The sequence below is a fragment of the Pseudomonas rhodesiae genome (assembly GCF_013285305.1).
GTDB classification, from domain to species: domain Bacteria; phylum Pseudomonadota; class Gammaproteobacteria; order Pseudomonadales; family Pseudomonadaceae; genus Aquipseudomonas; species Aquipseudomonas rhodesiae.
The window spans coordinates 4,643,220-4,697,929 of sequence record NZ_CP054205.1; the positions used below are offsets into that span (position 1 = coordinate 4,643,220).

The following is a 54,710-nucleotide window of genomic DNA, read 5'->3' on the forward strand; positions in this document are numbered from 1 at the left end:
TTCGTTTTCGCCCAGGTGAAAAAGGCGAACAGATTGATTCAGCCACGGCCTTGCAAGCGTTGCAGCAACCGGCCGATCCGGATGAGTTCCTATGGCTGCACCTGAACCTGGCGCACGCCGCCTGCGAGCGCTGGATGAAAGCGCATCTGCAATTGCCCGAGGAGTTTTTTGAGGCGCTGCACGAAGGCTCCCGTTCCACACGGATCGAACATGTCGACTCGGCGTTGCTGGCCGTGGTCAACGACGTGGTGTTCAACTTCAGCAGCATGGTGTCGTCGGATATTTCCACGCTGTGGGTATGTGCGCGCAGCCGCCTGTTGATCAGTGCGCGCCTGCAACCGCTGCACTCGGTGGACAAGTTGCGTTCGTCGGTCAAAGGCGGCGAGCGCTTTCGTTCGCCCCTGGAATTGCTGGTGCATCTGCTGCGCGATCAAGGCGAGGTGCTGACGCAGATCGTGCGCAAAACCAGCATCAGCGTCGACCATATCGAAGACCAGTTGCTCTCCTCGCGTCTGTCTACCAACCGCGCCGAACTGGGCGCCATGCGTCGGGTACTGGTGCGCCTGCAACGCCTGCTGGCGCTGGAGCCGGGCTCGCTGCTGCGCTTGCTTAATCGCCCGCCGCAGTGGTTGCAGAAGGAAGACGTGAAAGAGCTGCGTAAATCCACCGAGGAGTTCGCGCTGATCATCAACGACCTGACGGCCCTGGGTGAGCGCATCAAGTTGCTACAGGAAGAAATTGCCGCCAACCTCAACGAGCAGAGCAACCGCACGTTGTTCACCCTCACCGTGGTGACGGTGCTGGCGCTGCCGATCAATATCATCGCCGGCTTCTTCGGCATGAACGTGGGCGGCGTGCCGCTTTCCCAAGACCCGCAGGGCTTCTGGATCCTGGTGGCGCTGGTAGCGACGTTCACTCTGATTGCCGGGCGCTGGGCATTCCGCAAGCGTAAAGACTACTGAGACGAGTAATCCCGCCGTAGGAACAGACCGACGGTGGCCTCAATTGCTTAAACCATGACTTGACGCAGCATCTCTGTAACATTCTGCAATGATCATGGGCGACATCCTCCTTAATCTGGATGCTCCGGCATGGCCACCCCTTCCCTGACTGCCTCGCTGTCCACCGCAACGGCAGACCCCAAACCTCGGCTGGACAAGAAACCCAGCCTGTTGACAGTGATCATCTTTTTCGCCGTGCTCGCCATGGGCTTGCTGTTCACCGCCTATAGCCTGATGCACGACATGCATGAAATGGGCGCACAGCTCACCACCTGGACGCCTTTCCTCCTGTTGGGCGTGGCACTGCTGATTGCCCTGGGTTTCGAATTCGTCAACGGTTTCCACGACACCGCCAACGCCGTGGCCACGGTGATCTACACCAATTCGCTGCCGCCGCATTTCGCGGTGGTGTGGTCAGGCTTTTTCAACTTTCTCGGCGTGTTGCTTTCCAGCGGCGCGGTGGCGTTCGGCATCATCGCCCTGCTGCCGGTGGAGCTGATCCTGCAGGTGGGCTCCAAGGCCGGTTTCGCCATGATCTTCGCCCTGCTGATCGCGGCGATCCTGTGGAACCTGGGCACCTGGTGGCTGGGTTTACCGGCGTCGTCGTCCCATACCCTGATCGGTTCGATCATCGGCGTGGGCGTGGCAAACGCCTTGATGCACGGGCGTGACGGCACCAGCGGGGTGGACTGGAGCCAGGCGATCAAGATCGGTTACGCCTTGCTGCTCTCGCCGCTGATCGGCTTTGTGTTTGCCGCGTTGCTATTGCTGGCCCTGCGCGCCTTCGTGAAGAACCGCGCGCTGTACAAGGCGCCCAAAGGCGACACTCCGCCGCCGTGGTGGATCCGCGGCATGCTGATCGCCACCTGCACCGGGGTGTCGTTCGCCCACGGTTCCAACGATGGCCAGAAAGGTATGGGCCTGATCATGCTGATCCTGGTCGGCACCCTGCCGATGGCCTATGCCCTGAACCGCGCCATGCCCGCCGAGCAATCGTTGCAGTTTGCGGCGGTGGCCGAAGTGACCCAGGCCGCGCTGGTCAAATCCGCCCCACAGCCGCTGACCGGCGACCCGCGTGGAGTGCTCTCGGTATACGTGCGCACCAAGGAAGCCACCCCGGAACTGGTGCCCGCCCTCGCCGCCCTGACCGGTCATATCGGCGATGAAGTCAAAGGCTATGGCTCCCTGGCCAAAGTCCCCGCCGAAGCGGTCGGCAACGTACGCAATGACATGTATTTGGCGAGCGAAACCATCCGCTTGATGGACAAGGGCAAAGTCGGTCATTTCGATGCCGACACCCAAGACAAGCTGCAACTGTTCAAACAGCAGATCGACAACTCCACGCGTTTTATTCCGCTGTGGGTGAAGATCGCCGTGGCCATCGCCCTGGGCCTCGGCACCATGGTCGGCTGGAAGCGCATCGTGGTGACGGTGGGTGAAAAGATCGGCAAGACCCATATGACCTACGCCCAGGGCGCCGCGGCGGAAACCGTGGCAATGCTGACCATCGGCGCGGCAGACATGTATGGCTTGCCGGTGTCGACCACCCATGTGTTGTCCTCCGGCGTGGCGGGCACCATGGTGGCCAATGGCGGCGGCTTGCAGATGAAGACCATCCGCAATTTGCTGATGGCCTGGGTACTGACACTGCCGGCGGCGATTGTGTTGTCCGGCAGCCTGTACTGGCTGTTTACCAACCTGTTCTGACGTACCTTGAGCAAACCTGTGGGTGGTACTGCTGTGGGAAACAGGCTTGTGGTGATGAGCGGGCTTTCTGTGGTGGTGGGCTTGCTGTGGTGAGCGGGCTTGCCCCGCGCTGGGCTGCGAAGCAGCCCCAAATCCAGGCACCTCGGTGTCTCAGCTAAACCATATCGTCTGGAATGGGGCCGCTTCGCAGCCCAGCGCGGGGCAAGCCCGCTCACTACAAAGCCCCCCTCACCCAAACAGGCTTGCTCACTACAGCAAACCCCTTCCCCCCAGGGTGGAGCCGGGATTAAACGTGGGTCTGCACCATGGCGGCCAACCAGTCCATAAACACCCGAACACGCAACGGCAAATGCCGTTGCCCGGCGTACAGCAGGGCCACCTCCAACGGCGGTGGCGAGTAGTCCGGCAAGATCGCTACCAGTTCACCGCGCGCCAATTCGTCGAGCATGCCCAGGGTCGGCACTTGAATAATCCCGAAACCACCCAGGCAGGCCGACTTGTACGCATCGGTGCTGTTGACCGTCACCCGCCCCGCCATGGGAATCCGTTGCACCTTGTTGCCTTGCAGGTACTCGAAACCCGCCGAACGTGACCCCAGCGGGCGTACGTAATGCACCAGGTGATGGTCGGCCAAATCGGCCAAGGTCTGCGGCACGCCGAAGCGTTGCAGGTAGGTGGCGCTGGCGCAGTTGATCATCGGCAGGCTGCACAGCGCGCGGGCCACCACGGTTTGATCCGGCTGCGCGCCGATGCGCAATACGCAATCGAACCCTTCGGCGAGCAGGTCGACCTGACGGTCGGTGGCGCTGATTTCCAGCTCGATCAGCGGGTGGGCGTCCATGAACGAGGGCAGCCGCGGCAGGATCACTTCCCGTGCCAGGGCGTTGGGCATGTCCACGCGGATCCGCCCGGCCAGTTGGGCTTCGTCCTGGCGAAACAAGCCTTCGAGTTCCTCCATATGCGCCAGTAAATCCTTGCTGCGTTCGTACAGCACGCGGCCGTCCTGGGTCGCTTGGACCTTGCGCGTGGTGCGTTGCAACAAGCGCGCGCCGAGCAGCTCCTCCAGCGCCTGCACATGCTCGGACACCGTGGAACGCGGCAGGCCCAGGCTCTCGCTGGCGCCGGTGAAACTCGACAGTTCGGTGACGCGCACAAAGGTGCGCAGCAGCTCAAGTTTGTTCATGGGATTGTTCGCCTTATCCGGCCAGTGTTTCCGATGTAGCGCTGTTTATCACGTTATTACCGGACAAATACACTTCTTCCCTCGATCACATCAGAGGATTGCACCATGACCCGTAAAATCGCATTGATCACCGGCGCCAGCCGAGGCCTGGGTAAAAACGCGGCCTTGCACCTGGCCGCCCAGGGCGTCGACATCATCGGCACTTACCACAGCAAGGCCGACGAAGCCCAGGCACTGGTGGCGCAGATCGAACAATTGGGCGGGCGCGCGGCGATGCTGAGGCTGGATGTGAGCCAGAGTGCCACCTTCGGTGATTTTGTCGGCGATGTGGCTGGCGTGCTGAAAGAGGTTTTCGCACAGGATCGCTTTGATTTTCTGATCAATAACGCCGGCATCGGCATCCACGCCAGCTTCGCCGAAACCACCGAAGCGCAGTTCGACCAACTGCTGGCAATCCAATTCAAGGGCCCGTTTTTCCTGACCCAGAAGCTACTGCCATTGATCCGCGACGGCGGCCGCATCCTCAACGTGTCCAGCGGCCTGGCGCGCTTCAGCCTGCCCGGTTATGCGGCTTACGCGGCCATGAAAGGCGCCATGGAAGTGCTGACCCGTTATCAGGCCAAGGAGTTGGGCAGCCGTGGCATCAGCGTCAACATCCTCGCCCCTGGCGCCATTGAAACCGACTTCGGCGGCGGTGCCGTGCGCGATAACGCTGACCTCAACGCAATGGTCGCCAGCAACACCGCCCTGGGCCGCGCGGGCTTACCGGACGATATCGGCGGGGCCATTGCCAGCCTGCTTGCCGACGGTAGTCATTGGATCACCGGTCAGCGGATCGAGGCGTCGGGCGGCATGTTTCTGTAAGAAACGCTCGCGCAGCACGTCATAGCCCCAGTGATACACATAGGTGTACGGCAAAAAAAACAGCAGTACACCTATGTCCAGCATCAACGCCTGCATCAGGCTGATATTCAGCCACGCCGCAATCAACGGCACCGCGACGACAATCAGCCCGCCTTCGAACAGCAGCGCATGCAGCACCCGCGTCCATGCGCCGCCGGACAGTTGCAGGCGCGCTTTGAGGCGGTCGAACAGGCTGTTGAACACAATGTTCCAGCTCAGAGCCAGCAGGCTGAGGCCCAAGGTCACCGTGCCCATTTCCAAGGCCGGTCGCCCGGTGATCCAGACCAGCAGCGGCGTGCAGATCAACAAGGCCAACCCTTCAAAGCCCAAGGCTTGGCCAACACGTTCAGTCATCGATTTGGTGGGGTGCATAACCCGGCTCCGTGCGTAACGAGAGTTGCCATGGTTACTCGGCGGATCGATACTTCATAACCAATAACCATCGATCAAGGCGATAGTCATGGCTTCACATGAAGTGCTGCAGGCATTTGTCCAGGCGGCGACCCAAGGCTCGTTTTCGGCGGCGGCGCGCAAGCTCGGCAAGAGCCAGTCCACCGTCAGCGCAGCGGTGGCGAGCTTGGAGATCGACCTGGATGTGGAGCTGTTCGACCGCAGCAGTCGCAAACCCACACTGACCCCGGCGGGCCATGTGTTGCTGCAACGCGCCGAGCAGGTGTTGGAAGCTAATAGCCGGCTGGCCCTGACGGCGAGTCAGTTGGCCCAGGGGCTGGAGCCGAAGCTGAGTATCGCCATGTCGGACACCTACCAGTCCGACCGTTTCGAGGCTGCCCTCAGCGCGTTCGAACGACGCTACCCCGACCTTGAGCTGGAATGCCTGATCGCCGAATGCGAAGACCTGATCGCCTTGGTGCAGAGCGGCCGTGCGCAGATCGCATTTATTGAACACCAGGACCTGTACCCGCCGGACCTGACCTGCGCGCCCGTGGAGGAACGCACGGAAATCGCCCTGTTCGTATCCCCCAAGCATCCGTTGGCCAGCCTCGACACCCTCACCGCGCAGGCCCTGCAACAGCATCGCGAACTGCGCCTGGCAAGCATCATCAACCCGAATGAAACCCGCGCCAGCGGACGTGTCTGGTCGGCCCCCAGCTACCTGATGCTGCTGGAAATGGCTCAGTTGGGTTTCGGCTGGGCGCCGATTCCGCGCTGGTTGGTGGAGCGGTTTGGCGGCGGGCAATTGGTGGAACTGAAGGCACGCGGCTGGCCGCGCTCAGTGGCGGTGGATGCGTTGTGGTCACGGCACCATCCGCCAGGGCCGGCGGGGAGTTGGTTGTTGGGCAAGATGCTCGAATGATATTTCTAGGGCATTGAAGCGCTGACAAGTTGAGCCAGGCGTTGTTCGAGGAAGGTCTTTTCGGGGGCCTGTTGGGTCAGTGACAGGGCTTTTTCATACGCAGACCGCGCTTCTTTCAACCTTCCCAGTTGCCGGCAGAACTCGCCCCGGGTCGCGTGCGCCAAGTGATAATCCTGCAACGCCCCGCGCGCCAGGATCCCATCGACCTGCTGCAACCCCGCCAGCGGCCCGTCGCGCATGGCCACCGCCACCGCCCGATTCAGCGCAATCACCGGCGACGGCAGCAGGCCCAGCAACACGTCGTACAGCCCGACGATCTGCGGCCAATCCGTCTGAGCCGCGTGAGGCGCTTCGGCATGTACGGCAGCGATCGCCGCTTGCAGGCAATACGGGCCAAAGCCTCGGGTGCTCAGCGCTCGCTGCACCAGCGCGCAGCCTTCGGTGATTAACGACGCGTCCCAAAGCGTGCGGTCCTGCTCATCCAGCAACACTAGCTCCCCACTCGCCGAGGTGCGCGCCGCACGGCGGGACTCATGCAGCAGCATCAACGCCAGCAGGCCCATTACTTCCGGCTCCGGCAGCAACGCCAGTAACAGCCGCCCGAGGCGAATGGCTTCGCCGCTCAATTCGTCGCGGGTGAGGTTTGCGCCGATGGACGCCGAATAGCCCTCGTTGAACACCAGGTAAACCACGCGCAGCACGCCGTCGAGACGCTCCGGCAGTTCCGCCAGGGATGGCACCTGATAAGGGATCTTCGCCTCGCGGATCTTGGCCTTGGCCCGCACGATGCGCTGAGCGATGGTGGTGGGTGTGCTCAGGAAGGCCCGGGCGATTTCTTCGGTGGTGAGGTCGCAGATCTCGCGCAAGGTCAACGCAGCCTGGGCATCCGGCGCCAGCGCCGGGTGGCAGCAGGTGAAGATCAGGCGCAGGCGGTCGTCTTCGACGTCTTCGACACTCCACTCAGCCGCTTCCAGCGCATCGGCCTGCGCCTGCGATAACGGCGTAAAACGCACCTGGCGGCGCAAGCGGTCGATCGCTTTGAAACGGCCGGTGGAGATCAGCCAGGCCCGTGGGTTGTCGGGCAGACCGTCCTGGGGCCAACGTTCGAGCGCGACGGAAAACGCCTCGTGCAGGGCTTCTTCGGCAAGGTCGAAATCCCCCAGCAGGCGAATCAACGTCGCCAGGACGCGTCGCGATTCGCTGCGATAAAGGGCCTCGATAGAGAGGCTGTTCAGAGCGCCAACTCGCGTACGGGCCGCACCTCGACGCTACCGACCCGTGCCGCCGGAATGCCACCGGCCACCTGCAGCGCTTCGTTCAAATCCCGCGCTTCGATCAGGTAGAAACCGGCGAGCTGCTCCTTGGTTTCGGCGAATGGCCCGTCGGTGATCGATAAGTGGCCATTGCGCTTACGCACGGTGGTGGCGCTGGCTACAGGTTGCAGCGGCTCGGCGGCCAGCATACGACCACTGGCCTGAATGGCCTGGGCGTAGGCAAGGCACTCCGGATCTTTTGGGCTGTCGGGTGAGCTATGCAGCAACGTTTCGTCGCTGTAGATCAGGCAGAGGTATTTCATGGATATCTCCGTTGTCGGAATGCTGACTATAGTTCGCGCAGCTCAAGGTTTCAGGTCGAACAGTGCGGTGCCTTTCTCCATATCGAAGGGGGCTGACCAATGCTCATGCATCACTTTCCACTGGCCCGCGATGCGCTGATAACCGGCGGTGACGCGCATCCAGCAGGCCTTCAACTCACCGTCCGGGCCGGTCCCGCCGCAGTGCGCCAGCCAGTGGGCAAACGCGCTGTCGGCCGCCTCGACGATGCGCAATTGATGAAACTCGAAAATCCCCGGGCCTGGGCAGTGCTTCATGCACTCTTCCCAATGGCTGCGGTAGGCGGCTTTACCCTTGAATTGCAGAGCGTTAACGGCGTCGAATGAGACGATATCGTCGGCGTAATAGCTGACAATTTTGTCGATATCGCGGCTTAGGACGGCATTTTTCCATTCTTCGATCAGGCGGTTGATTGCGGTGCTCATGGCGATAACTCCTTGGGGTGGAAAATCCGAAAGTCACCCTTAGTCGAACGCGTATCAGGCAAATCGACAGCCTGCTGAAAAATAATTTCGCCCCCATCAAACCCGATAGACTGCGCCCTACTTGCAGCCCTTCGGATACCCTCGATGCATACCCGCCTGGTCGCCTATGGGGCACTGACTGACCTGCAACAACAGCAGCTCAATGCCATCGAAGTTCATCCTGAGCAACTGCCGTTTTGCGGCGATATGTATTGCGCACTCAATAGCCTGTTAGCTAAACCCAGCCCTGGCGTGAAAGGCTTTGCACTGTTGGCCGACGACGTCCCGGTGGCCTTCCTGTTGCTTAAACGCTCTCCCTGTCTGCCCCACTGGGCCGACGCACACAGCGCCACCCTGCATGCCTTGCAGGTGGACCGTCGGCAACAGGGCCGTGGGTTCGGCAAGGCGTGCCTGCTGGCACTGCCGGCGGCGGCGCTTGAAGCATGGCCGCAGATCAAGGGGTTGGAGTTGTCGGTGGACACGGACAACGTGGCGGCGATGGGCTTGTATTTGGGGCTCGGCTGGGTAGACAGCGGTGAGGCGTACAAGGGGCGGGTTGGCTATGAGCGCAGATTGAGCCTTGCACTTTAATCCGCAGGGATGGATGTCACGTAAACATGTCGTTCAGACGCTTGTGTCATGTTTACGCGACAGGGGCGCTCAACTCAGCCGCGCTTTTCGACCGGCACCCAGACCTCCACCGTGCCCGTGCCTTTTTTCACATCGAAATCGGCGCTGTAGCGCTCGAAATCCGCGCCGGCCACTTTGAACCCCGACTGTGGCAACCATTCATACATGATGCGTTCGTAGGTTTGCGCCAGCGCCTGAACCGCGCCGTAATGCGGGAACACCGCGTAGCGGCGGGCCGGAATTTCGACGTACTTGAAGTTGCTCGGCACGTCATCCTTGCTCGGCACTTGCACCCCGGCCAGGTAATCGAACTCATCGTGGTGGGGGTTGTGACACACCCCATAGGTCACGCCGCCGGTACGTCGCTTGATCTCTTTGATGCAGCTGTCGAATAACTCCCACAAGCGTGGAATATCGCCCACGGTCGCCTTGGAATACCGCCCTTGCACCCCTGCGATCACCATGGCATTGCCTTCTTCCATGCGCGGTTCCAACGGTTGTTTTGTCTGCTGATCCATACGAACAGTCTCCTTCTTATGAGGGAACAAACCCGCATCGAGTATAGGGGCATACCCGGACTGTACTCCATGCAGAAAATTTTCCTACGTATCTGGACAACTTGCCATCACCGACCGTATTGTCTGCCCCGCAGGCCACCGCAGTGGCCAACGTCGCTCGGACGGTTCCGGGCGCTTACGTACTCTCGAGGCAACAATGGCCGAACAAGGTTCGCCGCGCCGCTTTGCGCGCATCGATCGACTCCCCCCTTACGTGTTCAATATCACTGCCGAGCTGAAGATGGCTGCGCGTCGGCGCGGCGAAGACATCATTGACTTGAGCATGGGTAACCCCGACGGCGCCACGCCGCCGCACATCGTTGAAAAACTCGTGCAAGTGGCCCAGCGTGAAGACACCCACGGTTACTCCACCTCCAAAGGCATTCCGCGCCTGCGCCGAGCGATTTCGCGCTGGTACAAAGACCGTTATGAAGTGGACATCGACCCCGAGTCCGAAGCCATCGTCACTATTGGTTCCAAGGAAGGCCTGGCGCACTTGATGCTGGCCACCCTGGATCAAGGCGACACCGTGCTGGTGCCCAACCCCAGCTACCCGATTCACATCTACGGTGCCGTGATTGCCGGCGCCCAGGTGCGCTCGGTGCCGCTGGTGCCTGGCGTGGATTTCTTCGCCGAGCTGGAACGGGCGATCCGCGGTTCGATCCCCAAGCCGAAAATGATGATCCTCGGTTTCCCGTCCAACCCCACCGCGCAGTGCGTGGAGCTGGATTTCTTCGAACGTGTGATTGCGCTGGCCAAGCAATATGACGTGCTGGTGATCCACGACCTGGCCTACGCCGATATCGTCTATGACGGCTGGAAAGCCCCGTCGATCATGCAGGTGCCGGGCGCCAAGGACATTGCGGTGGAGTTTTTCACCCTGTCCAAGAGCTACAACATGGCCGGCTGGCGCATCGGCTTTATGGTGGGCAACCCGGAACTGGTCAACGCCCTGGCGCGGATCAAGAGTTACCACGACTACGGCACCTTCACCCCGCTGCAAGTGGCGGCGATTGCGGCATTGGAAGGCGACCAACAGTGTGTGAAAGACATCGCCGAGCAATACCGTCAGCGCCGCAACGTACTGGTCAAGGGCCTGCATGAGTTGGGCTGGATGGTAGAGAATCCGAAGGCGTCGATGTACGTGTGGGCCAAGATTCCCGAGCAGTATGCCGCCATGGGCTCGTTGGAATTTGCCAAGAAGCTGCTGCTGGAAGCCAAGGTGTGCGTGTCACCGGGGATCGGCTTTGGCGAGTATGGGGATGATCATGTGCGCTTCGCGCTGATCGAGAACCAGGACCGCATTCGCCAAGCGGTGCGTGGGATTCGCGGGATGTTCCGGGCGGATGGGTTGATCCAGAAAGCCTGAGCCATTTGTGTTGCAGAAATGCAATTAAAAATGTGGAAGGGGGTTTGCTCCCGATAGCTGAGTCTCAGTCACTGCATCAGGTGACTGATCCACCGCTATCGGGGGCAAGCCCCCTCCCACATTTGATTGGGTTTTCACCCTTGCCTTGTGGTGTGCCTGTTAGACCACCAACGACAGCAACATGATGAAGATCAACGCCACTACGGACAGGATGGTTTCCATCGCGGTCCAGGTCTTGAACGTCTCGGCCACGGTCATGTTGAAGTACTGCTTGACCAGCCAGAACCCCGCATCGTTGACGTGAGACAGGATCAACGAACCCGCCCCCGTCGCCAGCACCAGCAACTCGCGGTTAACCCCCGGAATCATGCCCACCACCGGCACCACAATACCGGCGCCGGTAATGGTGGCCACGGTGGCCGAACCGGTTGCCACGCGAATCACCGCCGCCACCAGCCACGCCAGCAGGATCGGGTTGATCTGCGCGGTGACGGCCATATGCCCGATAACATCGCCCACGCCGCTGGTCACCAGCATCTGCTTGAAGCCACCACCGGCACCGATGATCAGGATGATCGCAGCGGTCGGCGCAAGGCTGGCGTCGAGCAGTTTGAGGATCTGCTTGGAGTGGATGCCTTGACGCGCACCGAAGGTATACAACGACAGCAACAGTGCCAGCAGCAACGCGGTAATCGGGTGACCGATCATGTCCATCCAGTTACGCACGACATGGCCTTCGGCGAAGGCGATGTCAGCGAAGGTTTTGAGCAGCATCAGGAACACCGGCAGCAGCACGGTAACCAGCGTGATGCCGAAGCTCGGCAGGTCTTTGCTTTCCGGCTCGCGGGCCAGTTGATCCACCAGTTCCTGGGACGGATTGCCCGGGATGTACTTGGCGATAAACGTACCGAAGATCGGGCCGGCGATGATGGCGGTCGGCAGTGCGACGATCAGGCCGTACAGGATGGTCTTGCCGATGTCCGCGCCAAACACGCCGATGGCCAGCAGCGGGCCCGGGTGCGGCGGCACCAGGCCGTGCACCGCCGACAGGCCGGCGAGCAGCGGGATGCCGATCTTGATCAGCGACACACCGGTGCGGCGCGCGACGATAAACACCAGCGGGATCAGCAGTACAAAGCCGATCTCGAAGAACAACGGAATGCCCACCAGGAACGCGGCGAACATCATGGCCCACTGGACTTTTTCCTTGCCGAAGGCGCGGATCAAGGTCTGGGCGATCTGATCGGCACCGCCGGACTCGGCCATCATTTTGCCGAGCATCGTGCCCAAGGCGAGGATGATGCCGACAAAGCCGAGCACCCCGCCGAAACCGTCCTGGAACGCCTTGATGATCTTGTCCACGGGCATGCCCGAGGTCAGGCCGAGAAAGCCCGCCGCGATGATCAACGCAATAAAGGGGTGAACCTTGAACCGGGTGATCAACACGATCAGCCCGATAATAGTGACTACTGCATCAAGCAGTAGGTAGGACTCGTGGGACATGCCAAACATGGGGGTCTCTCCTGTTTGTTGTTGTTATTAAAGCGGGTGTTGAATTCGCTGCCGGGGATAGCGCTATCTTGTCCGGCAAAAAATTATTTGGATGGTTCAAAACCGTGCTCACGCCACCAGGCATCGGTCTGCTCGGCCAGTTGCTCGACGCTGTCGTCGCTGGCGTTGAGGGCCAGGGTCAGTGGCTCGCCTATGGGCGATTCGAGGGTGGCGAACTGGCTGTCGATCAGGCTGGCGGGCATGAAATGGCCGGGGCGGTGGGACACGCGGTCGGCGGCCACTTCACGGGTCAGCTCCAGAAACACGAAACCCAGGCCCGGCGCGGCTTCGCGCAGATGGTCGCGGTATTTTTTCTTAAGGGCCGAGCACGTCAGTACCGGGTGTTGACCGGCCTTGAGCGAGCGGCGCAGCTCATCGCAGAGGATATCGAGCCAGCCGGCGCGGTCGTCGTCGTTGAGGGGGTGGCCGGCACTCATCTTTTCGATGTTCGCGGCAGGGTGAAAGCTGTCGCCTTCAATGGCGGTGGCGCCGTTGAGGCGGCACACGGCCTCGCTGACACTGGTCTTGCCGCAGCCGGCAACACCCATGATGACCAGGGCGGTAACAGGTTGACTCATGAAACACCTCAGGACGCAGATAGCGCTACCTTTGCACGCTGTAAGGCTAGTGCAAAAACAGGCTTTTCCCGCGCCGTCTTGTCTTTTTTTATGGAGTGACGCGTGCATCCGCTCCAACGGTTTGAACAGGATCAGGCAACCCAACGTTCAAGTATTTGCAGCCTTTTGGAGACAGCGCTACCTTAGTGCCTCGATTTTTGTTTGGCAAGCCGCCTGATGACCTCTAAGAACGATAAAAAACTACGCACCACAGGGCGCCCCACCCTCAACGAAGTCGCCCGCCTGGCCGGCGTCAGCCCCATTACCGCCTCACGCGCCTTGCGCGGCATCAGCACCGTAGCGACGGAGTTGGTGGAGAAAGTCCAACAGGCCGCTGCTGAATTGAACTACGTGGTCAACCCTGCCGCCCGCGCCTTGGCCTCGGCCCAGAGCCATTCGGTGGTGGTGCTGGTGCCCTCGCTGTCCAACCTGCTGTTTATCGAAACCCTCGAAGCCATCCACCAGGTGCTGCGGCCCAAAGGCTTCGAAGTGTTGATCGGCAACTCCCACTACTCGCGCGACGAAGAAGAAAACCTGCTGCGCAATTACATGGCTTACCAGCCCCGTGGCTTGCTGCTGACCGGCTTCGACCGCACCGAAAGCGCCCGACGGATGGTCGAGACCAGCAACGTGCCCTGCGTCTACATGATGGACCTGGACCCGAATGCTGGCGTGAACTGCGTGGGTTTCTCGCAACTGGCCGCCGGCGAAACGGCGGCGGCGCACTTGATCGCCCGTGGGCGCAAACGCCTGGCCTACATCGGCGCGCAACTGGACCAACGCACCCTGCTGCGCGGCGAAGGCTTTCGCCGTGCGCTGCAACAGGCCGGCCTGTACGACCCCGCCTTGGAACTGCTGACTCCGCGCCCCTCCTCTGTGGGCCTGGGCGGCGAATTGTTCCTGCAGTTGCTGGCCAGCCATCCGGAGGTGGACGCGATTTTCTTCGGCAACGACGACCTGGCCCAGGGCGCCTTGCTCGAAGCCCTGCGCCATAACATCAAAGTGCCGGAACGCGTGGCAGTGCTGGGCTTCAACGACTTGCCCTCCTCGTCCTTCATGGTGCCGCGCCTGAGCAGCATCAGCACCCCGCGCGAAGCGATTGGCCGGCGTGCGGCGGAGCATTTATTGACGATCATGGCGGGCAACAAGATCGCCAAGCCGGTGGTGGATATGGGGTTTGAGTTGCGGGTGCGGGAGAGTACGTAGGACGGGTGTAGGAAGCGGCTGACATTGCGTTAAGCGTCTTGCCCGGTTGCCTACGCTTACGCCAGAATCCGCCGGCTTGTGCGCCTGGAGGGCGGTCTTTAAGGTTTGCCGGTCGCTGAATTTCTCGGTGATCGGGTTTAGTAGCCCGGATTCGGATCTCCTTAGTGCACAAACCTCGTCCCATGCTTGATGGCGGCTGTGCGTAGGGCACCTTCGGGTGCGCCGGCTTTGGAGTCCACCGGTCTACTAACCTGCGTACAGCTGCCACCCTCGTTTAGTAGCGAAGAGACGGCCGCTCATTCCAGGACTATCCAATGATCAAAGAAATCGATACGCCCCCAACCACCCTCTTCACCGTCATCCCCGATGCCCCCACCGAAACCCTGCTGATCAACAGTTACGAAACCGTCTGTTCCGTCAGCACCTTGCTGCTCAACCTGTCCGATGACCTCACCGGCAAACACCGCGATATCGCCTTGGCCATTTATCAATTGAGTGAGCTGAGCGTATTGCTGGTCGGCAAAGCCATGGATCAACATACCCCGCGCTGTTGAGCGCTTAACCGTTCAGCCGGTGGGAAGGGGCTCGCTCCTCTCACCTTTTCAACCGTGCCGCGTGGAAATATCGCCGTAACCTGCCGCCCCTGCTAGATTGTCCTTCTCTCCATCGCCAGGAAAGCACCATGGGACACTCACTGAAAATCTTGGGCCGCACGTCCTCCATCAACGTGCGAAAAGTGCTCTGGACCTGCCAGGAACTGGGCATCGACTACGTGCGTGAAGACTGGGGCATCGGCTACACACCCACCCAATCCGCTGAGTTCATGGCCCTGAACCCCAACGCCCAGGTGCCGGTGCTGATCGATGACCACGGCGTGTTGTGGGAATCCAACACCATTTGCCGTTACCTGGTCGGCCTTTACCAACGGCATGATCTGCTGCCCGCCGAGCCCGCGCCCAGGGCCCGAGTGGAGCAGTGGATGGACTGGCAGGCCACCGAGCTGAACCCGTCATGGGGCTACGCGTTCCACGCCTTGGTGCGCAAAAACCCGGACTATCAGGACCCGCAACGTATCCAGGCCGGCGTGCAGGGCTGGAACGACAAGATGGCCATCCTCGAACAGCAACTGGCCAAGACGCAGGCCTACGTCGCTGGCGATGAGTTCACCCTGGCCGACATCCTTATCGGCCTGTCGGTGCACCGCTGGCGCATGACGCCGATGGAGCATCCGCCTTTTCCGGCGGTGGCGACCTATTACGAAAGGCTCAGCCAGCATGCGGGCTTCAAGGCGTTTGCCCTGGATGGGCATAATTGATTGTTGCGCCATAAAATCTTGAGCCATAAGCGGTAAACGCAATAAATCGCCAAATATGCCCGGCGTGCCCTGCCATTTAACAAGCAGCGATTTCCGTTAGCCAGCTAAGATTCCAGGTCCTGCACCTGGAATCGCTCACCATGTCCACACTCGCCGCTTCAACCACAGACGGCATCGACCCGCTGCGCGCTGCCCACATCAGCGCACGCATCGACCGCCTGCCCGCCGTCGCTACCGTCTGGCGCTTGGTGGCGCTGCTGTCCATCGGTGGTTTTTTTGAGCTGTATGACCTGTTCCAGACCGCCTATATCAGCCCCGGCCTGATCAGCGATGGGATTTTTCACACCGGCAGCGAAGGCGTGTTCGGTTTCTCCGACCAGGCCGCATTCGCCTCCGCGACCTTTCTGGGCCTGTTCCTCGGCGCCAGCCTGCTCAGCCCGATTGCCGACCGCTTCGGGCGTCGTGCGATCTTCACCTTTGCGCTGATCTGGTACACGGTGGCCACGGTGTTGATGGGCATCCAGACCTCCGCCCTGGGCATTATCGGCATGCGTTTTCTGGTGGGGATCGGCCTGGGCATCGAACTGGTGACCATCGACGCCTATCTCTCGGAACTGGTGCCCAAGCGCATGCGCAGTTCGGCGTTTGCCTTCGCGTTTTTTATCCAGTTTCTGTCGGTCCCGGCGGTGGCGTTGATGTCGTGGTGGCTGGTGCCCCAGGCGCCGTTCGGGATCGCCGGTTGGCGCTGGGTGGTGCTGAGCAGCGCGGTGTTTGCGTTATTTATCTGGCAACTGCGCAAGCGCTTGCCGGAGTCACCGCGCTGGCTCGCGCAACAAGGCCGCTTCGATGAGGCCGGACAGATCATGGACAGCCTGGAGGCGCGCTGCCGCAAGGATCACGGTAAACCGCTGGACGAGCCCGAGCCACAGGCCGTCAGCGTGCAGGGCAGCGGGCGCTTTGCCGATATCTGGCAACCGCCGTATCGGCGCCGGGCGTTGATGCTGATCGTGTTCCATGTGTTCCAGGCCATCGGCTTTTTCGGCTTTGGCAATTGGTTGCCGGCGCTCTTGTCGGGTCAGGGCGTGAGTGTGACCCACAGCCTGCTGTACGCCTTTATCATCACCCTCGCCTACCCGCTGGGGCCATTGCTGTTCGTGAAGGTGGCCAACCGCTTTGAAAACAAGTGGCAGATCGTCGGCTCGGCCATGGGCGCCGTGATCTTCGGCAGCCTGTTCGCACTACAGACCACGGCGGTAGGGCTGGTGTTCTGCGGCGTGATGATTACCTTCTGCAATGCCTGGCTGAGCTTCAGTTATCACTCGTACCAGAGCGAACTGTTCCCCACCAATATTCGTGCGCGGGCGGTGGGGTTCTGTTACTCGTTCAGCCGCTTGTCGACGGTGTTCAGCAGCCTGCTGATCGGGTTCATCCTCGAACACCTGGGCACACCGGGGGTGCTGGCATTTATCGCCAGCAGCATGCTGATTGTGATGATCACCATCAGTTGGTTCGGGCCACGCACGCGCAACTTGGCCCTGGAACATATCGCCCATTGACGGCAACGATTGGCCGTTGGCGGGATAAGTGTTGCCGCCGACGGCGCGCCGCCCCCAGCAAAACCGGGGGTCTGGCACTCGGCATGTTATTTGCTCAAGCTGTGGCACCGAACATTACACAGGTGACCGATCATGCTGGTAAACAACAACACCCAAGCCGTGTCGACCGTTCAACAGATCAAGCGACCCGACATGGACCCCGCCAACGCCGCCGCCAGCGCGCTGTACAGCGGCGCCCTGCAAGCGGCGCAGCAAAGCGTGACCGTACCGGCCGCGCAGAAGGAATTGAACAAGGCCGCCGACCGTATCGACGAAGCCTTCGCCAAGACCCGCGTGCAATTGCAGACAGCCAGTACCGCCAGTGAAGTACCGGCAACCAGCTCGACCTCCGGGGCTCGCGCGGAATTCACTGACTATATGAGCAAATCCCCTGCCGAACGCATCCGCGAGCAATTGCTCAAGGAACAAGGGCTGACCGAGGCGGATGTGCAGAATATGTCCCAGGAAAAGCAGGACGCGATTTCCAAGCAAGTGGCTGAACGCTTGAAGCAACAGCAGGAACAGCAAGTAGCGGCGAAGACAGCTGAGCCTCAGGCGCGAACGTTGAAAGAAACCCTGGCGGCTATCTGACGTCACTGGCCGCGAGTTTTTTGCTCGCAAAGCCTCCAAGAACGCTGCGTTCATCCAGCATGATCGTGTCGTCGTCGAACGGCTTCGCAAGCCTGCTCGCACCTGAGCGAGCAGGCGTTTGCGGATCAGTGCCCGAACAGACCTGTTTCGGATTTCTTGGCTTTCTTGTCTGCGCGTTTTTCATCGGCGGTCTTTGCCGGTTTTTTCTTCGCGGCTTTCTTTGAATCCATGCCTTTAGCCATGCTGCGTACTCCACTGTGAAGGGATGCAGCATTGGGTATACCACCTATTGCCCGGCAGAAGGCGCTTATAATCCTGGCCCCATCACGACGCCTGCTTGAATACCATGCCCGAGTTGCCCATTGATCCACTGCCAGAGCCCCTATGGCCGCTGCTGAACAAGTTTTACCGCCGCCACGATTCATCGATGAAGGCGCTCAAGGGCGGGCGTTTATGGGTGGCGCGCGATGGCGACATTGTCGCCGGGTTGTGCCTGACACCCGTGGTGGGCGGGCAGTGGCTGACGGGCGTGTTTGTGGCGCCGGATTATCGCGGCCAGGGTTTGGCGGCGCGGTTGATCCTTGAGGCAGTGGCGTCAGCCGAGGGCACGGTATGGTTGTTGTGCCATCCTGACTTGGAGCGGTTGTATCAGCGGATAGGCTTTACCCAGGACACGCGATTGCCGCAGTCCCTCAGCGAGCGGCTGGTGCGTTACAAGCGCAACAAACCGATGATCGCGATGGGCTTGGAATCGAGAGTGAGGCCGCCCTCGGATAGCAGGTGACCGAGAGGGAATGGGCCCATGCTTTTTGTCTGGCACACCGCGGTGTCTGAAGAGAGGGCCGCTTCGCGGCCCGGCGCGGGGCAAGCCCGCTCACCACAACCACGTTGTGGGCCGATCCCCTGTGGTGAGCACGCTTGGATTTTGTGTAGCTAACCAAGGCTTGGGCAAGCCCCTTTTTCCACATGCTGATCGGCATTCCTTCGATTAATCCGCCGTGGCGGGATCCAACTCCGGGAACATCACGTCGATGAAGCCGAACTTGCTGAAGTCGGTGATGCGCGATGGGTATAACCGGCCGATCAGATGGTCGCATTCGTGTTGCACCACCCGCGCATGGAAGCCATCGGCAAAGCGCACGATCGGCTCGCCCTTGGGATCGAAACCTTCATAACGGATCTGCTGGTAGCGGTTCACCGCACCGCGCAGGCCAGGCACCGACAGGCAACCTTCGAAGCCTTCTTCCAGCACCGGGCTGAGTGGCGTGATCAGTGGGTTGATCAGGATGGTTTGGGGCACGGCCGGCGCGTCCGGGTAGCGCTCGCTGCTCTCAAAACCGAAGATCACCAATTGCAGATCCACGCCGATCTGCGGCGCGGCAAGGCCTACCCCCCCCACATGCTCCATGGTCTGGAACATGTCATCGATCAGTTGCCACAGTTCGGGGCTGTCGAACATTTCCGGCGGAACCGGAGGGGCGATGCGTAGTAAGCGTTCATCGCCCATTTTCAGGATTTCACGGATCATTGATCAGGCTTCGTCAGTAGTGGGCTTAATGGAATGGTCACGGCCAAGGCCGGAAACATGTTGTTTCTCATGGACCGGCGGCTCATCGAAATCCTTGGCCCCCGGTTCCTTGCCTTCGGCTGACATGTGTTCAATCACCGCATTCATCTCCGCACCCAGCAACAGCACGGCGGATGATATGTAAAAGTATAGGAGCAGCACGATGATCGCACCGATGCTGCCGTACATGGCGTTGTAATCGGCGAAGGTCTTGACGTAGTAGCCAAACCCCAGCGAGGCAATGATCCACACCACCACCGCCAGTACGGAACCGGGGGTGATAAAGCGAAATTTCTGTTCGACATCGGGCATCACGTAGTACATCAGCGCCACGGCGAACATCAGCAGAATTACGATCAGCGGCCAACGCACGATGGTCCACAGGGTGACCACGAATTCCTGCATGCCGATCTGCCCGGCCAGCCACTCCATCACCTGTGGACCGAGCACCATCAGCGCGGCGGCGGCGAGCAACATCCCGGCGATGCCTACGGTGTAGAAGATCGACAGCGGAAAACGCTTCCAGATCGGCCGACCTTCGACCACATCGTAGGCGGCGTTCATGGCGCTCATCATCAGGCGCACGCCGGCCGAGGCCGTCCACAGCGCGATCACGATACCCACCGACAGCAGGCCACCCTTGGATTGCTGCAACTGGTCGATCACCGGATTGACCTGCTCCAGCGCCTGGGGCGGCAGCACCAGTTCCGACTGCAGGCGCAGCCAGCTGAAGAAGTCCGGCAGGTGCAGGAAACCAATCAGCGCAATCAAAAACAGTAGAAACGGAAACAGCGAGAACAGCATCTGGTAAGCCAGCGCCGAGGCATAGGTGGGCATTTCGTCGTCGACGAATTCCTTGACGGTGCGCAACAGCACTTTGTGCAGCTTGAGACCATCAAGTACTGGAAAAATCATAGCGTCTCCTTTCGCCGCAAAGAGGATAAGGTCATGGGCGACTCAAGGGCCGTTTTCTACATCAAAGTAGCCCATCTGGCGACTTTGAAACAATTTCCAAACTTTAGTTGCAGCAGGCGACACAAAAACGGCCATCCGTGGATGGCCGCAGGACAGCGGGTTAACACCCGCCAAAGCCAGCGTTACTTGGTGGCTTTTTTAACGGCATCTTTGGTTTTGCCGACCGCCTGCTGAGCTTCGCCCTTCTTCTCTTGGACGACGCCTTCGGCGCGCATTTTGTCGTTATCGGTGGCTTTGCCGACACCTTGCTTAATATTGCCGACCGCTTCGTTGGCCAAGCCTTTTGCCTTATCCGCTGTGCTGCCCATGGTATTTCTCCGAAAGAACAATCAAGGGTTATTGGTCGTTACATGAAGATTGACCGGAGCGGATTCGGCAGAGTTTCAATTATTTTCAGGGTGCATTTGATCGGTGCGCACAGGTTGGGCTTTATGTTTTGCGGCCAACCCATGAGAATGCGCGGCACATTCAGGCTATAAGGCTGAATAACAGATCCCGTAGGAAGGTTATGAAACTCAATAAAGCACAGGCCATTGCCCGCAGAAACCAGGAACTGGGCGGTGCCGTACTCGGCGTCAACAACTGCCATTTCACCGACCTGGACCGCAAACGCAACATTTGGTGGTTTGATCTGCCGGTGGCACGGATTGCGGTGGGCCAGTACGAGTGGATTCACCTGCTGATGCACAACGCCGAGACCGACCAGTTGTTGCACCTGAAGGTGCCGACGGTGTTTCTGCGCGAGAAACTCGAAGGGCTGGTGGTGCGTAATGCGGGCAAGCGCAAGCCGGAAATCACTCTGGAGCTGAGCGCGGATAAGGACTCGTTCTTGAAAGATGTGCGTCCGGCGGGTGCGGGTGTGAACTTCGCCCAGTTTGCCCTGTAAGAGCCGCGGTCAGAAAAAATGTGGGAGGTGGCTTTGCCCCCTCCCACATTTGAATTGCGTTACTTTTTAAGACCGAGTTTCTTCAGCTCTTCATCGCGCAACTCGCGACGCAGGATCTTGCCGACGTTGGTCGTCGGCAAGGCATCGCGGAATTCCACCGCCTTGGGCACCTTGTAGCCAGTGACGTTGGCGCGCATGTGCTCCATCACCTGCTCCTTGGTCAGGGTCGCACCCGGCTTGACCACAATAAACAGCTTGATGTGTTCCCCGGACTTCTCGTCCGGCACGCCGATGGCTGCACACTGCAACACGCCCGGCAGGCCCGCCAATACGTCTTCCAGCTCGTTGGGGTACACGTTGAAGCCGGAGACCAGGATCATGTCTTTCTTGCGATCAACGATGCGCATATAGCCATCGGGCTGGATGATCGCGATGTCGCCGGTCTTGAGCCAACCGTCGCTGTCGAGCATCTCGTCGGTGGCATCCTGGCGCTGCCAGTAGCCCTTCATCACTTGCGGGCCCTTGACGCACAGCTCGCCGGTTTCACCCAACGGCAGCTCGGTGCCATCGTCGGCGATGACCTTGCACACCGTCGAAGGCACCGGAATGCCGATGGTGCCGATCTGGATATGCTGGATCGGGTTCACAGTGGCCACCGGGCTGGTCTCGGTCATGCCGTAACCTTCGCAGATACCGCAACCGGTCACGGCTTTCCAACGCTCGGCCGCTGCCAGTTGCAGGGCCATACCGCCGGAGAGGGTGACTTTCAGCGCGGAGAAGTCCAGCTTGCGGAAGGCTTCGTTGTTGCACAACGCCACGAACAGCGTGTTCAGGCCGACAAAGCCGCTGAACTTCCACTTCGACAGCTCCTTGACCATCGCCGGCAGGTCGCGCGGGTTGCTGATCAGGATGTTGTGGTTGCCGATCAGCATCATCGCCATGCAATGAAAGGTGAATGCATAGATGTGGTACAGCGGCAGCGGTGTGATCAGGATCTCGCAACCTTCATTGAGGTTGGAGCCCATCAGCGCCTTGCACTGCAGCATGTTGGCCACCAGGTTGCGGTGGGTCAGCATTGCGCCCTTGGCGACGCCGGTGGTGCCACCGGTGTATTGCAGCACGGCCACGTCGCTGCTGACCGGGTTAGCGTCGCTGACCGGTTGACCGCGTCCCTTGGCGAGCACGTCGTTGAATTTGATCGCCTGGGGCAAGTGATACGCCGGGACCATTTTCTTCACGTACTTGATGACGCTGTTGATCAGCAGGCGCTTGAGCGGCGGCAGCAGGTCCGCGACTTCGGTGACGATCACATGCTTGACGGCGGTCTTGGGCACGACCTTTTCCGCCAGGTGGGCCATGTTGGCCAGGCAGACCAGCGCCTTGGCGCCGGAATCGTTGAACTGGTGTTCCATTTCCCGCGCGGTGTACAGCGGGTTGGTGTTGACCACAATCAGGCCGGCGCGGATGGCACCGAACACAGCGACTGGGTATTGCAGAACGTTGGGTAGTTGCACGGCGATTCGATCGCCAGGCTTCAAGTCGGTATGCTGTTGCAGGTAGGCGGCGAAGGCGCCGGACAATTCGTACAACTCACCGTAGGTGATTGTCTTGCCCAGGTTGCTGAACGCCGGTTTGTTAGCGAAGCGCTGGCAGGACTGTTTAAGTACCGCCTGAATATTTGGATACTCGTCTGGATTGATTTCTGCAGCAATCCCGGCGGGGTACTTATCCTTCCAAAAGTCTTCGTTCATGGAAGCCCACTCCTCAGCGACGCGAATTCATCATCGCATTTGATGCGATTATTATTGGTGTATGTTTTTTACGTTTTAAGGTGAGTCTGGCGCGTTCAAGCAGGCCGAGAGGTCACAAAGCGCGCCGAGAGTAGCAGCTTTGCCGAGGGCCGACTAGAGCCAAAAGAGGGCCCTACAGTCATAAACATGACTCATGAATATCTAATGGTCATTTTTAGAGCAAAGATTCTATATCCGCAAAAAAGGCTCTAGAACAAGCCTTAGCAGATTAAACACAGACAAATATGGGAGGGGGCTTGCCCCCGATGGCATTAAACAGTCGATACAAATGGTGACTGTTGCGCTGCCATCGGGGGGCAAGCCCCCTCCCATATTTTATTGCACTTCACTTCAGGGTCAGGCGATGTCGCGTAGCTCCCTGCGCAGGATCTTGCCCACGGGCGTCATCGGCAACGACTCACGCAAAACGATGTGCTTGGGCACCTTGTAGCCGGTGAAGTTGCTTTTGCAGTACGCCTTCAGCTCTTCAAGGCTGACCCCCTGAGCCCGCGCCACCACGAACAGCTTCACCGCCTCCCCGGTGCGCTCGTCCGGCACGCCGATCACCGCGCAACTGGCCACTGCCGGGTGGGCCATGACCACGTCTTCGATTTCGTTGGGGTACACGTTGAAGCCGGAGACGATGATCAGGTCTTTCTTGCGGTCCACAATGCTCACAAAGCCATCGGTGTCGATCACCGCAATATCACCGGTTTTCAACCACCCTTCGGCATCCAGGGTATCGGCGGTTGCCGCCGGTTGCTGCCAGTAGCCCTTCATCACCTGTGGGCCCTTGATGCACAGTTCGCCACGCTCCCCCAGGGGCAATTCGCGGCCTTCGTCATCGATCACCTTCATGGCCGTACCCGGCACTGGAATACCCACGGTGCCCAGCCGCGATTGGCTACCGTAGGGGTTGGTGCTGGCCACCGGCGAGGTTTCGGTCAGGCCGTAGCCTTCGCCGATGGTGCAACCGGTCAGGGCCTTCCAGCGCTCGGCGGTGGCCTTGACCAGCGCGGTACCGCCGGAATTGGTGATCTTGAGGTGCGAGAAATCCAGGGTCTTGAAATCCGGATGGTCCATCAGCGCGACAAACAGCGTGTTCAACCCCAGCAGGCAGGAAAACCGCCACTTTTTCAACTCTTTGATAAACCCGCCGATGTCGCGCGGGTTGGTGATCAGCACGTTGTGGTTGCCGGTCACCATCATGCACATGCAGTTCGCCGTAAAGGCATAGATGTGGTAGAGCGGCAGCGGCGCGATCATCACCTCCTGCCCTTCCCGTACCAGCGGCTGGCCGTTATCGCTGACCTGGGACATGCACGCCCGCGCCTGCTGCATATTGGCCACCAGATTGCCGTGGGTCAGCATCGCGCCTTTGGCCAGGCCAGTGGTGCCGCCGGTGTATTGCAGCACGGCGATGTCATCCAGGGTCACCGGGTGGCGGGTCACGCTCAGGCCCGCGCCCATGCGCAGGGCACGCTTGAACGATACTGCGCGTGGCAAGTGATAGGCCGGGACCATCTTCTTGACCTTGTCGACCACGGTGTTGACCAGCCAGCCTTTGGCGGCGGGCAGGAAGTCGCCCATTTTGGCTTCGATCAGGTAGTCGATCTCGGTGTCGGCACACACTTCCTGCACCCGCGAACCGAACAGGTTGAGGTAGACCAGCGCCCGCACGCCGGCATCCTTGAATTGGTGGCGCATTTCCCGCGGGGTGTACAAGGGGTTGGTGTTGACCACGATCAACCCGGCGCGCAGCGCCCCGAACACCGCGATGGGGTAATGCAATACGTTGGGCATCTGCACGGCGATGCGCTCGCCGGGCTTGAGGTCGGTGTGATGCTGCAGGTAACCGGCGAACGCCGCGCTCTGGCGCTCAAGCTCGGCGTAGGTCAGGGTCACCCCCATATTGCTGAATGCCGGACGGTCGGCAAAGGCTTTGCAGGAACGCTCGAAGACTTCGATCACCGACTTGTAGGTGGTGAGGTCGATGTCATTGGGAACGCCCGCCGCGCGTTTGTCATTCCAGAAATCAGGTTGCATTATTCTTGTCCTCTGTACCTGAGTGTGTCCGGCCGCTTTTATGCTGCGATGGAAAGCGGAGCTTTGGGGACGTTAGCAGCTATGGCCAATCAGGCAAATACAGGAAAGAGTGTCATCAACTGCGTGAATCTTCCTACAAGGGCCTGTACTGATCAGCCGCTTGCCAGAAGATCAGCGATACACTGAAACGACACCGAGCAAAGGAACCGCCATGAACCACAGCACCTTCTGGCTGACTGCGAACGACCATACCCGCCTATACGTCAACCAATGGCTGCCACAGGGGCCGCTCCAGGCTGTGGTGATGGTGTCCCACGGCATGGCCGAGCACAGTGGGCGCTACGCCCGCCTGGCCGAGGCCCTGGGCGATGCGGGCTACGGTGTGTACGCGCTGGACCAGCGAGGCCATGGACGGACCGCCGATGAAGGCACTCTGGGGTTGTTCGCCGAGCACGATGGCTGGAACAAAGTGGTAGGCGACCTGGCCAGCCTCAACCAACACATCGGCCAACAGCATCCGGGGCTGCCGATCGTACTGTTGGGGCACAGCATGGGCAGTTATATCGCCCAGGCTTATCTGCTGCACCACAGTGGCAGCCTGCATGGGGCGATTCTCAGTGGGTCGAATTTCCAGCCGGTGGCGCTATACCGCGCCGCGCGCCTGATCGCTCGCGCCGAACGCCTGCGCCAGGGCCTGCGGGGTCGCAGCGCCGTGATCGACTTCCTGTCGTTTGGCTCTTTCAACAAAGCGTTCAAACCCAACCGCACGGCCTTCGACTGGCTTAGTCGCGACCCGGATGAGGTGGATAAGTACGTCAACGATCCCCTCTGCGGTTTCCGTTGCACCAACCAACTGTGGGTGGATTTGCTTGGCGGCTTGCAGCAGATCAGCAAAGCGTCCAACCTCGCGCAGATCGATCCGGGCCTGCCGATTCTGGTGATGGGCGGCGAATGTGATCCGGTGAGCGAGGGCAAGCGTCTCACCCACCTGGCTCAAGCCCTGCAAGCGGCCGGCTGCCAGCACCTGCAACTGACTATTTACCCCCAGGCGCGTCATGAAGTGTTCAATGAGACCAATCGTGCGCAAGTCACGGCGGATGTGGTGACATGGCTGGATCACGCCCTGAGTTTGCAACGGCCTGCCCGCTGCGAATAAATTTTCCTTTAAAATCAGCAAATTAAATTACCGATTAGCCACAGGATGCGCTCTTAGATGACCCAGGTAACCAACACCCCGTATGAAGCCCTTGAAGTCGGCCAGACCGCCAGTTACAGCAAGACTGTCGAAGAGCGCGATATCCAGCTGTTCGCGGCGATGTCTGGCGATCACAACCCGGTGCATCTGGACGCCGAATACGCCAAGGCCACGATGTTCAAGGAGCGTATCGCCCACGGCATGTTCAGCGGCGCTTTGATCAGCGCAGCCGTAGCCTGCGAACTGCCTGGGCCGGGCACGATTTATATCGGTCAGCAGATGAGCTTTCAGAAGCCGGTGAAGATCGGCGACACCCTAACGGTGCGCCTGGAAATCCTGGAGAAACTGCCCAAGTTCCGCGTGCGGATTGCCACCCGCGTGTTCAACCAGCGCGACGAGTTGGTAGTGGATGGCGAAGCAGAGATTCTTGCGCCGCGTAAACAGCAGGTGGTGACCTTGACCGAGCTGCCGCCGATCAGCATCGGCTGAATACAAATGTGGGAGAGGGCTTGCCCCGATTGCGGTGAGTCAGTCATTGAAACATCGACTGATTCACTGCTATCGGGGGCAAGCCCCCTCCCACATCGACTAGGCGGTAAGCTTACGACTGAGCGCGAGCCTGGTTACGCAGGGCTTTAACCTGGTCGTGATTGCGTTGCACGCCGTGGTACTGACGCTCAACCAGGTCACGAATGCCCAGCAGGTTGTGCTTGTTGATCTTCTCGATCGCTTCACGGTAAGCCTTCAGTGCGTGGTCTTCACCGCGCTCGGCTTCGTTCAGCACAGCCTCTTCATCTTTACCGGTAACCATCGACTTCACGTCGACCCAGCCACGGTGCAGTGCGCCTGCCATGCTGCCGGAATCTTCCGGATCGCCACCCAAGGCACGCACGGCGGTTTTCAGCTCGGCGGCAGCGGTGGCGCAATCGGCGGAACGCTTGGCAAACAGCGCCTTGAGTTCTGGGTGCTTGATGTCTTCAGCGCACTCTTTAAAGCCTTTTTGGCCGTCGATGCTGGTTTCGATCAGGTCGTTCAGTACGGAGATCGATTCTTTGTTGATGTCAGTCATTTTCCAATTCCTTATGTGGGTTGAGAAAGGTTGTCTTAATGATTGCAGCGCCCGTGCCAGGTTTTGAAAAATAAATTTATTGTTTAAATTCAATTACTTACGAAATATTGAACCATCTGTATGTACGTTATTTGCATGATCTGTCATTTGGCCTTCATGCAGAATGCCTGTATTTTCCAAGACCCTCTCGTAACCATCTGACGTTCATGAACCCGGAAAAGCTCGAACTGCTGATCACCCGCGAAATGCCTTTCGGCAAATACAAAGGGCGGATTATTGCCGACTTGCCAGGCCCCTACCTGAACTGGTTCGCTCGCGAAGGTTTCCCCCACGGCGAACTGGGTGGTCTGCTGGCGCTGATGCAGGAAATTGACCACAACGGTCTGTCAGAACTGCTCGAACCGCTGCGCGCCAAACACGGCAAGCCTGCCCCACGCCATTAAGAGCCCACCCATGCCCCGCAACGCCCAAAACGAAGCGCATTGGCAAGCCATCGCTCAACGCTATGACTGCGAGCCAGGCCCCATCAATCTTGAGAGCGGTTACTTCGGCCGCATGAGTCGCGCGGTGCAGGCCCAGTACCTGGAGCATGTGGCGTTTATCAACCGCAGCAATGCGGTGTATGTGCGCCAGCGTTTCGAACAGGGCGAAAACATCGAGATCCGGCGCCAGCTCGCCGCCTTGATAGAGGTGGAACCCGAGTCGGTGGCATTCACCCGCAACGCCACCGAAGCCTTGCAGTCGCTGATCCGCAACTACAACCGCCTGCAACCGGGTGACCAAGTGCTGATCAGCGATCTGGAGTACGACACGGTAAAGGGCGCGATGCGCTGGCTGGCGGCGCATCGCGGTGTGGAGGTTATCGAACTGTCCCACACCCATCCGGCCAGTTTCGACAGCCTGCTACAGACCTATCGCGATGCCTTCGCCCAATACCCGCGTCTCAAGCTGATGGCCCTGACCCACGTTACCCATCGCACCGGGCTGGTAATGCCAGTGGCCGCCATTGCTCAGGCAGCACGGACGCACGGTGTTGACGTGATCCTCGACGGTGCCCACGCCCTTGGCCAGATCGACTTCAACTTGACCGAGCTGGGCATCCAGTTCGCCGGGTTCAACCTGCACAAATGGATCGGCGCACCGTTGACCCTGGGCTTCCTGTACATCGCCCCCGAGCGCCTGGCCGATATCGACCCGGACATGGGCGAGTTCCACTACCCCATCACCGATGTACGCGCGCGGACGTCCTACAGCACGCCGAATTTTCCGGCGCTGATGACCTTGCCACTGGTATTGGATGAGCATCGGGCACTGGGTGGCGCGGCTGCCAAAGGTGCGCGGGTCAATTACCTGCGGGATACATGGGTGAGCCAGGTAAGGTCATTGCCGGGGATCGAGGTGCTGACGCCGGATGACCCGAGGCTGTATTGCGGGATTAGTGCTTTCAAATTCAGCGGTCGGGACCAGCAGGCGATGGCGGACCGTTTGCTCAAGGACTACAACCTCTTCACCACGACCCGTGTTGGGGCCTCGTTCGGGACGTGTATCCGGATCACCCCCGGGTTGGTCACCTCGGTGGCGGACATCCATCATCTGGTCACTGCCATCGGCGAACTGCACCGCAGCCCTCTATAAAAGCAGGCGCAGGTTTATTGCAGGCAAAAAAAAGCGGTACACCGACCAAGTGCACCGCAAAAATGCCGTTAAGCACAGCAACAACGATTCGGTAAATCAGATCAATCCAACAGCGCCAGGGCCTGGGCGGTAACTTCCTGGATGCGTGCCCAGTCGCCGTTCTTGACCCACTCTGGGTCGAGCATCCAGCTGCCGCCCACGCACATCACGTTTTTCAACGCCATGTAGCTTTTGATATTGGCCGGGCCGACGCCGCCGGTCGGGCAGAATTTCACTTCGCCGAACGGGCCGCCCAGGGCCTTGATTGCCGCTACGCCACCGCTGACTTCAGCGGGGAACAATTTGAAACGACGGTAGCCCAGGCCATAGCCTTCCATGATGCCGGACGCATTGCTGATACCCGGCAACAGCGGGATCGGGCTGTGCACCGAGGCTTCGAGCAAGTCGCGGGTAATCCCGGGGGTGACGATAAACTGCGAGCCGGCCACTTCCGCGGCCTCCAGCATGTGCCGATCCAACACGGTGCCGGCGCCGGTGCACAGTTCAGGACGCTGCTCGCGCAGCACCTGAATAGCCTTGAGGCCGAACTCCGAACGCAGGGTTACTTCCAGCGCCGTCAGGCCGCCGGCCGCCAGGGCATCGGCCAGGGGCAGAATGTCCTGTTCGCGGGCGATGGTGATCACCGGCAGGATCCGCGCCTTGGCGCAGAGGCTGTCGATCAAGGCAACTTTATCCGCCATGGACACGGTCGGTTGAGGGCTTTTCATAGCGGCTGATCCTTGGCTCATGGGCACCAGTAAATCTCTAAAGTAGGTTGCAGAAACGCGCGAATCGGCATGGCGGCGACGTCGTCACTGGCCAGCGCGGCGCTCAAAGTGGTCAATTTCGAACTGCCGGAGATCGACAGCACGGTGTAGCGGGCCGTGGCCAGCAACGCGCGACTCATGGTCAGGCGCTGGTGCGGCACGGTCGGCGCCAGCATGGGCCAGCAACGGCGGGTACCGTCGGGCTGCAGGGCTTCGTTCAGGTTCGGGCTGTTGGGAAACAGCGACGCGGTGTGGCCGTCATCGCCCATGCCCAGCACCAGCACATCGATGGCGGGCAGTTCGGCCAGCAGGCGATCGGCCTGCTCGGCAGCCTCTTCCAGGTTCGCGGTGGCGCTGTACAAACTGAGGAACCGCGCCTTGGCGGCCGGGCCCTGCAGCAGATATTTCTTCAATAGGCCGGCATTGCTGTCGGCATGCTCTACCGGCACCCAGCGCTCATCGGCGAGGGTGATGGTGACCTTGGACCAGTCCAGGCCCTGCTTGGCCAGGTTCTGGAAAAACGCCACCGGGCTGCGCCCACCGGACACCACCAGCGTCGCTTCGCCACGGGCGCTGATGGCCGTGCGCAATTGTTCGGCCACATCGTTGGCCAAACCGTCCGCCAGCAACGCAGGCGTACGGTACTCATGGGCGCTGACGCCCTGCGGCAGTTTCAATTCAGATATCGCCATACCATGACCTCCCATCCCGCGTGATCAGTGCAATGGAGCTCATCGGCCCCCAGGAGCCCGCCGCATACGGCTTGGGCGCATCACCGGATTTTTTCCAACCGGCGATCAACTGGTCACACCACTTCCACGCGGCTTCGATTTCATCTTTGCGAACAAACAGGTTCTGATTGCCGCGCATCACTTCCAACAGCAAACGCTCGTAGGCATCCGGAATGCGCGTACTGCGGTAGGTGTCGGAAAAATTCAGTTGCAGCGGGCCGCTGCGCAGTTGCATGCCTTTATCCAGGCCCTGCTCCTTGGTCATTACCCGCAAGGAAATCCCTTCGTCCGGTTGCAGGCGGATGATCAGTTTGTTGCTGATCTGCAGGCGCTGCTCGGGGGCGAAGATATAGTGGGACGGTTCCTTGAAGTGGATAACGATCTGCGACAGTTTTTGCGGCATGCGCTTGCCGGTGCGCAGGTAGAAAGGCACACCGGCCCAACGCCAGTTGCGGATATCGGCGCGCAGGGCGACGAAGGTTTCGGTGTCGCTCTGGGTGTTGGAGTTTTCTTCTTCCAGGTATCCCGGCACCGGCTTGCCGGCGCTGTAACCGGCGATGTACTGGCCACGCACCACTTGGGTGGTAAGGCCGTCCGGGCTGATCGGCGCCAAGGCCTTGAGCACCTTGACCTTCTCGTCACGGATGCTGTCGGCGGACAGGTCGGCCGGTGGGTCCATGGCGATCAGGCAAAGCAGCTGCAACAGGTGATTCTGGATCATGTCCCGCAGCTGGCCGGCTTTGTCGAAATAACCCCAACGACCTTCGATGCCCACTTGCTCCGCCACGGTAATTTCTACGTGGGAAATGTAGTGCTGGTTCCACTGGGTCTCGAACAGGCTGTTGGCAAAACGCAGCGCAATCAGGTTTTGAACGGTCTCTTTGCCCAGGTAATGGTCGATGCGGTAGGTGCGGTTTTCCGGGAAAAACTGCGCCACGGCGTCGTTGACCTTGCGCGAGGACTCCAGGTCCGAACCGATGGGCTTTTCCAGCACCACGCGGGTGTTTTCCGCCAGGCCGACCTTGGACAAATTCTCGCAGATCGCGCCATACACCGCCGCCGGAGTGGCGAAGTAGGCAATCAGGCGTTGTTCGGTGCCGGCTTTTTCAGCCAGGGCCACGTAGTCGTCGGCTTTCATAAAGTCGACATGGACGTAGGTCAGACGCGCCAGGAAACGCTGGGCGATGCTGTCGTCCAGTTCCTTGCCGACGTATTTACGCAGTTCTTTTTCGATATGGGCCAGGTGCTGCTGCTCGGAGCCGGCTTCACGGGCCAGGGCCAGGATGCGCGTGTCTTCGTGCAACAGACCTGCACCATCCAGCTGATAGAGGGCAGGAAATAACTTGCGCAGCGCCAGATCACCCAAGGCGCCAAACAGGGCAAAGGTGCAGGGTTCCACGGTTATCGAAGGCATGATGTTTGTTCTTTTATCAAGTTAAGCTACAAATACCTTTTTTCAAGGTATCACTCAAGGAAAAATGTAGTAATAACCACAACATTTTCCCGAAATACGCATTGCGAGTGGTGGTGTTCAGCTACCCTCAGTAGGATAGGCCACCGCAAAAGGCCGCTCGTCGATTGCTTGCCGCCCTTAAATTTGCATCGTCGCCCGAAGGAAAGACTGAATGGACCGCGTGCGAAATCTTCTGGAGCAGATCCAGAGCCGCCTCGAAGACTTGAACAAGGCAGAGCGCAAAGTCGCTGAAGTCATCCTGCTCAACCCGCAGCAGGCCACACGCTTCTCGATCGCCGCCCTCGCCCAGGCCGCCTCGGTCAGTGAACCGACGGTCAACCGTTTTTGCCGTTCATTCGGCGTGAGCGGTTACCCTGAACTCAAATTGCAGTTGGCGCAAAGCCTGGCCAGTGGCGCAGCTTATGTCAGCCGCGCCGTGGAGGCCGATGATAACCCGGAGGCCTACACGCAGAAGATCTTTGGCAGTGCCATCGCCTCCTTGGACAGCGCCTGCCAGGCCCTGGACCCGAACCTGATCAGCAAGGCCGTGGACCTGCTGATCCAGGCCCGGCAGATCCACTTCTTCGGCCTCGGTGCTTCGGCCCCAGTAGCCATGGACGCCCTGCATAAGTTCTTCCGTTTCAACCTGGCGGTCACCGCCCACGCCGACGTGCTGATGCAGCGCATGATCGCCTCGGTGGCCCATACCGGTGAGCTGTTCGTGATCATTTCCTACACCGGGCGTACCCGCGAGCTGGTGGAAGTGGCGCGTATCGCACGCAGTAACGGCGCCTCGGTGCTGGGCGTGACCGCCGAGAACTCACCGTTGGCCAAGGCCAGTACGGTGAGCCTGAATATTCCACTCCCGGAAGATACGGATATCTACATGCCGATGACGTCGCGGATCATCCAACTGACCGTGCTGGATGTGCTGGCCACCGGCATGACATTGCGTCGCGGGGTGGATTTCCAGCCGCATTTGCGCAAGATCAAAGAGAGTTTGAATGACAGCCGGTATCCGGTGGGGGATGAGTTTAACTAAGCTCGAATCTCTACCAGCAGTACCGCCGCCATCGCGGGCAAGCCCGCTCCCACAGGGGAATGCGCTCCAAATGTAGGAGCGGGCTTGCCCGCGATGAGGCCATCAGCAACAACGCTAAACTCCAGCCCTAGCCTGCAAACTCAGGTGCGCCCGCTCCCACAGGGCAATGCGTTGCAAATGTGGGAGCGGGCTTGCCCGCGATGAGGCCATAAGCAACAACGCTAAACTTCAGCCCGGGCCTGCACACTCAGGTGCGCCCGCTCCCACAGGGCAATGCGCTCCAAATGTAGGAGCGGGCTTGCCCGCGATGAGGCCATCAGCAACAACGCTAAACTCCAGCCCGGGCCTGCACACTCAGGTGCGCCCGCTCCCACAGGGCAATGCGTTCCAAATGTGGGAGCGGGCTTGCCCGCGATGAGGCCATAAGCAACAACGCTAGACTCCAGCCCTAGCCTGCAAATTCAGGTGCGCCCGCTCCCACAGGGGAATGCGTTGCAAATGTGGGAGCGGGCTTGCCCGCGATGAGGCCATCAGCAACAACGCTAGACTCCAGCCCGGGCCTGCAAACTCAGGTGCGCCCGCTCCCACAGGGCAATGCGTTGCAAATGTGGGAGCGGGCTTGCCCGCGATGAGGCCATCAGCAACAACGCTAGACTCCAGCCCGAGCCTGCAAACTCAGGTGCGCCCGCTCCCCCGGCGCCAAACTGGCCCCGGCCATCGCCGACTCCACACACACAAACCCCGACGCCTCGTTAAAACTCACGCCCAATAGCGGTCGGCTGCCCGGATGCCACACCACAGTGTCGGCACTCTCGCCCGTGTCGATGCACAGTTCGCGCTGCCAGGCATGGTCCTTGAGGTGCAGTTCGCCTTCGTGCTGGAACACCCGCTGGCATCCGCCCTCTACGCGCAACTCGCCCTCCTGCTGGCACATCTGGCGGTTGAGCTGATCGTAACCTTGCGCGCCTTCGAGCCCAGACAGCGCTACCTCATCAACGTGACCAATACGCCAGTAAGCGTGCAACGCATGGCTCAACTGGCACGGCAGTTCGTCCTGATGCTCGGTGCTCAGGCGCAATTCCAAGGTAGCCCCCAGGTGCGCGTGCAGGTCCACCTGCCAGTCGCACAGTTGCAATTGCCAGTGCAGGTTCACGCCTTCGTCATCGCTGGAGCTATCGAGCAGTTTCCAGTCGATCAGGCGCGCCCAGCCATGGGACGGCCAGGCGTTTTCGCTTGGGTGACGGCCATACCATGGCCAGCACACCGGCACGCCACCACGAATGGCACCGACCTGCGGCCACTTGGCCGCGCACCACAGCCAGGGCTTCTGACCACGCGGCTGAAAATGCAACAGTTGCGCGCCCTGGCGACTGAATACCGCCTGGCACAGCGGATGATCGATCACCAACACGTCGCGCATCTGAAAGCGTTCCCAGGCGAACACTGGACGTTCGCGCAGGGATTTGAAAAAGCGTTGCAGCGGATGCTCATGCATGTGCCACGGTCCTGTATCACAGTGCTGCGCAAAAAAAAGCGGATAGCCATGGCTATCCGCAAATGCGCACAGAGAGAAGGAGCTTATCGCAACAGCGTTAGAACGTAGACTGAATTTTCAGACCCGCTACCAGCGCGTTGTCGACTTTGTCCACGCCGCCAGGCTGCACGACGTATTGCAGGTTGGGACGTACGGTCAGCCAGTTGGTAACGTGGAAGCCGTAGTTGAGTTCGAAGTTGTATTCGGTTTCACGAATCGGCGTGTACAGCGGGTTGTCATAGTCGCTGACGCCGTTAGCGGCATTGAGCAGTTCCGAGTTGCGCTTGACGTCATTGTTGACATGCAGGCGCGCGGCGCCAATACCGACGTCGTCTTTTGGACGCGCATCGAATGGGCCTTTGTACACCAGCATGAGCGACTGATAGTTGTCGACCAGGTTGGTTTCCTTGTCGTGGAACGTGGCGTTGGCTGCGATGTTCAGGCCGCGCGACGCGTCGCCGTTATGGGTAGTGAGTTGCTGCTGCGCAACGAACCAGTAGCCTTTTTTGCTGCTGCGGGTACGGAAGTCAGCGCCACTGAGGACCGCATCGCCACCGTTGACGTCTTCGCGAACATCCGGAGCATCGGCGGCGCTCTTGTAGTAACCCACGCGGTATTCGCCCGGCAGGTTATTCACTTTCGGCGACCAGACCAATTCCACCGGGATCACAGTACCTTTGGTACCACTGCCGCTGAGTTTGAAGCCATTGCCGTGTTCAAGCTGCGACGGGTTCTGGTTGTAGGCACCGATCTGGGCATACAGCTCAGGGGTGATGTTGTACTTGACGCGGATAGCCGCCTGGCTGACTGGCCAGTTGTACCAGGTGTTGACGTAGTTACCGACCTGGGAGCCGCAGAACGACAGGTTCTGGAAGTCGCATGGGAAGGTGTTGAAGTCTTCGCCTTCACCGAAGTAGCCCAGTTTCACGTCCAACTTGTTGTCGAACATCTGGTGCTGGATCCAGAACTGGGTCAGACGCACCATGTGGCCACGGCCATACACTTCTTGGGACGAACTCAGCGTGCCGGCACGCGGGTCGCCGATACGGTCGTTGGAGATGTTCTGGCCGTTACGATTGGTCAACTGGATCTTGGCCTGGGTGTTATCCCAGCCCCACAGTTTTTGCAGGTCCAGCGCCACACCCAGACCGAACTGGTCGGAGTAGCGACCGGTCTTGTCGTCGTTGTAACCACCGTGGGCGTTGTAGCCCATTTCCCCGACGTAGTCGGCCTTGATGTCGATACCTTGCTCGATCAGCTTGGTACGCTCGCCACCCCAGTCGCCGGTCATCCACTTGGAATCGGCGCTGAATGCATCGGCCGCCATCGCATTGGCGGACAATACCAGGGCTGCTGCTGCTGACAGTTGGCAGATCAGCCGAGTGTTGTTGTGTTGCTTTTTCATCCCTACATCCTCGTCTTTATTGTTATTAAACTGTTTTTATCTAACGCGGGTTACATTTTTTAACCAAAACAACAACTTATCTCAATCAACGGCCCTTGAACTGGGTCACGTTGTCGGCAGGCACCTGAGCAGGCAACGCGGCGACAGTGCCCAAACGCTCGCCGGTGTTGGCGTCAAACAGCAGCACCTTGGCCGGGTCGAACTGCAGGGTCAGGGTCTCCCCCACTTGCGGTGCCACATCCGGTGCCAGGCGGCAGCAGACTTTGGTGTCATTGAGCTGCACGAACACCAGGGTGTCCGGGCCGGTAGGCTCGGTAACCTGGACTTCGGCGCGAATACTCGACGAGCCATTGCCCTCCCCCGCCGCCAGCACGATTTGCTCCGGGCGCAGGCCCAGGATCACATCGCGGTCTTCCAGACCGGCGTCGTTCATCCCCAGCGGCAATTCGCAACGGGCCTGGCCGCTGTCGAGCAGCGCTACCAACTTCCCGTCTTTGCGTTTTAGACGCATAGGAACGAAGTTCATCGGTGGTGAACCGATAAAGCTTGCCACAAACAGGTTAGCCGGGTCGTTGTAAATTTCCTTCGGCGTGCCGAATTGCTGGATGATGCCGTCCTTCATCACCGCCACTTTGTCGCCCAGGGTCATCGCTTCGATCTGGTCGTGGGTCACGTAGACCGTGGTGGTCTTGAGGCGCTGGTGCATCAGTTTCATTTCGGTGCGCATCTCGACCCGCAGCTTGGCGTCGAGGTTGGACAGCGGTTCGTCGAACAGGTAGATCTTCGGCCGACGCGCCAGGGCACGGCCCATGGCCACGCGCTGTTGCTGGCCGCCGGAAAGCTGGCCCGGCTTGCGGTTGAGCAAATGTTCGATCTGCAGCAGCTTGGCCACGCGCGCCACTTCGGCGTCGATATCGGCCTGGGGCATCTTGCGGATTTTCAGGCCGAACTCGATGTTCTCGCGCACGCTCATGGTTGGGTACAGGGCGTAGGACTGGAACACCATGGCGATGTCGCGATCCTTGGGGCTCATGCCGCTGACGTCCTGATCACCGATCATGATCGCGCCACCGGTGATGGTCTCCAGGCCCGCGATGCAGTTCATCAGTGTGGATTTACCGCAGCCCGATGGGCCGACCAGGATCAGAAACTCGCCTTCCTTGATCGACAGTTCGATGTTCTTCAAGGTGTCGGGCAGGCCGGGGCCATAGGTCTTGTTTACATTGCGAAGTTCGAGCGTAGCCATGATTACCCCTTGACCGCGCCAGCCGTGAGGCCGCGCACGAAATACTTGCCTGCGATCACATAGACCAGCAGGGTCGGCAGCCCGGCGATCATCGCCGCCGCCATATCCACGTTATATTTCTTGGCCCCGGTGCTGGTGTTGACCAGGTTGTTCAGCGCCACGGTAATGGGCTGGGAGTCGCCGCTGGAGAACACCACACCGAACAGGAAGTCGTTCCAGATCTGAGTGAACTGCCAGATCAGGCAGACCATGATGATCGGCGTCGACATCGGCAGAATGATCCTACGGAAAATAGTGAAGAACCCCGCACCGTCTAGGCGTGCGGCCTTCACCAGTGCATCCGGAATGCTGACGTAGTAGTTACGGAAGAACAGTGTGGTGAACGCCAGGCCATAGACCACATGCACGAACACCAAACCGGTAGTGGTGCTGGCCAGGCCCATCTTGCCCAGGGTGAACGACGCCGGCAGCAGCACGGTCTGGAACGGCAGGAAGCAGCCGAACAGCAACAGGCCGAAGAACAACTGCGAACCACGGAAGCGCCACATCGACAGCACGTAGCCGTTCAACGCGCCGATGGCGGTGGAAATCAGCACCGCAGGCACGGTGATCTTGATCGAGTTCCAGAAGTAACCATCCACGGTGGCCCAGGCCTTGACCCAGCCGATACCGCTGACCACGGTGGGCCAGCTCAGCAGGTTGCCGGTGCTGATGTCTTCGGGGGTTTTGAAACTGGTCAGCAACATCACCACCAGCGGTACCAGGTACAGCAACACCGCCAGGATCAGCACCGCATAGATCGCGATGCGACTCAGGCTGATGGAAGGTTTGGCAGCGAGACTAGTCATGACGCTTGGTCCTCAGCTCGGAGTACAGGTACGGCACGATGATCGCCAGGATCGCACCGAGCATCAGGATGGCACTGGCCGAGCCCATGCCCATCTGGCCACGGCTGAACGTGAACGAGTACATGAACATCGCGGGCAGATCGGACGAGTAGCCCGGGCCGCCGGCGGTCATGGCCGCCACCAGGTCGAAGCTCTTGATCGCAATGTGCGCCAGGATCATCACCGCACTGAAGAACACTGGGCGCAGGCTCGGCAGCACCACGCTCCAATAAATACGCGGCATGCTCGCACCGTCGATCTGGGCGGCACGGATGATCGACTGATCAACGCCGCGCAGGCCGGCGAGGAACATCGCCATGATGAAACCGGAGGCTTGCCACACGGCGGCGATGACCAGGCAGTAGACCACGCGGTCCGGGTCGATCAGCCAATCCAGACGGAAGCCTTCCCAGCCCCAGTCACGCAGGAGTTTGTCCAGGCCCATGCCCGGGTTGAGCAGCCATTTCCAGGCCGTACCGGTAACGATCATCGAGAGCGCCATCGGGTACAGGTAAATGGTGCGGATAAAGCCTTCACGACGGATACGCTGGTCGAGGAATACAGCCAGCAGCACGCCGATCACCAGGGTAATACCGATGAACATCCCACCGAACACGGCCAGGTTCTTGCTCGCCACCCACCAGCGGTCGTTGTCGAACAGACGCTGGTATTGGGCAAGACCGGCCCACTTGTAGTTGGGCAGGAACGTGGACGTGGTGAACGACAGCACAAACGTCCAAAGGATGTAGCCATAGAAGCCGACCAACACGATGAACATGCTGGGCGCCAGCACCAGTTTAGGTAGCCAGCGCTGCAATGCATCGAACGGCGAGGCCTTGCTGAACACAGCAACAGAACTCATGGGGAAATCCAATAATAAGACTGAAGGCAGCTACAAGCGGCAAGCGTCAAGACATACCGCCCCGCTTGCAGCTTGCAGCTTGTAGCTTGTAGCTTGTAGCTAGTTCCTACTTGGCAGACTTGATCGCAGCGCCGAGTTTCTTGGCGGTGTCGGCCGGGTCGGCTTTCGGGTCGTTGATGTAGTTGGTCACGACATCGAAGAACGCGCCTTGCACAGCCAGGGTGGTGGCCATGTTGTGCGCCATGCTTGGTTGCAGGCCGCCGGTCTTGGCATCAGCCAGGAAGTCCTTGGCTGCAGTTTGGGCGCAGGAGTCGAAGCCGAGCTTGTCCATTTCATTGAGCATGTCGGTTCGAACAGGGATCGAACCCTTGTTGATGCTGAAGACTTTCTGGAAGTTTTCACCCAGCACGACTTTGGCAATGTCCTGCTGACCGGCCGCAGTGCCTTTGTCTTTCTGCTTGAACACCGCCAGGGAGTCGATGTTGTAGGTGAAGGCTTTGTCGGTACCTGGGAAGGCTACGCACTCATAATCCTTGCCGGCGACTTTCTTGGCGGCAGTCCACTCGGACTTGGCCCAGTCACCCATGATCTGCATACCGGCCTTGCCGTTGATGACTTTGCCGGCTTCCAGGTTCCAGTCCTGGCCTTTGCCGTCGACATCCATGTAGGTCGCGACTTTCTTCAGCTCAGTCAGGGCCTTGACCATTTCCGGGCCGGTCAGCGCGGCGTTATCCAGGTCGACCAGGGCTTTCTTGTAGCCATCGGCGCCCATCACCGACAGGACTACGGCTTCGAACACGGTGCTGTCCTGCCAAGGCTGGCCACCGTGGGCGAGCGGAATGAAACCCGCGGCCTTGAGCTTGTCGCCCGCTGCGTAGAATTCTTCGAGGGTGGTCGGGTTCTTGGTGATGCCGGCTTTCTTGAAGACTTGCGGGTTGATCCACAGCCAGTTCACACGGTGGATATTGACCGGTACGGCGACATAGTCACCTTCGTACTTCACGGTATCGGAGACTTTTTTGTCGAGCAGCGAATCCCACTTTTCTTCTTTGGCGACGTCTTTGAGCACATCGGTGTCGAGCAGGCCGGTGGACGCCCATTCCTGGATGTCAGGGCCTTTGATCTGGGCTACGCCCGGTGGGTTGCCAGCGACGGCGCGGCTTTTGAGCACGGTCATGGCAGTCGCGCCACCACCGCCGGCGACGGCACCGTCTTTCCAGGTGAAACCGTCTTTCTCAACTTGGGCCTTCAGGACATCCACAGCCGCTTTTTCGCCACCCGAGGTCCACCAATGCACCACTTCAACCGTACCTTTGGAGTCGGCGGCAAATGCACTGAGGGGGAACAACGAGGCAACGGAAATAGCAACGGCGAGGCGATTAATCGCGTTCATCTGAGTACCTTTTTTTGTTGTTATGCATGCAAGTCTTAGGCTTGCGCTGCACGGAGTTTAAACATGGATTTTTGGGGCGCAGGTAACAAAGGGATGCACAAACGTCACCACTTGGTGACATAGCTTCCGGCGTTCAAGGCGCTGGTCATGCTGGGCGCCAGCGGCAGCGCAGGCAGCACCAGCGCTTGCCAGGCATGGTACAGGTCTGGCTTGCCGCCCCAAATCTTGCTGCTGGGTTGGTTATGTGGGCTGAGCTCGTGGTGCCAACTGCCCTGAACGCGGTCGATAAAGTGGCTGTCGCAGAATTCCCAGATTCGCCGATACCAGGTTTCGTAGTGCAACTCGCCGGTGCGCTTGAGCAGGGCCTGGGCGGCGGCGCTGGCTTCGGCGTGGGTCCAGTGCAGGCGCTCGCGCACCACCGGGCGATGGTTCCAGTCCAGGGTGTAGACAATTCCCGGCGCACCGTCCACAGACCAGGCGTATTCGCTGGCACTGGCGAACAGGCCCTTGGCGTCACTCAGCAGCCACGCGGGGGTGGGCAACCCGGCATGCAGGCGCGCGGCCTCAAGGTGCAGCATCAGCCGCGCCCATTCGAAACCATGGCCGGGGGTGATCCCATAGGGGCGGAAACCATCGGCGGGGTTGTCTTCGTTGTAGGCCAGCAGGGGTTGCCAATGGGCATCGAAGTGTTCGATCACCATGAATTGGCTGCCGGCGGCATGCTGGTGAATCAATCGCTCGACGATCCGCAGCGCGCGGTCCAGCCAGCGCGTATCGCCGGTGACATCGGCCAGGGCGAGGAAGGCTTCGGTAGCGTGCATATTGCTGTTGGCGCCGCGATAGGCCTCCAGCCCGCTCCAGTCCTGGGCAAAGGATTCGAGCATCACGCCCTCCTCTTCGCTCCAGAAAAACTGGTCGATGATATGGATAGCATCGGTGAGCAACTGCTGCGCGCCGGGCGCACCTGCCACCACCGCAGAACTGGCGGCCAGCGCCACGAATGCGTGCAGGTAGGCGGCTTTACCTCGGTTGCCATCCAATGCACGAGGCGTGGCGAACCAGCCGCCGTGTTCAGGATCCCGCAACGGGCCGCTGAGGGCCGCAACGCCATGAGCCACCAGCTCGGCGTAACCGGGCAAGCCCATGGCATGGGCCATGGCGAAGCTGTGGGTCATGCGGGCGGTGTTCATGGTTTCGGCGTAAGCGTCGGCGGGCAACTGGCCGGTGGCGTCCAGGTTGCCGAAGCCGTCGGGCAGCCGCGAGGCTTTGGCGAATGTCAGCAGGCGCTGGCCTTCGGCGGCGAGCCAAGCGTGATGGGCAGGTGCATTCAGCCAACTGCTGGCGGGCAGTGGTTGGGTGGTCATGGGGGCGGCCCTTATTGTTTTTTGTGGGATGACCGGAGTCTAAACAAGGGCCTTGCGGGGGCATGTAACGAAGGGGATAGGAAATGTCACCGGACGGTGACATTTCCTCAAGCGATTATTGCATCGGCGTGGCGATCTGGCGCTGCAGGTTCTGCACCTGGCTTTGCAGGGTGGTGATATTGCGCGTGGTCTGGATGCGGAACACATCGAATTCCTTGTTGGTGGGCGCATCACTGTTGAGTGGCTGAGTCTCCTGCGCACTCTTGAGCACCACCAGGTCCTGCTCAAGGCGGGCAATGGCGGCGCTTGGGTTACCCTGCTTTTTCAGCGCGGCAACGTCGGCGACCAGGTCCTTGATCTCGGCGTCGCGCTTGGCGGTATCGCCCTGGGCGGCCTTGAGCGTCGCCACGGCGTCGGTGAGGGCTTGCACCTGGCCTTGCAACTTGGCATTGGCGTTGGACAAGTCGGTGGTGCTGGCCGTCATCTGTGCCAGGCGCTTGTCCAGCTCGGTGGCCTGGCCGGCCACGCCGAGTTGCTGCTTGCCCTGCTCCAGCAATTGCTTTTCCAACTGCTGGATCTGCAATTTCAACGCTTCGCTGCCGTTGTTCACATTGGCTTCACTGGCCACAACCTTGCCGGAAATGTCCTGCAAGCGCCCGGCCGCTTCTTCGCTGATGCGGGCAAAGCTCTCCTGGGTGGCAACCAATTGCTGGCCCATCAGGGAAATCTGCTGGAAGCTCCACCAGGCCAGGCCGGCGAAGGCGATCAGCAGCGCGCCGATCAAGGCCCACAACGGCCCGGTATTGGCGCTCTTGACCTTGACCACCGGGGTCGTGCGCGAACGCACCGAGGTGGCCGGGGTGGGTTCGAAATCATCGTCGTCCCCAAGGTCGGCCCGCAGGCTGGGGACGTTGTCGAAATCGTCGTTGGCATCGTTACGCATGGATCAACCCTGAATCATTGAAATGGCTGGCTGGAACGCCGAGCGGCGGCAGTATAAACCGCCACCCCGCCGCACTGATCGACCGGGAACCCCACATTCGGTTCCCGGTGTGTTGCCGCTTGTGACCTTACCGGGTGCCCGGATCCTGAGCCTTCCACCAGCCGCAGAACTCGTCGAGGGCGGTCCACAGGCTGACCTTGGGCTCATAGTCCAGATAATGCCTTGCCCGACTGATGTCGAGGGTGAAATCTTTGTTCATGACCTGCATCCCCAGGCGCGACAAGGCAGGCTCCGGTCGACCGGGCCAGATCGCGCAGAATGCCTCGTTCAACGCTGCCACGCTGTAGGACAAACCGTAGGAACGATACCGTGTGACCTGGGGCAACTGCATTTGGCGCATCACATAGTTCACCACATCCCACACCGGCACCGGCGCGCCATTACTGATGTTGTAGGCCTTGCCCAGTGCCGAGCCGGTGGCGAGCAGACTGCTGAGCAGCGCTTCATTGAGGTTGTGCACGCTGGTGAAGTCGACCTTGTTCAGGCCGTCGCCGACGATCGCCAGGCGGTTCTTGCGCTGCATTTTCAGCAAGCGCGGGAAGATGCTCATATCGCCAGCCCCCGTCACGAAGCGCGGGCGCAGCGCCAGCACCTCAAGACCGAACTCCTGGGCGCCGAACACTTTTTGTTCCGCCAGGTATTTGGTAGCGGCATAGGGATGCTTGAAGCGCTTGGGCACTTGCTCTTCAGTCAGGCCCAAGTGGTCGCGGCCGTCAAAGTAGATCGACGGCGAGGACAAATGCACCAGACGCCGGACCCGCTCCTTGAGGCAGGCTTCGACCACGTTTTCGGTGACCAGCACATTGCCTTGATGGAAGTCCTGATACTTGCCCCACAGCCCCACGGCGCCGGCGCAGTGCACCACGGCCTCCACGTCTCGGCACAGGTCGCGCACCAGGTCGGCGTCATTCAGATCACCTTGGATAAACTCGGCGCCACGCCGCACCAGGTGCTCTACACCTTCGGCGCGTCGCCCGTTGACCCGCACGTCCAGGCCCTGCTCCAGGGCAAAACGCGCAAAGCGTCCGCCGATGAAGCCGCTTGCGCCGGTGACCAGAATCTTCATGTATTACCCCGTGTTCTTTCATTTTTCATCGCGGTTGCCTTGACGCACGCCGTCAGTCCAACGGCACCAACCATTGGCCGCACGCGTGGGCCAGATGGTCGGTCAACAAGTTCAGCAATTGCCCGCCACTGCGCCAATGATGCCAGTACAACGGCACATCGATCGGCTTATCTGGCAATAACTCCACCAACACGCCTTTTTGCAACTGGTCGCGCACCTGTAATTCGGGGACGAGGCCCCAGCCCAGCCCAGCTTCCGTCAGGCGGATAAAGCCTTCGGACGAGGGGCATAAATGGTGTTCGAAACCGCCGTCCACACCGAGCGACGCCAGGTAACGGTGTTGCAGGAAATCATCCGGGCCAAACACCAGCGCCGGGGTGCGGGCCAACTGATCGGCACGCACGCCGCCGGGAAAGTGCCGCGCAATAAAGGCAGGGCTGGCCAGTGCGCGATAACGCATGGCGCCCAGCAACAGGCTGCGCGCGCCGGCCACCGGACGCTCGCTGGCGCAGATGCAGGCCGCTACCTCACCGGCGCGCATGCGCTTGAGGCTGACCGCCTGGTCTTCCACCACCAGATCCAGCAGCAAGTGCTGCTCGGCGCAAAACCCACTGACCGCCTCGGCCCACCAAGTGGCCAGGCTGTCGGCATTCAAGGCGATACGCAGGCGCTCGGGCATGCCCTCTTCGTCCAGCGCCGGCACCTGACTCTGCAGGTCACGTTCCAGCAAACGCACCTGTTGCACATGGTTAAGCAGACGACGGCCGATCTCCGTGGGCGCCGGCGGCGTAGCCCGCACCAGCACCGGTTGGCCGATACGCGCTTCCAGCAGTTTGATGCGCTGGGAAATCGCCGACTGCGACACCCCCAGCACCTGCGCACCGCGTTCGAAGCCAGCCTGTTCCACCACCGCCGCCAGGGCGGAGAGCAATTTATAGTCGAACATCAGTTTCTCTAATGAGCGATCAGCAATATTGGTTTTTCTTATACAGCTTGCGTCGGGAGAATAGCCAGCATTGCTTCTCTTTATAAGGAACCCCGCCTATGGCCGGCGAAACCGCACTGGCAACGCTGCTGCGCAGCATGAGCCCACACCTCAATGAAGGTGACTACGTATTTTGTACCCTGCCCGACGGCCCTATCCCGCCAGGCTGCGAGGTCATCGGCAGTTTCCGTGAGCAGGAGGGCCTGACCCTCATCGTCGAACGTCAGCAGGCAGAACAGGCTGGGCTGGCGTTCGAGTACGTCGCCGCATGGATCACCCTGAACGTGCATTCGGCCCTGGAAGCCGTGGGCCTGACCGCCGCTTTCGCCAGTGCCCTGGGCAAGGCCGGCATCAGTTGCAACGTGATTGCCGGTTATTACCACGACCACCTGTTTGTCGGCCGCGCCGATGCCGAGCGCGCCATGGCTGTACTGCGCCAATTGGCGGCGACCGCGGAGTAAACCTTATGTGGCAAAGCTATCTGAACGGTCTGTTGGTCGCGCTGGGGCTGATCATGGCGATCGGCTCGCAAAACGCCTTTGTATTGGCGCAGAGCCTGCGCCGTGAACATCACTTGCCCGTGGCGGCACTGTGCGTGGTCTGCGATGCGATTCTGGTGGCCGCCGGGGTGTTCGGCCTGGCGACAGTGCTGGCGCAAAACCCGCTGCTGCTGGCGATTGCGCGCTGGGGCGGTGCCGCGTTCTTGCTGTGGTACGGCACTTTGGCGCTGCGCCGGGCGTTTTCCACGCAGAGCCTGGAGCAAGGCGGCAGTCTCAAGGTCCGCTCATTGCGCGCGGTGCTGCTGAGCGCACTGGCGGTGACATTGCTCAATCCCCATGTGTATCTGGATACCGTGTTGCTGATCGGCTCGTTGGGCGCTCAGCAAACCGAGCCTGGCGCCTATGTCGCCGGCGCCGCCAGCGCGTCGTTCCTGTGGTTCGCCACTCTCGCACTCGGCGCGGCCTGGTTGGCCCCGTGGCTGGCGCGTCCATCGACCTGGCGCCTGCTGGACCTGCTGGTGGCGATCATGATGTTCAGCGTGGCCTATCAATTGATCAGCGCGTGAGCAATATTCCAAAACGCTCTGGAACCTCTATCCCACACAGTTGTTGCGTGGTTTTGCCACACCCCCGGTGCTATGATCCTGCCCCTGCGCCGCAAAGAGTACAAACTCCCCGGCGCATGTTTGGCCGCCCGTGATCGGCCTTGCGCTCACCGCAACTGACCTGATTAGGAGAATCATCATGGCTTTCGAATTGCCGCCGCTGCCCTACGCACACGATGCCCTGCAGCCGCACATCTCCAAGGAAACCTTGGAGTACCACCACGACAAGCACCACAACACCTATGTCGTGAACCTGAACAACCTGGTGCCTGGCACCGAGTTCGAAGGCAAGACCCTGGAAGAGATCGTCAAATCCTCTTCGGGCGGCATCTTCAACAACGCCGCTCAGGTCTGGAACCACACCTTCTACTGGAACTGCCTGGCGCCAAACGCCGGCGGCCAACCTACCGGCGCACTGGCTGAAGCCATCAACGCGGCGTTCGGTTCGTTCGACAAGTTCAAGGAAGAGTTCACCAAAACCTCCGTCGGCACCTTCGGTTCCGGTTGGGGTTGGCTGGTGAAGAAGGCTGACGGTTCCCTGGCCCTGGCCAGCACCATCGGCGCCGGCAACCCGCTGACCAGCGGCGATACCCCGCTGCTGACCTGCGACGTGTGGGAACACGCTTACTACATCGACTACCGCAACGTGCGTCCAAAGTATGTGGAAGCGTTCTGGAACCTGGTCAACTGGAAGTTCGTTGCCGAGCAGTTCGAAGGCAAGACCTTTACTGCCTGAGCAGCGCTTGCGGTTATAAAGCGCTCGGTGCTCCAGGCGACGTAAACAACGCCGCGAGAGCACCGGCCCATAGCAAATGCCCCGACTTGTCGGGGCATTTGCTTTTCCAGGGTAAATTCTGGAAACAGGGCGTAATCCCCTGCCCGATCAGGACAGGAACCGTGCAGTGCTGATTTGCCACGCAATCAGTGAAGGGAATTTATCCCGATATCCTGCCGGAGAAATCACGATGACTATTGACGCAAAAGTAGCTCTTCCTTTGATAGGCGATGTGCTTAAAGAGGCACTTCCGGTGATGGGCGAACTGGTCAAGGCAATTGCACCCTTGCTTCAACCATTCGCTGACGCGGCGGCAAAGAAGATTGCCGGCGACGAAGAAAGCGCGTCAAAGCCCATCGAGTTTTCTCTCACACCAGAACCTGAAAAAAAGACTTTGACTATCACTTGGTAAACGGACTCGCCCCCCCTGCGTCCTCGCAGTGGTCGGTAAAGCGTGGGTTGAGGCAGGCGGACGTCAATCCGCCTGCCCCCATCGCTCCTTCCGAGGTGAGGTCAGCAACGCCATAGGCAAAAAGGAAATTACACACGGCGAACAAACAACGCTGCGGGCGGGTTGCCCCGCCCACTTTGTTTCGCGCTCGAAGGACGATTTCAGCGTTAGTATCTTAGCCCCGGCAGATTACCGGCCAGATTAGATAGTACTTCTTCACCGACACGCCCAACCGTGCTGGCAGTCTGATCAATGATCGGCTTAGCGACCGTATCAATCACCGGCTTAACCAATGGAATCAATATCGGGGCTGCTGCTACTGCTAGTGATGCTGCTGCTACTGCCATAAGTTGATTCTCCAACGTTGTATGAAAGGCGTATTCCTTTCCCACCCTACGTGGCGAATCGATACCGTCCGGTTCCGCAACCTTGTCGGTTTTCGCACTTGCCCGAATGTCCCTTTGACTGCCATCACCAGATTGCCAATACTCATGGCATATTGAAGGCCACCCGCATGAGACAAGGAATGCCCCTTTGAAGCTGGAACTCAAGAACAGCTTGTCGGTGAAGTTGCTACGGGTTGTGCTGCTGTCGGCGTTGGTCGTGGGCGTGGCGCTGAGCGTGGCGCAGATCGTGTATGACGCCTACAAGACGCGCCAGGCCGTGGCCAGCGATGCCCAGCGTATCCTCGATATGTTTCGCGACCCCTCTACGCAGGCCGTGTATAGCCTGGACCGCGAGATGGGCATGCAGGTGATCGAGGGGCTGTTTCAGGACGACGCGGTGCGCATGGCCTCCATCGGCCATCCCAACGAAACCATGTTGGCGGAAAAAAGCCGCGCGTTGCAGCATGCCCCAAGCCGCTGGCTGACCGACCTCATTCTTGGCCAGGAACGCACCTTCACCACGCCCCTGGTGGGCAAGGGCCCTTACAGTGAGTACTACGGCGATCTGAGCATCACCCTCGACACCGCCACCTACGGTGAGGGATTTATCGTCAATTCAGTGATTATTTTCATTTCCGGGGTGCTGCGCGCATTGGCCATGGGGCTGGTGCTGTATCTGGTCTATCACTGGTTGCTGACCAAACCGCTGTCGCGGATTATCGAGCACCTGACATCCGTCAACCCGGACCGGCCCAGCGAACACAAAATCCCACAGCTCAAGGGCCACGAACGCAACGAACTGGGGTTGTGGATCAATACCGCCAATCAGTTGCTCGAATCCATCGAACGCAACACCCACCTGCGCCACGAAGCCGAATCCAGCCTGCTGCGCATGGCTCAGTATGACTTTCTCACCGGCCTGCCGAACCGCCAGAAACTGCAGGAGCAGCTGGACAAAATCCTGATCGACGCCGGCCGTCGTCAGCGCCGTGTCGCGGTGCTGTGTGTGGGGCTGGACGATTTTAAAAGCGTCAATGAGCAGTTCACTTACCAGGCCGGCGACAAATTGCTCCTGGCCCTGGCCGACCGCCTGCGCGCCCACAGCGGCCGGCTCGGCGCCCTGGCCCGCCTGGGGGGCGATCAGTTCGCCCTGGTGCAGGCCGATATCGACCAGCCCTACGAGGCCGCCGAACTGGCGCAAAGCATCTTGGATGACCTCGAAGCGGAATTTGCCTTCGAGCACGAACAAATCCGTCTGCGCGCCACTATCGGTATCACGCTGTTCCCTGAAGATGGCGACAGCACGGAGAAGTTGCTTCAAAAAGCCGAGCAGACCATGACCCTGGCCAAGAGCCGTTCACGCAACCGTTACCAGTTCTATATCGCCAGCGTCGACAGCGAAATGCGCCGGCGCCGCGAGCTGGAAAAAGACCTGCGCGACGCCCTGAGCCGCGAGCAGTTTCACTTGGTGTATCAGCCGCAGGTCAGCTATCGCGAACAACGGGTGGTCGGCGTCGAAGCCTTGCTGCGCTGGCAGCACCCCGAGCATGGCCTGGTACCGCCGGACCTGTTCATCCCCCTGGCCGAGCAGAACGGCACCATTATTCCCATTGGCGAATGGGTGCTGGATCACGCCTGCCGGCAATTGCGCGAATGGCATGACCAGGGCTTCACCCAACTGCGCATGGCGGTCAACCTCTCGACGGTGCAGCTGCACCACGCCGAGCTGCCACGGGTGGTAAACAATCTGATGCAAATCTACCGCCTGCCGCCACGTAGCCTTGAGCTGGAGGTCACCGAGACCGGCCTGATGGAAGACATCAGCACCGCCGCCCAGCACCTGCTGAGCCTGCGGCGCTCCGGTGCCTTGATCGCTATCGATGACTTCGGCACCGGTTATTCCTCCCTGAGTTATCTCAAAAGCCTGCCGCTGGACAAGATCAAGATCGACAAGAGCTTCGTCCAGGACCTGCTGGACGATGATGACGATGCCACCATCGTGCGGGCGATCATTCAACTGGGTAAGAGCCTGGGCATGCAGGTGATCGCCGAGGGGGTGGAAACCGCCGAGCAGGAGGCTTATATCATCGCCGAGGGCTGCCACGAGGGTCAGGGTTACTACTACAGCAAACCCCTGCCGGCGCGGGAGTTGGCGGTTTTTTTGAAGCAAGTCGAGCGCAATAACGCGGCCATTCTTTGACCTGGCGAAACGATACTGAATATTTCCCGCGTATAACCCTTTACACAAAATGCAAATCTTTCGCATTATGTTGCAGTTTTGCGCACCCCCCGCGCGCCCTCTCAACAACCGAAGCAGGATGTTCGCCATGATTCGTATGCCCCTGGCCACCGCCAGTCTGCTGGCCATTGCCATTTCTCTCGCCGGCTGCGGCGAAGGTAAAGACAAAGCCGCCGCGCCCCAGGCGCCGACCCCGGCGGCCAGCACTGCCGCGCCAGCGGCGGCCGCCCCTGCCGCAAAAGTCGACGAAGCCGCCGCCAAGGCGGTGGTCGCGCACTACGCCGACATGGTGTTCGCGGTGTACAGCGATGCCGAATCCACCGCAAAAACCCTGCAAACCGCCATCGACGCGTTCCTCGCCAAGCCCAACGATGAAACCTTGAAAGCCGCGCGCACCGCCTGGATCGCCGCGCGCGTACCGTACTTGCAGAGCGAAGTGTTCCGCTTCGGCAACACCATCATCGACGACTGGGAAGGCCAAGTGAACGCATGGCCCCTGGACGAAGGCCTGATCGACTATGTCGACAAGTCCTACGAGCACGCCTTGGGTAACCCCGGCGCCACCGCCAACATCATCGCCAACACCCAGGTTCAGGTCGGCGAAGACAAGGTCGATGTGAAAGACATCACCCCGGAAAAACTCGCCAGCCTCAATGAGCTGGGCGGTTCCGAGGCCAACGTGGCCACCGGCTACCACGCCATCGAATTCCTGCTGTGGGGCCAGGACCTCAACGGCACCGGCCCAGGCGCCGGCAACCGCCCGGCCTCGGACTACCTGACCGGTGCCGGTGCCACCGGCGGCCACAACGAGCGTCGCCGTGCCTACCTGAGCGCGGTCACCCAATTGCTGGTCAGCGATCTGGAAGAAATGGTCGGCAACTGGAAACCCAACGTCGAAGACAACTACCGCGCCACGCTGGAAGCAGAACCGGCCACCGACGGTCTGCGCAAAATGCTGTTCGGCATGGGCAGCCTGTCCCTGGGCGAACTGGCTGGCGAGCGGATGAAAGTATCCCTGGAAGCCAACTCGCCGGAAGACGAGCAGGACTGCTTCAGCGACAACACCCACAACTCGCACTTCTATGACGCCAAGGGCATCCGTAACGTCTATCTGGGCGAGTACACCCGTGTCGACGGCACCAAGATGACCGGCGCCAGCCTGTCCTCCCTGGTGGCCAAGGCCGACCCGGCTGCCGATACCGCGTTGAAAGCGGACCTGGCGGCCACCGAAGCGAAGATCCAGGTCATGGTCGACCACGCCAACAAGGGCGAGCACTACGACCAATTGATCGCCGCCGGTAACGACGCCGGTAACCAGATCGTGCGCGACGCCATCGCCGCCCTGGTCAAGCAAACCGGGTCGATCGAAGCCGCAGCGGGTAAGCTGGGCATCAGCGACCTGAACCCGGATAGCGCCGATCACGAGTTCTGATCAGTGCCGAGTTGAAAGAGGCGACCTTCGGGTCGCCTTTTTTATAGCCACGCAAAACCATGTGAGAGGGCGCTTGCCCCCGATGGCAGTGTGTCAGCGAGGGCGGTATCGGCTGACCCACCGCCATCGGGGTTCATGCCCGCTCCCACATTTGAGTCACGGCGTTCCCGGCTACGCAGGTTTACATGCCCTGCACCCCAGGTAGAATGGCGCCTCTGCCCTATCTCGAGCGAACTTCATGGCGTTGCCGACCCTGCGCATCATCGGATTCATCATCGGCATCTTCCTGATCACCCTTGCGATCGCCATGGTTGTGCCCATGGCCACTCTGGTCATTTTCGAACGCACCGGCGACCTGCCCTCCTTTTTATGGGCCAGCCTGATCACGTTTGTCGCCGGCCTGGCGCTGGTTATCCCTGGTCGCCCCGAGCAGGTGCACCTGCGCCCGCGGGACATGTACCTGCTCACTGTCAGCAGTTGGCTGGTGGTGTGCGTGTTCGCCGCGTTGCCGTTTCTGCTGACCCAGCACATCAGTTATACCGACTCGTTTTTCGAAAGCATGTCCGGCATTACCGCCACCGGGTCCACGGTGCTGAGCGGATTGGACAACATGTCACCGGGCATCCTGATGTGGCGCTCGCTGCTGCACTGGCTGGGGGGCATCGGGTTTATCGCCATGGCGGTGGCGATCCTGCCGCTGCTGCGCATTGGTGGCATGCGTCTGTTTCAGACCGAATCCTCGGACCGCTCGGAAAAGGTCATGCCGCGCTCGCACATGGTGGCGCGGCTGATCGTGGCGGCGTATGTGGGCATCACCATCCTCGGCAGCCTGGCGTTCTGGTGGGCCGGTATGGGCCTGTTCGACGCGATCAACCATGCGATGTCGGCGATTTCCACCGGTGGTTTCTCCACCTCCGATCAGTCCCTGGCCCACTGGGAGCAACCGGCGGTGCACTGGGTGGCGGTGGTGGTGATGATCCTCGGCAGCCTGCCGTTCACTTTGTACGTCGCCACGTTGCGCGGCAACCGTCGGGCGTTGATCAAGGATCAGCAGGTGCAAGGCCTGCTCGGCTTGCTGCTGGTGACCTGGCTGGTGCTCGGCACCTGGTACTGGTGGACCACCAATCTGCACTGGCTGGAGGCGCTGCGCCACGTCGCGCTGAACGTCACATCGATCGTGACCACCACCGGTTTTGCGCTGGGGGACTACAGTTTGTGGGGCAATTTCTCACTGATGCTGTTCTTCTACCTGGGGTTTATCGGCGGCTGTTCGGGCTCCACGGCGGGCGGCATCAAGATTTTCCGCTTTCAAGTGGCTTACATCCTGCTCAAGGCCAACTTGAACCAATTGATTCACCCACGCGCGGTGATCAAGCAGAAGTACAACGGCCACCGCCTCGACGAAGAGATCGTGCGCTCGATCCTGACCTTTTCGTTTTTCTTCGCCATCACCATCTGCGCCATCGCCCTGGCCCTGTCGCTGCTGGGCCTGGACTGGATGACCGCCCTGACCGGCGCCGCCAGCACCGTGTCCGGCGTCGGCCCAGGCCTGGGAGAGACCATTGGCCCGGCCGGCAACTTTGCCAGCCTGCCGGATGCGGCCAAGTGGATCCTGTCCCTGGGCATGCTGCTGGGCCGACTGGAGATCATCACAGTCTTTGTTCTGTGTATCCCGGCGTTCTGGCGTCACTGACCGTCGACGCGTCCTGCAACCGCGCCCGGTACTCGCCGGGCGTGGCATCGAACCAACGGCGAAACGCGCGAAAGAAATTACTCGGGTCGGCGAACCCCAACAGGTAGGCAATTTCCAGCAAGGTCATGCTCGGCTGCGCCAGGTACTGCTCAGCCAATTCGCGCCGCGTGTCGTCGAGCAGGGTCTGGAAACTGGTGCCCTCTTCCTGCAAACGCCGTTGCAAGGTGCGTTGGGACAGGTGCAGCGTCCGGGCCACGACCTCGCGCTTGGGCTCGCCCTGCGGCAGCAAGCGGCAGAGCACCTGACGCGCCTTGTGGGTCACACGGCTTTCCGAGAAGCGTGCCAGGTATTCGCCGGCAAAGCGATCATGCAGCAACGCCATGGCTTCATTGGCCGTGGGCAGCGGTGTGTCCATATCGGCACGCTCGAAGATCAACGCGTCATAGGGCGCATTGAATTCCAGCGGCGCATGGAAAGCTTGCTTGTAGGGCGCCAGGTCCAGCGGTGGTTCGCCTTGTAACAGGACTTTGCGCGGATGCAGGGTTCGCCCGGTCAACCAGCCGCATAGCGCTAGCGCACAGGCCAGGGAGGCTTCGGCGCTTTGTCGGGTTGGTGGCAGATGGTCGCCATGCACCGTCAGAATCAGCGCATAGCCTTCGGGTAACAGACGGAAACTCAAGTCGGCACTTTCGGCAATGATGCGCTGATAGCGCACCAGCCGCATAAAGCCTTCGGCCAGGGTGTTGCTGGACATCAGCGCATAACCAGCCACATGGAACGACGCCGGGCGCACCACTTTGCCCATGTTCAAGCCAATCGCCGGGTTGCCTGACAGCTCCACCGCGCGCTGCCACAGCCGGGTCATGGAGTCCTGCGGGAAGCGCGCGTCGGGATCGCTCAGGGCGCCGTAGTCCAAACCCAGTTGCTTGAACAGGGCTTGGCAATCGAGGCCGTCCATTTCCAATGCCTTGACTATCCCCATCGCCCAGCTTGCAGAAGTTGTTCGTTCGCTCATGGCGTCTTCTTAATTAAGCAGGCTCAAAGCCAGCCAGGAAGGCAAGGATACTAAAGTGGCATCTATTGTCACTGGCTGTTACCAGTGATCACTCTAGACTCAAATAAGCTCCCCGCCGAACATCTGTTGGGCGGCATAACAATCAAAGGGCCGGCCATCGTGGAAAATATCAAGCGATTCAACAGCTTCGCCGAGTTCTACCCCTATTACCTACAGGAACATGGCAACAGCACCTGTCGCCGCCTGCACTTTATCGGCACCACGCTGGTGATCGCCATCCTGGCGTATGCCATTGGCCGAGGTTCACTTGGCTTGCTGCTGGCGGTGCCGATCGCCGGCTACGGCTTTGCCTGGGTTGGTCACTTCTTCTTCGAAAAGAACCGTCCGGCGACGTTTCAGCACCCGTTCTACAGCCTGCTGGGGGATTTTGTGATGTACCGCGACATGATTCTGGGCAAAGTGCCGTTCTAGGTCATGTGGATATAAAAATCTTTTTGTCATTTACAGTGCTGTATCCTGCGAAAGCTTTTTGAAAGCGCGGAATCACCTGCGATTGAAAAAAACAGACTTTGCGAGGAGCGACGACAATGCACGAGATCCCTAATCTCCCCTTCCCAAGCCTGCACGAAACTGAGCAGCCAACCCCGCAACAGGCCAGCGACAAGCAGCCTGAGGCCAAAGAAGCCAAACCAGTCGCCAGCGAACGCCAGGACTGACGCCGTACCAGACCGTGTGGAAAGCGCACCATTGAGCGCTTTCCACACTGCCTGAAGCCAAGAGATTCCCCCATGACCGACACCCTCCCCGACAACCCGGACACAGCCATCCTCGATGCCGCCTTGCAGATGGTCGAGGTGTGGAATCGCCTGAGCGCCGATAAGCAAGCCATGCTGCTCAAGCGTTTCGGTACCCAGGAAAACGCCCTCGCCGCTCTGGTGACCACGCAATTGCTGAGCCCTGACCAAGCTTGAGCTTTTTGAACTGAGCTTTTTGTGGATTGCCGCCCTGCGCGGGCCAAACCACCGGTATCATTAGCAGCCTATCTTTACCTGCTGCG

Annotated in this window: 57 protein-coding genes (1 of these 57 only partly in view); 28 read left to right on the forward strand and 29 right to left on the reverse strand. The window is 60.1% G+C overall.

What is annotated here, in order from left to right; all coding sequences use genetic code 11:
* Both HRH33_RS20970 and HRH33_RS20975 read left to right on the forward strand, forming a co-directional pair.
* Positions 1-962 carry the 3' portion of a transporter gene (locus HRH33_RS20970; protein WP_123478755.1) on the forward strand. The gene continues 61 nt to the left of window position 1, outside the view, so the window shows 962 of its 1,023 coding nt (coding positions 62-1,023); its start codon lies beyond the left edge, outside the window; it ends in the stop codon at positions 960-962.
* 129 nt (positions 963-1,091) lie between these two features.
* On the forward strand, positions 1,092-2,708 hold the full coding sequence (locus tag HRH33_RS20975) for an inorganic phosphate transporter (RefSeq protein WP_034100006.1): 1,617 nt from the start codon (positions 1,092-1,094) through the stop codon (positions 2,706-2,708).
* 286 nt (positions 2,709-2,994) lie between these two features.
* Here the strand turns inward: HRH33_RS20975 and HRH33_RS20980 are convergent, their stop codons facing one another.
* Positions 2,995-3,891, reverse strand: coding sequence for a LysR family transcriptional regulator (locus HRH33_RS20980; protein WP_167416701.1), 897 nt, complete (start codon positions 3,889-3,891; stop codon positions 2,995-2,997).
* 105 nt (positions 3,892-3,996) lie between these two features.
* On the opposite strand from HRH33_RS20980, the gene HRH33_RS20985 reads away from it, so the two are divergent.
* Positions 3,997-4,755, forward strand: a complete 759-nt coding sequence (locus HRH33_RS20985) for an SDR family NAD(P)-dependent oxidoreductase (RefSeq protein WP_167416700.1) — start codon at positions 3,997-3,999, stop codon at positions 4,753-4,755.
* On the opposite strand, the gene HRH33_RS20990 is transcribed toward HRH33_RS20985, so the two are convergent.
* Entirely contained in the window at positions 4,654-5,166 is a 513-nt protein-coding gene (locus HRH33_RS20990; RefSeq protein ID WP_034100011.1) for a multidrug/biocide efflux PACE transporter, read from the reverse strand. The genes HRH33_RS20985 and HRH33_RS20990 overlap by 102 nt on opposite strands.
* A gap of 88 nt (positions 5,167-5,254) precedes the next feature.
* Between HRH33_RS20990 and HRH33_RS20995 the strand changes: the two genes are divergently transcribed.
* Entirely contained in the window at positions 5,255-6,109 is an 855-nt protein-coding gene (locus HRH33_RS20995) for a LysR family transcriptional regulator (RefSeq protein ID WP_167416699.1), read from the forward strand.
* 5 nt (positions 6,110-6,114) lie between these two features.
* Here the strand turns inward: HRH33_RS20995 and HRH33_RS21000 are convergent, their stop codons facing one another.
* From HRH33_RS21000 to HRH33_RS21010, 3 genes are read right to left on the reverse strand one after another with little or no spacing between them, the layout of a single operon-like run.
* Entirely contained in the window at positions 6,115-7,344 is a 1,230-nt protein-coding gene (locus HRH33_RS21000; protein WP_167416712.1) for an RNA polymerase sigma factor, read from the reverse strand.
* Positions 7,341-7,685: a YciI family protein gene (locus tag HRH33_RS21005; protein ID WP_034100016.1), complete on the reverse strand. Its 345-nt coding sequence runs from the start codon at positions 7,683-7,685 to the stop codon at positions 7,341-7,343. Before HRH33_RS21005 ends, HRH33_RS21000 begins: the two co-directional genes overlap by 4 nt.
* Before the next feature lie 42 nt (positions 7,686-7,727).
* Entirely contained in the window at positions 7,728-8,147 is a 420-nt protein-coding gene (locus tag HRH33_RS21010; protein ID WP_034139081.1) for a YybH family protein, read from the reverse strand.
* Between the two features lie 144 nt (positions 8,148-8,291).
* Between HRH33_RS21010 and HRH33_RS21015 the strand changes: the two genes are divergently transcribed.
* Positions 8,292-8,777 carry a GNAT family N-acetyltransferase gene (locus HRH33_RS21015; RefSeq protein ID WP_167416698.1) on the forward strand — a complete coding sequence of 162 codons (486 nt, stop codon included), beginning with the start codon at positions 8,292-8,294 and terminating at the stop codon, positions 8,775-8,777.
* 74 nt (positions 8,778-8,851) lie between these two features.
* On the opposite strand, the gene HRH33_RS21020 is transcribed toward HRH33_RS21015, so the two are convergent.
* Positions 8,852-9,334 carry a GyrI-like domain-containing protein gene (locus tag HRH33_RS21020; RefSeq protein WP_167416697.1) on the reverse strand — a complete coding sequence of 161 codons (483 nt, stop codon included), beginning with the start codon at positions 9,332-9,334 and terminating at the stop codon, positions 8,852-8,854.
* A gap of 196 nt (positions 9,335-9,530) precedes the next feature.
* On the opposite strand from HRH33_RS21020, the gene alaC reads away from it, so the two are divergent.
* Complete coding sequence (gene alaC, locus HRH33_RS21025) at positions 9,531-10,742, forward strand: alanine transaminase (RefSeq protein ID WP_034100024.1); 1,212 nt, start codon at positions 9,531-9,533, stop codon at positions 10,740-10,742.
* A 159-nt stretch (positions 10,743-10,901) separates the two neighbouring features.
* On the opposite strand, the gene HRH33_RS21030 is transcribed toward alaC, so the two are convergent.
* Positions 10,902-12,254 carry a GntP family permease gene (locus HRH33_RS21030; protein ID WP_034100026.1) on the reverse strand — a complete coding sequence of 451 codons (1,353 nt, stop codon included), beginning with the start codon at positions 12,252-12,254 and terminating at the stop codon, positions 10,902-10,904.
* Positions 12,255-12,337: 83 nt separating this feature from the next.
* Entirely contained in the window at positions 12,338-12,871 is a 534-nt protein-coding gene (locus HRH33_RS21035; RefSeq protein WP_167416696.1) for a gluconokinase, read from the reverse strand.
* Between the two features lie 213 nt (positions 12,872-13,084).
* Here HRH33_RS21035 and gntR point away from each other — a divergent pair, with 213 nt between their 5' ends.
* The 6 genes from gntR (at position 13,085) to HRH33_RS21065 (ending at position 18,401) form a co-directional block, all read left to right on the forward strand.
* On the forward strand, positions 13,085-14,116 hold the full coding sequence (gene gntR / locus HRH33_RS21040; RefSeq protein ID WP_162276713.1) for an HTH-type transcriptional regulator GntR: 1,032 nt from the start codon (positions 13,085-13,087) through the stop codon (positions 14,114-14,116).
* Positions 14,117-14,430: 314 nt separating this feature from the next.
* Positions 14,431-14,670, forward strand: a complete 240-nt coding sequence (locus tag HRH33_RS21045; protein ID WP_167416695.1) for a DUF6124 family protein — start codon at positions 14,431-14,433, stop codon at positions 14,668-14,670.
* A 128-nt stretch (positions 14,671-14,798) separates the two neighbouring features.
* Positions 14,799-15,431: a glutathione S-transferase family protein gene (locus tag HRH33_RS21050; RefSeq protein WP_167416694.1), complete on the forward strand. Its 633-nt coding sequence runs from the start codon at positions 14,799-14,801 to the stop codon at positions 15,429-15,431.
* Between the two features lie 140 nt (positions 15,432-15,571).
* Entirely contained in the window at positions 15,572-16,987 is a 1,416-nt protein-coding gene (locus HRH33_RS21055; RefSeq protein WP_167416693.1) for an MFS transporter, read from the forward strand.
* A gap of 132 nt (positions 16,988-17,119) precedes the next feature.
* The gene (locus tag HRH33_RS21060; RefSeq protein ID WP_167416692.1) at positions 17,120-17,617 is read left to right on the forward strand and encodes a hypothetical protein; all 498 of its coding nucleotides are present in this window, start codon (positions 17,120-17,122) and stop codon (positions 17,615-17,617) included.
* Between the two features lie 346 nt (positions 17,618-17,963).
* Complete coding sequence (locus HRH33_RS21065; RefSeq protein ID WP_167416711.1) at positions 17,964-18,401, forward strand: GNAT family N-acetyltransferase; 438 nt, start codon at positions 17,964-17,966, stop codon at positions 18,399-18,401.
* A 204-nt stretch (positions 18,402-18,605) separates the two neighbouring features.
* Here the strand turns inward: HRH33_RS21065 and def are convergent, their stop codons facing one another.
* The 3 genes from def to HRH33_RS21080 form a co-directional block, all read right to left on the reverse strand.
* Positions 18,606-19,145: a peptide deformylase gene (gene def, locus HRH33_RS21070; protein WP_034100039.1), complete on the reverse strand. Its 540-nt coding sequence runs from the start codon at positions 19,143-19,145 to the stop codon at positions 18,606-18,608.
* A gap of 3 nt (positions 19,146-19,148) precedes the next feature.
* Entirely contained in the window at positions 19,149-20,099 is a 951-nt protein-coding gene (locus HRH33_RS21075; protein WP_034100041.1) for a YihY/virulence factor BrkB family protein, read from the reverse strand.
* A 182-nt stretch (positions 20,100-20,281) separates the two neighbouring features.
* The gene (locus HRH33_RS21080; protein WP_034100043.1) at positions 20,282-20,467 is read right to left on the reverse strand and encodes a CsbD family protein; all 186 of its coding nucleotides are present in this window, start codon (positions 20,465-20,467) and stop codon (positions 20,282-20,284) included.
* 200 nt (positions 20,468-20,667) lie between these two features.
* On the opposite strand from HRH33_RS21080, the gene HRH33_RS21085 reads away from it, so the two are divergent.
* Positions 20,668-21,045, forward strand: coding sequence for a hypothetical protein (locus tag HRH33_RS21085; protein ID WP_024077075.1), 378 nt, complete (start codon positions 20,668-20,670; stop codon positions 21,043-21,045).
* 59 nt (positions 21,046-21,104) lie between these two features.
* Here HRH33_RS21085 and fadD1 read toward each other — a convergent pair whose 3' ends face one another.
* Both fadD1 and fadD2 read right to left on the reverse strand, forming a co-directional pair.
* Positions 21,105-22,796 carry a long-chain-fatty-acid--CoA ligase FadD1 gene (gene fadD1, locus HRH33_RS21090; protein ID WP_167416691.1) on the reverse strand — a complete coding sequence of 564 codons (1,692 nt, stop codon included), beginning with the start codon at positions 22,794-22,796 and terminating at the stop codon, positions 21,105-21,107.
* Positions 22,797-23,192: 396 nt separating this feature from the next.
* Positions 23,193-24,881 (reverse strand): long-chain-fatty-acid--CoA ligase FadD2, encoded by a 1,689-nt coding sequence (gene fadD2 / locus HRH33_RS21095; protein WP_094065410.1) that lies wholly within the window; start codon positions 24,879-24,881, stop codon positions 23,193-23,195.
* Positions 24,882-25,092: 211 nt separating this feature from the next.
* On the opposite strand from fadD2, the gene HRH33_RS21100 reads away from it, so the two are divergent.
* Positions 25,093-26,037, forward strand: coding sequence for an alpha/beta hydrolase (locus tag HRH33_RS21100; protein WP_167416690.1), 945 nt, complete (start codon positions 25,093-25,095; stop codon positions 26,035-26,037).
* A gap of 57 nt (positions 26,038-26,094) precedes the next feature.
* Positions 26,095-26,565, forward strand: coding sequence for a MaoC family dehydratase (locus HRH33_RS21105; protein ID WP_003175719.1), 471 nt, complete (start codon positions 26,095-26,097; stop codon positions 26,563-26,565).
* Positions 26,566-26,677: 112 nt separating this feature from the next.
* Here HRH33_RS21105 and HRH33_RS21110 read toward each other — a convergent pair whose 3' ends face one another.
* Entirely contained in the window at positions 26,678-27,145 is a 468-nt protein-coding gene (locus HRH33_RS21110) for a ferritin-like domain-containing protein (protein ID WP_034139096.1), read from the reverse strand.
* A 206-nt stretch (positions 27,146-27,351) separates the two neighbouring features.
* Between HRH33_RS21110 and HRH33_RS21115 the strand changes: the two genes are divergently transcribed.
* The gene (locus HRH33_RS21115; RefSeq protein ID WP_003213031.1) at positions 27,352-27,588 is read left to right on the forward strand and encodes a DUF3820 family protein; all 237 of its coding nucleotides are present in this window, start codon (positions 27,352-27,354) and stop codon (positions 27,586-27,588) included.
* 10 nt (positions 27,589-27,598) lie between these two features.
* The gene (locus tag HRH33_RS21120; protein WP_167416688.1) at positions 27,599-28,780 is read left to right on the forward strand and encodes an aminotransferase class V-fold PLP-dependent enzyme; all 1,182 of its coding nucleotides are present in this window, start codon (positions 27,599-27,601) and stop codon (positions 28,778-28,780) included.
* A gap of 101 nt (positions 28,781-28,881) precedes the next feature.
* Here the strand turns inward: HRH33_RS21120 and HRH33_RS21125 are convergent, their stop codons facing one another.
* From HRH33_RS21125 to zwf, 3 genes are read right to left on the reverse strand one after another with little or no spacing between them, the layout of a single operon-like run.
* Positions 28,882-29,547, reverse strand: a complete 666-nt coding sequence (locus HRH33_RS21125) for a bifunctional 4-hydroxy-2-oxoglutarate aldolase/2-dehydro-3-deoxy-phosphogluconate aldolase (RefSeq protein ID WP_026067364.1) — start codon at positions 29,545-29,547, stop codon at positions 28,882-28,884.
* 17 nt (positions 29,548-29,564) lie between these two features.
* A complete protein-coding gene (gene pgl, locus HRH33_RS21130) occupies positions 29,565-30,278 on the reverse strand; it encodes a 6-phosphogluconolactonase (protein WP_034100055.1) in 714 nt (237 codons plus the stop codon).
* On the reverse strand, positions 30,265-31,731 hold the full coding sequence (gene zwf, locus HRH33_RS21135) for a glucose-6-phosphate dehydrogenase (protein WP_167416687.1): 1,467 nt from the start codon (positions 31,729-31,731) through the stop codon (positions 30,265-30,267). Before zwf ends, pgl begins: the two co-directional genes overlap by 14 nt.
* Before the next feature lie 220 nt (positions 31,732-31,951).
* On the opposite strand from zwf, the gene HRH33_RS21140 reads away from it, so the two are divergent.
* A complete protein-coding gene (locus HRH33_RS21140; protein ID WP_169868275.1) occupies positions 31,952-32,812 on the forward strand; it encodes a MurR/RpiR family transcriptional regulator in 861 nt (286 codons plus the stop codon).
* Positions 32,813-33,461: 649 nt separating this feature from the next.
* Here the strand turns inward: HRH33_RS21140 and HRH33_RS21145 are convergent.
* The 10 genes from HRH33_RS21145 to HRH33_RS21190 form a co-directional block, all read right to left on the reverse strand.
* The gene (locus HRH33_RS21145; RefSeq protein ID WP_034114960.1) at positions 33,462-34,307 is read right to left on the reverse strand and encodes a D-hexose-6-phosphate mutarotase; all 846 of its coding nucleotides are present in this window, start codon (positions 34,305-34,307) and stop codon (positions 33,462-33,464) included.
* 97 nt (positions 34,308-34,404) lie between these two features.
* Positions 34,405-35,751, reverse strand: a complete 1,347-nt coding sequence (locus tag HRH33_RS21150; protein WP_034139099.1) for a carbohydrate porin — start codon at positions 35,749-35,751, stop codon at positions 34,405-34,407.
* 85 nt (positions 35,752-35,836) lie between these two features.
* On the reverse strand, positions 35,837-36,997 hold the full coding sequence (locus HRH33_RS21155; RefSeq protein WP_123478740.1) for an ABC transporter ATP-binding protein: 1,161 nt from the start codon (positions 36,995-36,997) through the stop codon (positions 35,837-35,839).
* 2 nt (positions 36,998-36,999) lie between these two features.
* On the reverse strand, positions 37,000-37,845 hold the full coding sequence (locus HRH33_RS21160; RefSeq protein ID WP_173603547.1) for a carbohydrate ABC transporter permease: 846 nt from the start codon (positions 37,843-37,845) through the stop codon (positions 37,000-37,002).
* Entirely contained in the window at positions 37,838-38,746 is a 909-nt protein-coding gene (locus tag HRH33_RS21165; RefSeq protein WP_034100069.1) for a carbohydrate ABC transporter permease, read from the reverse strand. The genes HRH33_RS21160 and HRH33_RS21165 overlap by 8 nt, the downstream gene beginning before the upstream one ends.
* A 106-nt stretch (positions 38,747-38,852) precedes the next feature.
* Positions 38,853-40,139 (reverse strand): ABC transporter substrate-binding protein, encoded by a 1,287-nt coding sequence (locus tag HRH33_RS21170; protein ID WP_034100070.1) that lies wholly within the window; start codon positions 40,137-40,139, stop codon positions 38,853-38,855.
* A gap of 104 nt (positions 40,140-40,243) precedes the next feature.
* The gene (locus HRH33_RS21175) at positions 40,244-41,503 is read right to left on the reverse strand and encodes a D-mannose isomerase (RefSeq protein ID WP_167416686.1); all 1,260 of its coding nucleotides are present in this window, start codon (positions 41,501-41,503) and stop codon (positions 40,244-40,246) included.
* Positions 41,504-41,618: 115 nt separating this feature from the next.
* Complete coding sequence (locus HRH33_RS21180; protein ID WP_167416685.1) at positions 41,619-42,446, reverse strand: ATPase; 828 nt, start codon at positions 42,444-42,446, stop codon at positions 41,619-41,621.
* 127 nt (positions 42,447-42,573) lie between these two features.
* Complete coding sequence (locus HRH33_RS21185) at positions 42,574-43,572, reverse strand: NAD-dependent epimerase/dehydratase family protein (protein WP_094065418.1); 999 nt, start codon at positions 43,570-43,572, stop codon at positions 42,574-42,576.
* Positions 43,573-43,624: 52 nt separating this feature from the next.
* Positions 43,625-44,518: a LysR family transcriptional regulator ArgP gene (locus tag HRH33_RS21190; protein WP_034100077.1), complete on the reverse strand. Its 894-nt coding sequence runs from the start codon at positions 44,516-44,518 to the stop codon at positions 43,625-43,627.
* Between the two features lie 98 nt (positions 44,519-44,616).
* Between HRH33_RS21190 and HRH33_RS21195 the strand changes: the two genes are divergently transcribed.
* The 4 genes from HRH33_RS21195 (at position 44,617) to HRH33_RS21210 (ending at position 46,849) form a co-directional block, all read left to right on the forward strand.
* A complete protein-coding gene (locus HRH33_RS21195) occupies positions 44,617-45,018 on the forward strand; it encodes an ACT domain-containing protein (RefSeq protein ID WP_167416684.1) in 402 nt (133 codons plus the stop codon).
* A gap of 5 nt (positions 45,019-45,023) precedes the next feature.
* Positions 45,024-45,623, forward strand: coding sequence for a LysE/ArgO family amino acid transporter (locus tag HRH33_RS21200; protein ID WP_040269280.1), 600 nt, complete (start codon positions 45,024-45,026; stop codon positions 45,621-45,623).
* Between the two features lie 178 nt (positions 45,624-45,801).
* Positions 45,802-46,398, forward strand: coding sequence for a superoxide dismutase (locus HRH33_RS21205; RefSeq protein WP_003212997.1), 597 nt, complete (start codon positions 45,802-45,804; stop codon positions 46,396-46,398).
* Between the two features lie 229 nt (positions 46,399-46,627).
* Positions 46,628-46,849, forward strand: a complete 222-nt coding sequence (locus tag HRH33_RS21210; protein WP_034139106.1) for a hypothetical protein — start codon at positions 46,628-46,630, stop codon at positions 46,847-46,849.
* Positions 46,850-47,055: 206 nt separating this feature from the next.
* On the opposite strand, the gene HRH33_RS21215 is transcribed toward HRH33_RS21210, so the two are convergent.
* Positions 47,056-47,235, reverse strand: coding sequence for a hypothetical protein (locus tag HRH33_RS21215; protein ID WP_167416683.1), 180 nt, complete (start codon positions 47,233-47,235; stop codon positions 47,056-47,058).
* A 187-nt stretch (positions 47,236-47,422) separates the two neighbouring features.
* On the opposite strand from HRH33_RS21215, the gene HRH33_RS21220 reads away from it, so the two are divergent.
* The 3 genes from HRH33_RS21220 (at position 47,423) to HRH33_RS21230 (ending at position 52,638) form a co-directional block, all read left to right on the forward strand.
* A complete protein-coding gene (locus tag HRH33_RS21220) occupies positions 47,423-49,474 on the forward strand; it encodes a putative bifunctional diguanylate cyclase/phosphodiesterase (RefSeq protein WP_034100084.1) in 2,052 nt (683 codons plus the stop codon).
* 127 nt (positions 49,475-49,601) lie between these two features.
* Complete coding sequence (locus HRH33_RS21225; protein WP_167416682.1) at positions 49,602-50,945, forward strand: imelysin family protein; 1,344 nt, start codon at positions 49,602-49,604, stop codon at positions 50,943-50,945.
* A gap of 238 nt (positions 50,946-51,183) precedes the next feature.
* On the forward strand, positions 51,184-52,638 hold the full coding sequence (locus HRH33_RS21230) for a TrkH family potassium uptake protein (RefSeq protein ID WP_167416681.1): 1,455 nt from the start codon (positions 51,184-51,186) through the stop codon (positions 52,636-52,638).
* On the opposite strand, the gene HRH33_RS21235 is transcribed toward HRH33_RS21230, so the two are convergent.
* Positions 52,595-53,653: an AraC family transcriptional regulator gene (locus HRH33_RS21235; RefSeq protein WP_167416680.1), complete on the reverse strand. Its 1,059-nt coding sequence runs from the start codon at positions 53,651-53,653 to the stop codon at positions 52,595-52,597. The two genes, HRH33_RS21230 and HRH33_RS21235, sit on opposite strands and share 44 nt — an antisense overlap.
* 159 nt (positions 53,654-53,812) lie before the next feature.
* On the opposite strand from HRH33_RS21235, the gene HRH33_RS21240 reads away from it, so the two are divergent.
* The 3 genes from HRH33_RS21240 (at position 53,813) to HRH33_RS21245 (ending at position 54,624) form a co-directional block, all read left to right on the forward strand.
* Complete coding sequence (locus HRH33_RS21240) at positions 53,813-54,124, forward strand: Mpo1-like protein (RefSeq protein WP_034139207.1); 312 nt, start codon at positions 53,813-53,815, stop codon at positions 54,122-54,124.
* 116 nt (positions 54,125-54,240) lie between these two features.
* Positions 54,241-54,369 carry a hypothetical protein gene (locus HRH33_RS26540; protein WP_279287776.1) on the forward strand — a complete coding sequence of 43 codons (129 nt, stop codon included), beginning with the start codon at positions 54,241-54,243 and terminating at the stop codon, positions 54,367-54,369.
* Positions 54,370-54,441: 72 nt separating this feature from the next.
* The gene (locus HRH33_RS21245) at positions 54,442-54,624 is read left to right on the forward strand and encodes a hypothetical protein (RefSeq protein ID WP_167416679.1); all 183 of its coding nucleotides are present in this window, start codon (positions 54,442-54,444) and stop codon (positions 54,622-54,624) included.
* The last annotated feature ends 86 nt before the right edge of the window (positions 54,625-54,710 follow it).

What these genes read in the sequence shown, in the direction of transcription:
- HRH33_RS20975 (WP_034100006.1), top strand. Translation starts at nt 1,092, where the DNA reads ATGGCCACCCCTTCCCTGACTGCCTCGCTGTCCACCGCAACGGCAGAC.
- HRH33_RS20980 (WP_167416701.1), bottom strand. Translation starts at nt 3,891, where the DNA reads ATGAACAAACTTGAGCTGCTGCGCACCTTTGTGCGCGTCACCGAACTG.
- HRH33_RS20985 (WP_167416700.1), top strand. Translation starts at nt 3,997, where the DNA reads ATGACCCGTAAAATCGCATTGATCACCGGCGCCAGCCGAGGCCTGGGT.
- HRH33_RS20990 (WP_034100011.1), bottom strand. Translation starts at nt 5,166, where the DNA reads ATGCACCCCACCAAATCGATGACTGAACGTGTTGGCCAAGCCTTGGGC.
- HRH33_RS20995 (WP_167416699.1), top strand. Translation starts at nt 5,255, where the DNA reads ATGGCTTCACATGAAGTGCTGCAGGCATTTGTCCAGGCGGCGACCCAA.
- HRH33_RS21005 (WP_034100016.1), bottom strand. Translation starts at nt 7,685, where the DNA reads ATGAAATACCTCTGCCTGATCTACAGCGACGAAACGTTGCTGCATAGC.
- HRH33_RS21010 (WP_034139081.1), bottom strand. Translation starts at nt 8,147, where the DNA reads ATGAGCACCGCAATCAACCGCCTGATCGAAGAATGGAAAAATGCCGTC.
- HRH33_RS21015 (WP_167416698.1), top strand. Translation starts at nt 8,292, where the DNA reads ATGCATACCCGCCTGGTCGCCTATGGGGCACTGACTGACCTGCAACAA.
- HRH33_RS21020 (WP_167416697.1), bottom strand. Translation starts at nt 9,334, where the DNA reads ATGGATCAGCAGACAAAACAACCGTTGGAACCGCGCATGGAAGAAGGC.
- alaC (WP_034100024.1), top strand. Translation starts at nt 9,531, where the DNA reads ATGGCCGAACAAGGTTCGCCGCGCCGCTTTGCGCGCATCGATCGACTC.
- HRH33_RS21030 (WP_034100026.1), bottom strand. Translation starts at nt 12,254, where the DNA reads ATGTTTGGCATGTCCCACGAGTCCTACCTACTGCTTGATGCAGTAGTC.
- HRH33_RS21035 (WP_167416696.1), bottom strand. Translation starts at nt 12,871, where the DNA reads ATGAGTCAACCTGTTACCGCCCTGGTCATCATGGGTGTTGCCGGCTGC.
- HRH33_RS21045 (WP_167416695.1), top strand. Translation starts at nt 14,431, where the DNA reads ATGATCAAAGAAATCGATACGCCCCCAACCACCCTCTTCACCGTCATC.
- HRH33_RS21050 (WP_167416694.1), top strand. Translation starts at nt 14,799, where the DNA reads ATGGGACACTCACTGAAAATCTTGGGCCGCACGTCCTCCATCAACGTG.
- HRH33_RS21055 (WP_167416693.1), top strand. Translation starts at nt 15,572, where the DNA reads ATGTCCACACTCGCCGCTTCAACCACAGACGGCATCGACCCGCTGCGC.
- HRH33_RS21060 (WP_167416692.1), top strand. Translation starts at nt 17,120, where the DNA reads ATGCTGGTAAACAACAACACCCAAGCCGTGTCGACCGTTCAACAGATC.
- HRH33_RS21065 (WP_167416711.1), top strand. Translation starts at nt 17,964, where the DNA reads ATGCCCGAGTTGCCCATTGATCCACTGCCAGAGCCCCTATGGCCGCTG.
- def (WP_034100039.1), bottom strand. Translation starts at nt 19,145, where the DNA reads ATGATCCGTGAAATCCTGAAAATGGGCGATGAACGCTTACTACGCATC.
- HRH33_RS21075 (WP_034100041.1), bottom strand. Translation starts at nt 20,099, where the DNA reads ATGATTTTTCCAGTACTTGATGGTCTCAAGCTGCACAAAGTGCTGTTG.
- HRH33_RS21080 (WP_034100043.1), bottom strand. Translation starts at nt 20,467, where the DNA reads ATGGGCAGCACAGCGGATAAGGCAAAAGGCTTGGCCAACGAAGCGGTC.
- HRH33_RS21085 (WP_024077075.1), top strand. Translation starts at nt 20,668, where the DNA reads ATGAAACTCAATAAAGCACAGGCCATTGCCCGCAGAAACCAGGAACTG.
- fadD1 (WP_167416691.1), bottom strand. Translation starts at nt 22,796, where the DNA reads ATGAACGAAGACTTTTGGAAGGATAAGTACCCCGCCGGGATTGCTGCA.
- fadD2 (WP_094065410.1), bottom strand. Translation starts at nt 24,881, where the DNA reads ATGCAACCTGATTTCTGGAATGACAAACGCGCGGCGGGCGTTCCCAAT.
- HRH33_RS21100 (WP_167416690.1), top strand. Translation starts at nt 25,093, where the DNA reads ATGAACCACAGCACCTTCTGGCTGACTGCGAACGACCATACCCGCCTA.
- HRH33_RS21105 (WP_003175719.1), top strand. Translation starts at nt 26,095, where the DNA reads ATGACCCAGGTAACCAACACCCCGTATGAAGCCCTTGAAGTCGGCCAG.
- HRH33_RS21110 (WP_034139096.1), bottom strand. Translation starts at nt 27,145, where the DNA reads ATGACTGACATCAACAAAGAATCGATCTCCGTACTGAACGACCTGATC.
- HRH33_RS21115 (WP_003213031.1), top strand. Translation starts at nt 27,352, where the DNA reads ATGAACCCGGAAAAGCTCGAACTGCTGATCACCCGCGAAATGCCTTTC.
- HRH33_RS21120 (WP_167416688.1), top strand. Translation starts at nt 27,599, where the DNA reads ATGCCCCGCAACGCCCAAAACGAAGCGCATTGGCAAGCCATCGCTCAA.
- HRH33_RS21125 (WP_026067364.1), bottom strand. Translation starts at nt 29,547, where the DNA reads ATGAAAAGCCCTCAACCGACCGTGTCCATGGCGGATAAAGTTGCCTTG.
- pgl (WP_034100055.1), bottom strand. Translation starts at nt 30,278, where the DNA reads ATGGCGATATCTGAATTGAAACTGCCGCAGGGCGTCAGCGCCCATGAG.
- zwf (WP_167416687.1), bottom strand. Translation starts at nt 31,731, where the DNA reads ATGCCTTCGATAACCGTGGAACCCTGCACCTTTGCCCTGTTTGGCGCC.
- HRH33_RS21145 (WP_034114960.1), bottom strand. Translation starts at nt 34,307, where the DNA reads ATGCATGAGCATCCGCTGCAACGCTTTTTCAAATCCCTGCGCGAACGT.
- HRH33_RS21150 (WP_034139099.1), bottom strand. Translation starts at nt 35,751, where the DNA reads ATGAAAAAGCAACACAACAACACTCGGCTGATCTGCCAACTGTCAGCA.
- HRH33_RS21155 (WP_123478740.1), bottom strand. Translation starts at nt 36,997, where the DNA reads ATGGCTACGCTCGAACTTCGCAATGTAAACAAGACCTATGGCCCCGGC.
- HRH33_RS21160 (WP_173603547.1), bottom strand. Translation starts at nt 37,845, where the DNA reads ATGACTAGTCTCGCTGCCAAACCTTCCATCAGCCTGAGTCGCATCGCG.
- HRH33_RS21165 (WP_034100069.1), bottom strand. Translation starts at nt 38,746, where the DNA reads ATGAGTTCTGTTGCTGTGTTCAGCAAGGCCTCGCCGTTCGATGCATTG.
- HRH33_RS21170 (WP_034100070.1), bottom strand. Translation starts at nt 40,139, where the DNA reads ATGAACGCGATTAATCGCCTCGCCGTTGCTATTTCCGTTGCCTCGTTG.
- HRH33_RS21175 (WP_167416686.1), bottom strand. Translation starts at nt 41,503, where the DNA reads ATGACCACCCAACCACTGCCCGCCAGCAGTTGGCTGAATGCACCTGCC.
- HRH33_RS21180 (WP_167416685.1), bottom strand. Translation starts at nt 42,446, where the DNA reads ATGCGTAACGATGCCAACGACGATTTCGACAACGTCCCCAGCCTGCGG.
- HRH33_RS21185 (WP_094065418.1), bottom strand. Translation starts at nt 43,572, where the DNA reads ATGAAGATTCTGGTCACCGGCGCAAGCGGCTTCATCGGCGGACGCTTT.
- HRH33_RS21190 (WP_034100077.1), bottom strand. Translation starts at nt 44,518, where the DNA reads ATGTTCGACTATAAATTGCTCTCCGCCCTGGCGGCGGTGGTGGAACAG.
- HRH33_RS21195 (WP_167416684.1), top strand. Translation starts at nt 44,617, where the DNA reads ATGGCCGGCGAAACCGCACTGGCAACGCTGCTGCGCAGCATGAGCCCA.
- HRH33_RS21200 (WP_040269280.1), top strand. Translation starts at nt 45,024, where the DNA reads ATGTGGCAAAGCTATCTGAACGGTCTGTTGGTCGCGCTGGGGCTGATC.
- HRH33_RS21205 (WP_003212997.1), top strand. Translation starts at nt 45,802, where the DNA reads ATGGCTTTCGAATTGCCGCCGCTGCCCTACGCACACGATGCCCTGCAG.
- HRH33_RS21210 (WP_034139106.1), top strand. Translation starts at nt 46,628, where the DNA reads ATGACTATTGACGCAAAAGTAGCTCTTCCTTTGATAGGCGATGTGCTT.
- HRH33_RS21215 (WP_167416683.1), bottom strand. Translation starts at nt 47,235, where the DNA reads ATGGCAGTAGCAGCAGCATCACTAGCAGTAGCAGCAGCCCCGATATTG.
- HRH33_RS21225 (WP_167416682.1), top strand. Translation starts at nt 49,602, where the DNA reads ATGATTCGTATGCCCCTGGCCACCGCCAGTCTGCTGGCCATTGCCATT.
- HRH33_RS21230 (WP_167416681.1), top strand. Translation starts at nt 51,184, where the DNA reads ATGGCGTTGCCGACCCTGCGCATCATCGGATTCATCATCGGCATCTTC.
- HRH33_RS21235 (WP_167416680.1), bottom strand. Translation starts at nt 53,653, where the DNA reads ATGAGCGAACGAACAACTTCTGCAAGCTGGGCGATGGGGATAGTCAAG.
- HRH33_RS26540 (WP_279287776.1), top strand. Translation starts at nt 54,241, where the DNA reads ATGCACGAGATCCCTAATCTCCCCTTCCCAAGCCTGCACGAAACTGAG.
- HRH33_RS21245 (WP_167416679.1), top strand. Translation starts at nt 54,442, where the DNA reads ATGACCGACACCCTCCCCGACAACCCGGACACAGCCATCCTCGATGCC.